At 39.3% G+C, this 55,258-nt stretch carries 70 protein-coding genes, 1 tRNA gene, 1 rRNA gene and 1 pseudogene (1 of these 73 running past the window's edge); 60 read left to right on the top strand and 13 right to left on the bottom strand.

Annotation, left to right across the window (positions count from 1 at the left end; translation table 11 throughout):
• The 3 genes from IGI72_RS12630 to IGI72_RS12620 all read right to left on the bottom strand — a co-directional run.
• A protein-coding gene (locus tag IGI72_RS12630; RefSeq protein WP_142972074.1) for an Ltp family lipoprotein crosses the window boundary here: on the bottom strand, positions 1-270 show its 5' end (the start). It extends 441 nt beyond the left edge of the window; the window shows 270 of its 711 coding nt (coding positions 1-270); its start codon is at positions 268-270; the stop codon falls past the left edge of the window.
• 93 nt (positions 271-363) lie between these two features.
• Entirely contained in the window at positions 364-840 is a 477-nt protein-coding gene (locus tag IGI72_RS12625; RefSeq protein ID WP_142972073.1) for an ImmA/IrrE family metallo-endopeptidase, read from the bottom strand.
• Between the two features lie 8 nt (positions 841-848).
• Positions 849-1,316 carry a helix-turn-helix domain-containing protein gene (locus tag IGI72_RS12620; protein WP_142972072.1) on the bottom strand — a complete coding sequence of 156 codons (468 nt, stop codon included), beginning with the start codon at positions 1,314-1,316 and terminating at the stop codon, positions 849-851.
• A gap of 153 nt (positions 1,317-1,469) precedes the next feature.
• On the opposite strand from IGI72_RS12620, the gene IGI72_RS12615 reads away from it, so the two are divergent.
• Genes IGI72_RS12615 through IGI72_RS12600 form a run of 4 tightly spaced genes read left to right on the top strand, consistent with a single transcriptional unit; the run spans position 1,470 to position 2,436 of the window.
• Positions 1,470-1,733 carry a DUF739 family protein gene (locus tag IGI72_RS12615; RefSeq protein ID WP_311824775.1) on the top strand — a complete coding sequence of 88 codons (264 nt, stop codon included), beginning with the start codon at positions 1,470-1,472 and terminating at the stop codon, positions 1,731-1,733.
• A complete protein-coding gene (locus IGI72_RS12610; RefSeq protein WP_041120560.1) occupies positions 1,733-2,059 on the top strand; it encodes a DUF771 domain-containing protein in 327 nt (108 codons plus the stop codon). The genes IGI72_RS12615 and IGI72_RS12610 overlap by 1 nt, the downstream gene beginning before the upstream one ends.
• Before the next feature lie 13 nt (positions 2,060-2,072).
• Positions 2,073-2,267 carry a hypothetical protein gene (locus IGI72_RS12605; RefSeq protein WP_142972071.1) on the top strand — a complete coding sequence of 65 codons (195 nt, stop codon included), beginning with the start codon at positions 2,073-2,075 and terminating at the stop codon, positions 2,265-2,267.
• Between the two features lie 7 nt (positions 2,268-2,274).
• Complete coding sequence (locus IGI72_RS12600; RefSeq protein WP_185933422.1) at positions 2,275-2,436, top strand: hypothetical protein; 162 nt, start codon at positions 2,275-2,277, stop codon at positions 2,434-2,436.
• On the opposite strand, the gene IGI72_RS12595 is transcribed toward IGI72_RS12600, so the two are convergent.
• Positions 2,433-2,663, bottom strand: a complete 231-nt coding sequence (locus tag IGI72_RS12595; protein ID WP_086295637.1) for a DUF2188 domain-containing protein — start codon at positions 2,661-2,663, stop codon at positions 2,433-2,435. The two genes, IGI72_RS12600 and IGI72_RS12595, sit on opposite strands and share 4 nt — an antisense overlap.
• Before the next feature lie 77 nt (positions 2,664-2,740).
• Here IGI72_RS12595 and IGI72_RS12590 point away from each other — a divergent pair, with 77 nt between their 5' ends.
• From IGI72_RS12590 to IGI72_RS12540, 11 genes and pseudogenes are all read left to right on the top strand, one after another.
• Complete coding sequence (locus IGI72_RS12590) at positions 2,741-2,878, top strand: hypothetical protein (RefSeq protein WP_185933423.1); 138 nt, start codon at positions 2,741-2,743, stop codon at positions 2,876-2,878.
• 4 nt (positions 2,879-2,882) lie between these two features.
• Positions 2,883-3,137, top strand: coding sequence for a hypothetical protein (locus tag IGI72_RS12585; RefSeq protein WP_087627986.1), 255 nt, complete (start codon positions 2,883-2,885; stop codon positions 3,135-3,137).
• The gene (locus IGI72_RS12580) at positions 3,130-3,423 is read left to right on the top strand and encodes a hypothetical protein (protein WP_041120554.1); all 294 of its coding nucleotides are present in this window, start codon (positions 3,130-3,132) and stop codon (positions 3,421-3,423) included. Before IGI72_RS12585 ends, IGI72_RS12580 begins: the two co-directional genes overlap by 8 nt.
• 408 nt (positions 3,424-3,831) lie before the next feature.
• A complete protein-coding gene (locus IGI72_RS12575) occupies positions 3,832-4,656 on the top strand; it encodes a rolling circle replication-associated protein (protein WP_228074165.1) in 825 nt (274 codons plus the stop codon).
• Positions 4,657-4,670: 14 nt separating this feature from the next.
• Positions 4,671-5,078 (top strand): hypothetical protein, encoded by a 408-nt coding sequence (locus IGI72_RS12570; RefSeq protein ID WP_194186163.1) that lies wholly within the window; start codon positions 4,671-4,673, stop codon positions 5,076-5,078.
• A complete protein-coding gene (locus IGI72_RS12565; protein ID WP_410053312.1) occupies positions 5,053-5,553 on the top strand; it encodes a Holliday junction resolvase RecU in 501 nt (166 codons plus the stop codon). Before IGI72_RS12570 ends, IGI72_RS12565 begins: the two co-directional genes overlap by 26 nt.
• Positions 5,554-5,557: 4 nt before the next feature.
• The gene (locus tag IGI72_RS12560) at positions 5,558-5,860 is read left to right on the top strand and encodes a hypothetical protein (RefSeq protein ID WP_289229811.1); all 303 of its coding nucleotides are present in this window, start codon (positions 5,558-5,560) and stop codon (positions 5,858-5,860) included.
• Complete coding sequence (locus tag IGI72_RS12555; protein WP_289229810.1) at positions 5,820-6,194, top strand: hypothetical protein; 375 nt, start codon at positions 5,820-5,822, stop codon at positions 6,192-6,194. The genes IGI72_RS12560 and IGI72_RS12555 overlap by 41 nt, the downstream gene beginning before the upstream one ends.
• Positions 6,169-7,167, top strand: a pseudogene (locus tag IGI72_RS12550) (tyrosine-type recombinase/integrase). The gene IGI72_RS12555 and the pseudogene IGI72_RS12550 overlap by 26 nt, the downstream one beginning before the upstream one ends.
• A gap of 36 nt (positions 7,168-7,203) precedes the next feature.
• Positions 7,204-7,554 carry a hypothetical protein gene (locus IGI72_RS12545; protein ID WP_438754408.1) on the top strand — a complete coding sequence of 117 codons (351 nt, stop codon included), beginning with the start codon at positions 7,204-7,206 and terminating at the stop codon, positions 7,552-7,554.
• Positions 7,555-7,599: 45 nt separating this feature from the next.
• Complete coding sequence (locus tag IGI72_RS12540) at positions 7,600-7,842, top strand: hypothetical protein (RefSeq protein WP_213356757.1); 243 nt, start codon at positions 7,600-7,602, stop codon at positions 7,840-7,842.
• 264 nt (positions 7,843-8,106) lie between these two features.
• Here IGI72_RS12540 and IGI72_RS12535 read toward each other — a convergent pair whose 3' ends face one another.
• The 3 genes from IGI72_RS12535 to IGI72_RS12525 all read right to left on the bottom strand — a co-directional run bounded on the left by IGI72_RS12535 (position 8,107) and on the right by IGI72_RS12525 (position 9,874).
• Positions 8,107-8,619 (bottom strand): hypothetical protein, encoded by a 513-nt coding sequence (locus IGI72_RS12535; protein ID WP_438754406.1) that lies wholly within the window; start codon positions 8,617-8,619, stop codon positions 8,107-8,109.
• 148 nt (positions 8,620-8,767) lie between these two features.
• Positions 8,768-9,319 (bottom strand): PBECR4 domain-containing protein, encoded by a 552-nt coding sequence (locus IGI72_RS12530; RefSeq protein ID WP_412273259.1) that lies wholly within the window; start codon positions 9,317-9,319, stop codon positions 8,768-8,770.
• A gap of 327 nt (positions 9,320-9,646) precedes the next feature.
• A complete protein-coding gene (locus IGI72_RS12525) occupies positions 9,647-9,874 on the bottom strand; it encodes a hypothetical protein (RefSeq protein WP_438754404.1) in 228 nt (75 codons plus the stop codon).
• Between the two features lie 49 nt (positions 9,875-9,923).
• Here IGI72_RS12525 and IGI72_RS12520 point away from each other — a divergent pair, with 49 nt between their 5' ends.
• The 31 genes from IGI72_RS12520 to IGI72_RS12370 all read left to right on the top strand — a co-directional run bounded on the left by IGI72_RS12520 (position 9,924) and on the right by IGI72_RS12370 (position 31,887).
• Complete coding sequence (locus IGI72_RS12520) at positions 9,924-10,436, top strand: DUF1642 domain-containing protein (RefSeq protein WP_428219175.1); 513 nt, start codon at positions 9,924-9,926, stop codon at positions 10,434-10,436.
• Positions 10,426-10,614, top strand: a complete 189-nt coding sequence (locus tag IGI72_RS12515) for a hypothetical protein (RefSeq protein WP_438754401.1) — start codon at positions 10,426-10,428, stop codon at positions 10,612-10,614. The genes IGI72_RS12520 and IGI72_RS12515 overlap by 11 nt, the downstream gene beginning before the upstream one ends.
• A 5-nt stretch (positions 10,615-10,619) precedes the next feature.
• Entirely contained in the window at positions 10,620-11,105 is a 486-nt protein-coding gene (locus IGI72_RS12510) for a hypothetical protein (RefSeq protein ID WP_438754400.1), read from the top strand.
• A 3-nt stretch (positions 11,106-11,108) separates the two neighbouring features.
• On the top strand, positions 11,109-11,231 hold the full coding sequence (locus IGI72_RS12505) for a hypothetical protein (protein WP_289229805.1): 123 nt from the start codon (positions 11,109-11,111) through the stop codon (positions 11,229-11,231).
• Between the two features lie 198 nt (positions 11,232-11,429).
• Positions 11,430-11,909 carry a hypothetical protein gene (locus IGI72_RS12500; protein WP_289230738.1) on the top strand — a complete coding sequence of 160 codons (480 nt, stop codon included), beginning with the start codon at positions 11,430-11,432 and terminating at the stop codon, positions 11,907-11,909.
• 284 nt (positions 11,910-12,193) lie between these two features.
• Positions 12,194-12,880 (top strand): hypothetical protein, encoded by a 687-nt coding sequence (locus IGI72_RS12495; RefSeq protein ID WP_438754397.1) that lies wholly within the window; start codon positions 12,194-12,196, stop codon positions 12,878-12,880.
• Between the two features lie 235 nt (positions 12,881-13,115).
• Positions 13,116-13,448, top strand: a complete 333-nt coding sequence (locus tag IGI72_RS12490; protein ID WP_289229803.1) for an HNH endonuclease — start codon at positions 13,116-13,118, stop codon at positions 13,446-13,448.
• 149 nt (positions 13,449-13,597) lie between these two features.
• Entirely contained in the window at positions 13,598-14,839 is a 1,242-nt protein-coding gene (locus tag IGI72_RS12485) for a hypothetical protein (protein WP_438754395.1), read from the top strand.
• Positions 14,832-15,593, top strand: coding sequence for a hypothetical protein (locus tag IGI72_RS12480; RefSeq protein WP_438754393.1), 762 nt, complete (start codon positions 14,832-14,834; stop codon positions 15,591-15,593). The genes IGI72_RS12485 and IGI72_RS12480 overlap by 8 nt, the downstream gene beginning before the upstream one ends.
• 59 nt (positions 15,594-15,652) lie before the next feature.
• Positions 15,653-17,062, top strand: a complete 1,410-nt coding sequence (locus IGI72_RS12475; RefSeq protein ID WP_438754391.1) for a DEAD/DEAH box helicase family protein — start codon at positions 15,653-15,655, stop codon at positions 17,060-17,062.
• An 80-nt stretch (positions 17,063-17,142) separates the two neighbouring features.
• Positions 17,143-17,604: a capsid assembly scaffolding protein Gp46 family protein gene (locus IGI72_RS12470; protein WP_438754389.1), complete on the top strand. Its 462-nt coding sequence runs from the start codon at positions 17,143-17,145 to the stop codon at positions 17,602-17,604.
• Between the two features lie 4 nt (positions 17,605-17,608).
• Complete coding sequence (locus tag IGI72_RS12465; protein WP_438754387.1) at positions 17,609-18,508, top strand: phage major capsid protein; 900 nt, start codon at positions 17,609-17,611, stop codon at positions 18,506-18,508.
• Positions 18,508-18,837, top strand: coding sequence for a hypothetical protein (locus tag IGI72_RS12460; RefSeq protein WP_438754385.1), 330 nt, complete (start codon positions 18,508-18,510; stop codon positions 18,835-18,837). Before IGI72_RS12465 ends, IGI72_RS12460 begins: the two co-directional genes overlap by 1 nt.
• A gap of 5 nt (positions 18,838-18,842) precedes the next feature.
• Positions 18,843-19,286, top strand: a complete 444-nt coding sequence (locus tag IGI72_RS12455; RefSeq protein WP_438754383.1) for a phage Gp19/Gp15/Gp42 family protein — start codon at positions 18,843-18,845, stop codon at positions 19,284-19,286.
• Positions 19,228-19,566, top strand: a complete 339-nt coding sequence (locus tag IGI72_RS12450) for a hypothetical protein (protein WP_438754381.1) — start codon at positions 19,228-19,230, stop codon at positions 19,564-19,566. Before IGI72_RS12455 ends, IGI72_RS12450 begins: the two co-directional genes overlap by 59 nt.
• Positions 19,559-19,795 (top strand): hypothetical protein, encoded by a 237-nt coding sequence (locus IGI72_RS12445; protein WP_438754379.1) that lies wholly within the window; start codon positions 19,559-19,561, stop codon positions 19,793-19,795. Before IGI72_RS12450 ends, IGI72_RS12445 begins: the two co-directional genes overlap by 8 nt.
• Positions 19,796-20,131 (top strand): hypothetical protein, encoded by a 336-nt coding sequence (locus tag IGI72_RS12440; RefSeq protein ID WP_438754377.1) that lies wholly within the window; start codon positions 19,796-19,798, stop codon positions 20,129-20,131.
• A 12-nt stretch (positions 20,132-20,143) separates the two neighbouring features.
• Positions 20,144-20,386, top strand: a complete 243-nt coding sequence (locus tag IGI72_RS12435; RefSeq protein ID WP_438754375.1) for a DUF6275 family protein — start codon at positions 20,144-20,146, stop codon at positions 20,384-20,386.
• A 27-nt stretch (positions 20,387-20,413) separates the two neighbouring features.
• Positions 20,414-20,989 (top strand): phage tail protein, encoded by a 576-nt coding sequence (locus IGI72_RS12430; RefSeq protein WP_438754373.1) that lies wholly within the window; start codon positions 20,414-20,416, stop codon positions 20,987-20,989.
• Positions 20,989-21,279, top strand: coding sequence for a hypothetical protein (locus tag IGI72_RS12425; protein WP_438754372.1), 291 nt, complete (start codon positions 20,989-20,991; stop codon positions 21,277-21,279). Before IGI72_RS12430 ends, IGI72_RS12425 begins: the two co-directional genes overlap by 1 nt.
• A gap of 11 nt (positions 21,280-21,290) precedes the next feature.
• Positions 21,291-21,659, top strand: coding sequence for a DUF5361 domain-containing protein (locus IGI72_RS12420; protein WP_438754370.1), 369 nt, complete (start codon positions 21,291-21,293; stop codon positions 21,657-21,659).
• On the top strand, positions 21,659-24,079 hold the full coding sequence (locus IGI72_RS12415) for a phage tail protein (protein ID WP_438754368.1): 2,421 nt from the start codon (positions 21,659-21,661) through the stop codon (positions 24,077-24,079). The genes IGI72_RS12420 and IGI72_RS12415 overlap by 1 nt, the downstream gene beginning before the upstream one ends.
• The gene (locus IGI72_RS12410) at positions 24,076-24,882 is read left to right on the top strand and encodes a phage tail domain-containing protein (RefSeq protein ID WP_438754366.1); all 807 of its coding nucleotides are present in this window, start codon (positions 24,076-24,078) and stop codon (positions 24,880-24,882) included. Before IGI72_RS12415 ends, IGI72_RS12410 begins: the two co-directional genes overlap by 4 nt.
• Positions 24,883-24,893: 11 nt before the next feature.
• Positions 24,894-25,145 carry a hypothetical protein gene (locus IGI72_RS12405; protein ID WP_438754364.1) on the top strand — a complete coding sequence of 84 codons (252 nt, stop codon included), beginning with the start codon at positions 24,894-24,896 and terminating at the stop codon, positions 25,143-25,145.
• A gap of 558 nt (positions 25,146-25,703) precedes the next feature.
• Positions 25,704-27,590 carry a phage tail spike protein gene (locus IGI72_RS12400; protein WP_438754362.1) on the top strand — a complete coding sequence of 629 codons (1,887 nt, stop codon included), beginning with the start codon at positions 25,704-25,706 and terminating at the stop codon, positions 27,588-27,590.
• A complete protein-coding gene (locus tag IGI72_RS12395; protein WP_317723137.1) occupies positions 27,590-27,832 on the top strand; it encodes a hypothetical protein in 243 nt (80 codons plus the stop codon). Before IGI72_RS12400 ends, IGI72_RS12395 begins: the two co-directional genes overlap by 1 nt.
• Entirely contained in the window at positions 27,810-29,732 is a 1,923-nt protein-coding gene (locus IGI72_RS12390; RefSeq protein WP_438754360.1) for a hypothetical protein, read from the top strand. The genes IGI72_RS12395 and IGI72_RS12390 overlap by 23 nt, the downstream gene beginning before the upstream one ends.
• An 80-nt stretch (positions 29,733-29,812) precedes the next feature.
• Positions 29,813-30,172 carry a hypothetical protein gene (locus IGI72_RS12385; RefSeq protein WP_438754358.1) on the top strand — a complete coding sequence of 120 codons (360 nt, stop codon included), beginning with the start codon at positions 29,813-29,815 and terminating at the stop codon, positions 30,170-30,172.
• 1 nt (position 30,173) lies between these two features.
• A complete protein-coding gene (locus tag IGI72_RS12380) occupies positions 30,174-30,506 on the top strand; it encodes a hypothetical protein (RefSeq protein ID WP_074536833.1) in 333 nt (110 codons plus the stop codon).
• A 1-nt stretch (position 30,507) separates the two neighbouring features.
• Positions 30,508-30,825, top strand: coding sequence for a phage holin family protein (locus IGI72_RS12375; protein ID WP_438754356.1), 318 nt, complete (start codon positions 30,508-30,510; stop codon positions 30,823-30,825).
• A 42-nt stretch (positions 30,826-30,867) separates the two neighbouring features.
• Positions 30,868-31,887: a CHAP domain-containing protein gene (locus IGI72_RS12370; RefSeq protein ID WP_438754354.1), complete on the top strand. Its 1,020-nt coding sequence runs from the start codon at positions 30,868-30,870 to the stop codon at positions 31,885-31,887.
• Between the two features lie 639 nt (positions 31,888-32,526).
• On the opposite strand, the gene IGI72_RS12365 is transcribed toward IGI72_RS12370, so the two are convergent.
• From IGI72_RS12365 to IGI72_RS12355, 3 genes are all read right to left on the bottom strand, one after another.
• Positions 32,527-32,784 carry a hypothetical protein gene (locus IGI72_RS12365; protein WP_438754352.1) on the bottom strand — a complete coding sequence of 86 codons (258 nt, stop codon included), beginning with the start codon at positions 32,782-32,784 and terminating at the stop codon, positions 32,527-32,529.
• Positions 32,785-32,972: 188 nt separating this feature from the next.
• On the bottom strand, positions 32,973-33,263 hold the full coding sequence (locus IGI72_RS12360; RefSeq protein WP_438754350.1) for a DUF5960 family protein: 291 nt from the start codon (positions 33,261-33,263) through the stop codon (positions 32,973-32,975).
• A gap of 375 nt (positions 33,264-33,638) precedes the next feature.
• Positions 33,639-34,298, bottom strand: coding sequence for an Ltp family lipoprotein (locus IGI72_RS12355; protein ID WP_438740866.1), 660 nt, complete (start codon positions 34,296-34,298; stop codon positions 33,639-33,641).
• A 228-nt stretch (positions 34,299-34,526) separates the two neighbouring features.
• On the opposite strand from IGI72_RS12355, the gene IGI72_RS12350 reads away from it, so the two are divergent.
• Entirely contained in the window at positions 34,527-34,715 is a 189-nt protein-coding gene (locus IGI72_RS12350; RefSeq protein ID WP_438740864.1) for a hypothetical protein, read from the top strand.
• A 59-nt stretch (positions 34,716-34,774) separates the two neighbouring features.
• Here the strand turns inward: IGI72_RS12350 and IGI72_RS12345 are convergent, their stop codons facing one another.
• Positions 34,775-34,924 (bottom strand): hypothetical protein, encoded by a 150-nt coding sequence (locus tag IGI72_RS12345; protein ID WP_005229155.1) that lies wholly within the window; start codon positions 34,922-34,924, stop codon positions 34,775-34,777.
• Positions 34,925-35,390: 466 nt separating this feature from the next.
• On the opposite strand from IGI72_RS12345, the gene asnB reads away from it, so the two are divergent.
• Positions 35,391-37,286 carry an asparagine synthase (glutamine-hydrolyzing) gene (asnB, locus tag IGI72_RS12340; RefSeq protein WP_010749664.1) on the top strand — a complete coding sequence of 632 codons (1,896 nt, stop codon included), beginning with the start codon at positions 35,391-35,393 and terminating at the stop codon, positions 37,284-37,286.
• 54 nt (positions 37,287-37,340) lie between these two features.
• Here asnB and IGI72_RS12335 read toward each other — a convergent pair whose 3' ends face one another.
• The gene (locus tag IGI72_RS12335) at positions 37,341-38,144 is read right to left on the bottom strand and encodes a Cof-type HAD-IIB family hydrolase (protein ID WP_005229159.1); all 804 of its coding nucleotides are present in this window, start codon (positions 38,142-38,144) and stop codon (positions 37,341-37,343) included.
• A 261-nt stretch (positions 38,145-38,405) separates the two neighbouring features.
• Here IGI72_RS12335 and IGI72_RS12330 point away from each other — a divergent pair, with 261 nt between their 5' ends.
• The gene (locus IGI72_RS12330; protein WP_005237180.1) at positions 38,406-39,845 is read left to right on the top strand and encodes an NCS2 family permease; all 1,440 of its coding nucleotides are present in this window, start codon (positions 38,406-38,408) and stop codon (positions 39,843-39,845) included.
• A gap of 101 nt (positions 39,846-39,946) precedes the next feature.
• On the top strand, positions 39,947-41,152 hold the full coding sequence (locus IGI72_RS12325; RefSeq protein ID WP_005231893.1) for a multidrug efflux MFS transporter: 1,206 nt from the start codon (positions 39,947-39,949) through the stop codon (positions 41,150-41,152).
• Between the two features lie 47 nt (positions 41,153-41,199).
• Here IGI72_RS12325 and IGI72_RS12320 read toward each other — a convergent pair whose 3' ends face one another.
• Positions 41,200-41,382 carry a YjzD family protein gene (locus IGI72_RS12320; protein WP_008377814.1) on the bottom strand — a complete coding sequence of 61 codons (183 nt, stop codon included), beginning with the start codon at positions 41,380-41,382 and terminating at the stop codon, positions 41,200-41,202.
• 147 nt (positions 41,383-41,529) lie between these two features.
• Between IGI72_RS12320 and dnaE the strand changes: the two genes are divergently transcribed.
• From dnaE to IGI72_RS12270, 10 genes are all read left to right on the top strand, one after another.
• Complete coding sequence (dnaE, locus tag IGI72_RS12315; RefSeq protein ID WP_438754348.1) at positions 41,530-44,841, top strand: DNA polymerase III subunit alpha; 3,312 nt, start codon at positions 41,530-41,532, stop codon at positions 44,839-44,841.
• 161 nt (positions 44,842-45,002) lie between these two features.
• Positions 45,003-45,965: a 6-phosphofructokinase gene (gene pfkA, locus IGI72_RS12310; RefSeq protein WP_005229169.1), complete on the top strand. Its 963-nt coding sequence runs from the start codon at positions 45,003-45,005 to the stop codon at positions 45,963-45,965.
• Positions 45,966-46,047: 82 nt separating this feature from the next.
• Entirely contained in the window at positions 46,048-47,832 is a 1,785-nt protein-coding gene (gene pyk, locus IGI72_RS12305) for a pyruvate kinase (RefSeq protein ID WP_005229179.1), read from the top strand.
• Between the two features lie 195 nt (positions 47,833-48,027).
• A complete protein-coding gene (locus IGI72_RS12300) occupies positions 48,028-48,588 on the top strand; it encodes a YceD family protein (protein WP_438754346.1) in 561 nt (186 codons plus the stop codon).
• 56 nt (positions 48,589-48,644) lie between these two features.
• Positions 48,645-48,824, top strand: a complete 180-nt coding sequence (rpmF, locus tag IGI72_RS12295) for a 50S ribosomal protein L32 (RefSeq protein WP_005229191.1) — start codon at positions 48,645-48,647, stop codon at positions 48,822-48,824.
• 185 nt (positions 48,825-49,009) lie between these two features.
• Positions 49,010-50,431 (top strand): NADP-dependent phosphogluconate dehydrogenase, encoded by a 1,422-nt coding sequence (gene gndA, locus IGI72_RS12290; protein ID WP_005229192.1) that lies wholly within the window; start codon positions 49,010-49,012, stop codon positions 50,429-50,431.
• A gap of 139 nt (positions 50,432-50,570) precedes the next feature.
• Positions 50,571-51,257 (top strand): response regulator transcription factor, encoded by a 687-nt coding sequence (locus IGI72_RS12285; protein WP_005229193.1) that lies wholly within the window; start codon positions 50,571-50,573, stop codon positions 51,255-51,257.
• Positions 51,258-51,271: 14 nt separating this feature from the next.
• A complete protein-coding gene (locus IGI72_RS12280; RefSeq protein ID WP_034696083.1) occupies positions 51,272-52,777 on the top strand; it encodes a HAMP domain-containing sensor histidine kinase in 1,506 nt (501 codons plus the stop codon).
• A gap of 614 nt (positions 52,778-53,391) precedes the next feature.
• Positions 53,392-54,951, top strand: a 16S ribosomal RNA gene (locus tag IGI72_RS12275).
• 76 nt (positions 54,952-55,027) lie between these two features.
• A tRNA-Ala gene (locus IGI72_RS12270) sits at positions 55,028-55,100 on the top strand.
• Positions 55,101-55,258: the final 158 nt, after the last annotated feature.

Raw genomic sequence — 55,258 nt, 5'->3', positions numbered from 1 at the left:
AAATTCGCTAGAAACATTATCTTCTGGCTTAGACTCTTTTTCAACAACAGTAGATGAACTTTCTTCTTTAATTGATGAATCCGTCGACTTATCTGCGACAGAAGAGCTGTTTGAAGATTTTTCGGCAGCAGAATCATTATTACCACCAGATAAACCGTTACCCACTATTGCTATAAAGATAATAGCTAATACCCAAAACCAAACCCTTTTGTAAAATGGTTTCTTAACCTTGTACATTTTACCATCTTCGCCTCTAACTCTTTTTGCCATTTTTCTTTCCTCATTTCTTTGATATAATATATTTGTACAGTCTCAGAAATGAGCAGATCTTTTGGGAGCGGGAACTTCCAAAAGATTTTTTGTTTATCCAAAAATTTTAATAGGTTCCACGAATATAAACTCATTGTCGAATGTAAATTTATAGTTGCGATGATAATGGTATTTACCATATTTATTGAAGTAGTGAATGAGGGTATCTTCAAAAAATTCGAGAGTTACGTTCAAGTGTTCGCTGCACTCATAAATGTTGTTACATCCATTCAAAGCACAGTCTAAGAGATCATCAAGTGTGATCAGAATTTCAATACCATATCTTCTAGCTTTCCATTCTTCTTTCCAAGCCTCGGGATCTTTATAATTAAGAATATTTCCAATAGTTCTTTTATGGTGACCGAATTCTTCAGCCAAAACAACCTTCTTTTTTCTACTTGATTTATTTTTATCTAAGTAGATCCGATTGTTTCTATAAAGACCTGTATATCCAGTGTCCTGTTCTAAAGGTAATTCTATAACTGGAATTTCGGTCGTAACCTTCTTTAAAAGGTTTTCATAATCATCCATTTGCAACCCTACTTACCATCAAATTTTTTATCAGCTTCATCAAGGTATCGATTAAGTTCAATAAATTCTTTTTGACTAATCCTTTTGTTAGGATCGTCGGAGTGGGCAGCAATAGTGAAGTTTTCTTTATTCTGTTCGTGCATTTTGTATTTAGCAAAGTCGAGTACATCATCTTTTTTACTAGTATCTAGATTTTGGAAAATATCTATTAATTCAATTTGTTTAGGATCTAAATCATTCAAAAAAGTAGATTCATGGCTTTCTCTGGTCATTGGTGAGTCCATTCCCATGAGCCATGCTTCATTTACTTCTAAAACATTTGCCATAAGGAAGATGTTATCTTGTTTCGCTTCGTATTTTCCATTTATATAGTCGCTGATAGAGTTGCGACCAATTCCAGTACGTCTAGCTAATTCAGCTTGAGATATATTTTTATTTTTTAAAGCTATTTTTAGCCGATCAGAAAAGTTGTTCATTATTCTGTACACCCCTTTACAATGATTATACTGTTAAGAATTCTGAATAGCAAGCAAAAGATACAGAAAACTGAACAAAATGTGTTGACATTCTTTTTTTTATAAACTATGATGGTTTTGTACAGAAAACCGAACAGCTTGGAGGGGAAAAGATTGAAAAAAATAGACATTGTCTACGATTATGAATTGCTGAAGGATAAAATATCGGAAAAAGGACTTACTCAAGAAACGTTAGCAACTAAACTTAATATGAGCAGAACATCGTTGAATCTAAAATTGAATAGTAAGTCAAATTTCACGCAAACTGAGATTAAAGTTATGGCTGAATTGCTAAATATTCCTTCAAAAGAACTGGGGAATTATTTTTTTAAAGGTTTTGTACGGAAAAATGTACAAAATGTTGAGGAGGTGATTTAATGTCTCAAACTATTGAAATCAATACCCCGATTCAAATCTTAATACCTTCACATTTAAAAGTTGTTGAAATTGAAGAGTATGAATCATTAAAGAAAAAAGATTTGATGGGTCAAACTTGGACGATGGATGATCTTAAGGAACGACTGCAAACTACTGATGAAGATTGGATAAAGGAAAAAATCCTTTATCCAAACAGAGAAATACTAGATGTCAGGAACGGCGGTTTTGTTCGTTACTCAAAAGGCAAAGGAAATCCTTGGAAATTCAATGCTTTAGAAATGGCGAAGTATTTGCAAGAAAACTGGGCAAACATCATGTCAGATTGAAAGGATAATTCAAATGAAATACACACTATCCCAAGAACTATTGATCCATGATCTTATCAAAGAAAAAATCAGAAGCTTACACGATCAACTTAATGATCGGAAAGTACAACTAACTGAAACACAACGAGATTTATCGATTCGGGAACTCCGAAGTTATCAAGAGTTGATTTATCAGAATCGATTGAATCGGCAAATAGATTTGAGGTGAGAGGACAATGAATGAGGAAAATAATTTAAATGTACCAACTCTGGAAGAATACACGAAAATTGTTGTTGAAACAGATGAAAATAACCCGAAAACAATCGCGGTTATCACGGCAAATGATATTAAACCAAGCGAGGGTTTTCGAGTTCGCATTACTCCTAAATATGATTAATGTTCTGTATCACGTGGAGGTATAGGATCATTTCCAAAACTATCTTTTGACTGAATTTGGCCATTCTTTTTTTGGACAATGAATTCAGATTGCTGATTCTTAGAAATATTTTTACCATACTCAACAGCATCAGATTTTTTATCAAAAATTTTAGTATCTTTGGAATTGCCTTCACCATGTACAGCCCATTTTCCGTCTCTAGGAGATACCCATTGATTTTTACCCACAAATCTCACCCCCTCATCAATTATTTCAGCCGACCACTGACTGATAAGGAAATTATACAACAGAAAGGAAAGATTATATGAATAAAAAATGGTTAGCTACGCTCCATGACAATCCATTGTATAAAGCACGTCAATTACAAGGGATTGCTTATGCCAGCTTATTGTTAAACGGTATTTTGTTAGCTATTTGTTTCCTATTAATGATTAGAGGGTAACTAGATGTTTAAAGAAAGAGAAATTATTTTCACTACAAATCGAATGTATGTTAAGCCATACACTCAAAAAATTAAGTCGATTATCTGGAATAAGTTTGAATCGACATGTGAAGTAGAGGATCGTTCATTTGATAGCGATGAGACACCTACGATTGCTTTATATTTTGTTGTTTCAGATGATCAGTTTCAAAAGTTACAAATGGCCATCCCTAAGTTGCTACCGGATTTAGTAAGTAAAGGAGGAATTCAATATGAATAATGACAAGTTAGCTCTGACATTAGCCGATAAGTTGATGGCAAAAGTTAACAGTTTGCTAGATGCAGAAGTTCGAACAATTACTGCCGATTTACAGGATACTCAAAAGGACATTGAAGCAAAACGCACGATTTCAATAAAGGTTGGGATCAAAGTCACTAGTGATCATCGAGGAATTACCATCGATGCAGAATCAAATCATGGATTACCGAAACGAGAATTGGAACCAGTTGTTTATCCAATTGATGTCAATAATTCTGGACAGATAAATTTGTTCGAAGATGAGTGAAAGCTGTAGGTGATGTAGATGTTATCAAAGGCGATCGATTACTTGGAAAAAATGCCTGCAATTGTAATGCAGGTTCGTATGAGGAAACGTGGAGAGAATTATGTATACAGTATTGAAGCGAAAACTGAGCGAGGTAGAGTAGAAACATTTCAGTTGCGTGGAAGGACGTTGTATCACCATGTTTTTCATCTTGGAAAACAAACCGAAGAAAAGGTTCTTTTCCAGTTTTCAGAACAATAAAAAAAGCCGCCAAAACTGGCGACTTCTGAGAATGGTATTTCTTATCTCCGACAAGATAAGTATACCATCCTCAGACTATTTTTGCAAAAAACGCTGCTATTTCGGCGTTTTATCGTCCTTGTATTAGATACTAACTTAACGGACGTAGAAAATTCTGGGGTGTTTGTCATGAAGAAATCATTTGTTAGAGAACGCAGAGTGGAAGCAGGACCTTATAAAGAAATCCGACTTTACAGTAGGACGATTGAGCAGGAACGAAAATGCAGAGAACCCAGAGGTAGGAGGAAAAAAGTAACTGGCTTATCTCAAGCAAGATGGAATCAAGCCCAAAGTAAACGAAAGGCCGCATTGTTCCTATATGCAAACTTTGGAGAGAAAGATTACTATGCCACGTTCACTTATTCCGATCAGTTTCTACCTGAAAAGCCTTCTGATGCCAAGCGTGATCAAGAAAACACTTTGAAAAAACTAAAAAGACTCTATGAGAAAGAAGGGGTCGAACTCAAGTACATGTGGTTTACCTCTTATCAATACGATGAGGAAGTAGGCTATATCACTCGAATCCATCACCATATCGTTTTAAACAATGGACCATCAAGGGATGCAATCGAGAGTGTTTGGTCTAAAGGACGAGGAAAGAAGAAACAGCCTCTTGGTCGAAGACAAGTGCAAAACATTCAATACGATTCAGATGGGATGCAAGGCTTGGTCAATTATTTAACAGGTCAAGAGAAATGGGAAAATCGCCAGTGGAAGAAAGGTCAAAAGCGATGGTCCAAGAGTCGAAACCTCAAAGAGCCACACGAAACAACCAACGATGATTATTGGTCATTTAGAAAACTAAATAAATTAGGTATGTCCAACGATGATGGAGCAGAGGAAATTCTTAAGAGGTTTCCTCAATACCGAATTTTAGGAGATATATTGAAAATTTATGATGAGGATCGTGGATGGTATTTCAAAATCGAACTGTTCAGAAATGATGATGGATAGAGAAAGAGGTAGAAATGGAAAGTAAACAAACGTATCTGGTCGCCTGCTTTGATAAATCAGATTGTATCGACATGATGCAGGAAGTCTTTTTGATGTTAAACATTGATGATCAAAACAAAGGGAAATTTTCTCCATGTATTAAAACATTGGAAATCAAATCAGAAGAAAAGGAAATCCGATTTCTTCAAAATCAGCAAATTTGCGATGCTGCATCAAACAAATTAAATGATCATTCAGCATATGCAGGAATAGTTAAGAGTGATCGCTATTCACAATTCGTATGCTTTGAAGATAAAGCACACTATGAGCGCATTTACCGAAGAACATTAGATACATTTGGGCAAAACGATAAAAAAGGATTTATTACTGAACTAATGAAGAAAGTAGGTAGAAACGATGTCTTCAAGAAATTACCAAAATAGAGTCAACAATGATTTGGGCGATATCTTTGAAAAAATGATTGATCAAGGATGTTGGTACTACAGAACAAAAGAAATTGCTTTAATTGAAAAAACGCCTGAACCGTTTCGTGTGAAGCAGATACTCGGCGATGGCAGAATGATCGTTTATCCAATCGGGAAAGCTCAACCAGATTACAAAGGAACTCTATGGGATGGGCGTGCCATTGTTTTTGAAGCAAAGATGACCACAACGGATCGATTAAAAAAATCAGTGATCACACAAAATCAAGAGGCGTTATTGGATCTTCATCAAAAATTAGGAGCGATGGCAGGTGTTTGTTGCATGATCAAAAAGACCGTTGGGTTTATCCCATGGAGTGATTGGCAGAACATGAAAGCAAAATATGGCCGTCAGTACATTCTTGAAGAAGAGTTGGAAGAATATCAGGTTGCTACGCCAGGCTACATCGATTTTCTGAAAAAAACGAATTGGTGATCCTATGGATGAAAGAATAACCAGTTTCAAAGTAGCGCGTGTCGAATTCACCATGTTTTGCAAGATACGAGGATGGACGGTTGAGTATTTTTCTAATAACCCCAAGAATTACCGTCAATACTATGCAAGATGTTATGTTCCAGAAAAGGCAGATACCTATCATTTTATTATTACGCTTTCAGGGAAATACTATCGCCTTCTTGGAAATAAGCAGTGGGAGCCTTATGAATATGTGTTTAAGCCAGCAGATGCAGGAGGTGATCAAGATGAACCAGAATCAGCGAGCGATGAAGCAGAAAGAACGTGAAAAAAAGAAGCGTCATCGAGAACGTGCTTTAAAACTACAACGATTGCTTTATCTTTCTAACCTTGATGATCGAGAGATTGATCCAGTAATCGAGGAAGAGCGAGAAGCATTGCGTGTTGAACTCTGGAGAGGGGAGCAATCCCATTTGCGAATTGTAGAAGTGCTGTACAAAGGCGAAGTGATTTTCACAGGTACTCGGAAAGACGTATGTCGGAAGTGTAAAAAAGCAAATCGAACGATGAGCGATTTATTACGTTATGGTCATGAAGATAAACAAGGACGAACATATCGCTATAAAGATTGGAGTGATGCCATTGCAAGAAAAGCTGATTAATAAGATTTTACTTGAAATTGAACAAGAATTCGATGGCTTACAGTTGAAGAGATTGAAAAATATTCTAACGGTTGAATGCTCTAAGTACTCAATTATCGAGCAACGAAATGAAATGATTATCTATGATGAAACATCTGATGTTGCCGCTTATAAGCAATTTTTCGTCTCGAAAAAAATTCAAGGTCTTTCAAATGGAACCTTAAACCTTTACATGCAGACAATCAATCTTTTTATGAGGACTGTGTGAAAACCATATAAAGAAGTGGACACAAATGACATAAGGTTGTTTATTGCAAATAGGGAGATGATCGACAAAGTCAGCAAAGGCACCCTTGCTAGAGAACGGGGTTGTATTGTCCGTTTCTTCAAATGGTTATATACAGAAGAGTATATTACTAGGGATCCAGGTGCGAGGGTAGAAAACATCAAGGTGCCTAAGCGTAGGAAACAGGAGTTTAGCGAATTTGAAGTCGAAAAAATCCGATCAGCGGCGATGAACCCAAGGGAAGTATTGATAATTGAGTTGCTATTAAGTACGGGCTGTCGAGTATCAGAATTGGTTTCACTAAGTTTCAAAGATTATAACAAGGAAAATGATTCCATCACTGTTATCGGGAAAGGTAATAAGCAAAGGGTTCTTTATCTCAATGCCAAAGCTAAAATGGCACTGGAAAACTATTTGCTAAAAGTACCACATGAGGTTGGCCCTATTTTCTATGGTAAATACAAAGGACGTCAGATGACTGTTGCAGGAGTACAAAAATTGGTTAAGCGAATAAGTGAGCGTGCAGGTGTAACAAACGTCCATCCACATAGATTTAGACGAACTGCAGCTACTATGGCCAGAAGGCATGGAATGCCGATCGAACTGGTTATGAACTTTTTAGGACATGAATCAATTGACACAACGTTGAAATATTCAATGATCGGCGATGAAGAACTCAAGTTGTCGCATCAGAAATTTGTGAGTTAGTAAGCGGGAGAAATTACCAACTAGGAGGAAACGAAAGTGAAAAAGGAGCTTTTAGATTTTATTGAAAAAGAAAAGGTTTTAGATGCCAATCCTAAAATGGAAATGGTACCTACAAAACTTCTTGAGAAAAAGGTAAAAGATTTATACCTCTTCGAGAAGTCTGCACAAGATGACTTGATTGAATGGATTCAAGAAAATGACAGTGAACTTGCAGAAACAATTCAAGGAGTCATAGACACGTGGAAGGTGATACACAATATATCTAAAGTTATTGATCCTAATACCTCGGTTACTATCGATGCTGTTGATGTAGACAGTCTGACAGATGACATACTAAAGGCAGTGAAAAAAGGTATCTCTAACGTAATTAATACAAGACAGATTTAGTTCGCTATCGACAGAGATAAAAAACTAGGAGGAATGAGGGCTGACATGGAACATCAGTTATATGAATGCGAAGTATGTAATCAAAAAGCTTTACTGCATGTTGATGACGAAGGATCGCTAGGTGGACTTGGTATGTCTTGGGATCACTATATTTGTAAGGTCTGCCTAAGTGAAAAAGATGTTACAAAAAAATGGAATACTAAAACCACAACGTGGGTAGAGCGTAAAGAATATGTTGTGCGTACAGATGAAGAAGCACGTGATTGTTATCGTTCTAATCGTATCTAATCCACCAAAATTGTGGAAATAAAAAAACTACCCTAAAAGAGTAGCAACAGAATCATAAATTATTTTTTTTGGAATCGGAAATTCCGTGTTTAACTGCCAATCTGATGATTCCATAAAGCATAAATCCTATAAAAATATACCAAATAAAAGCTAAAAAAGTTCCCAAAGCAATACCTCCTTTTAGGTATTGTAACATATTTTATATTTTACCAAGTCAGTTATCCGACGAAATAACGGAAAAAGAACCCACGTTTATGTAGGTTCTTAATATGGCGGGGAAAATTCGAGATAAGAATTGATGATTTCTTTTTCATAATTTTTTACTTCTCTGAGTTTAAATTTGTTGTCTAATGACCATTCAGTACCCATGGCGTCTGTAAAAAATATTATAACGACGTCATGTTTACCACCCATTGAATGACCGCGGTCTTGCATCAAAATCTTGGATTCCGTCGGGTAACATAATTCCAAAAACTTTATATTATTATAAGTTTTAAGCTGTTCTTTAAGAGAAGGACCTGATTGGTTTAAAACCGAAATGATGAAAACATTGTGTATAGGTAGGTTGGATTCATTGTGTAATGTCACAAGAAGACCATCTTTACCAGATCTACTTGAAGCATATATTTTAGATGCTTGATCTCTTAATAAAAGTAATTTTCTTTCTCTTAGCTCCTTTAGCGAGAAATAAAGTGCGAAAAGAACAGATCCTAGCGTACCTATAGCCGTAATTGAGTTAAGAATGATTTGATACGCGTCAGAGTAAAAAAAGTTCATCAGAATCACCTCAGTTAAATGATATTTTTATAATACCATATTAAAGGAAGACAAATAGTAATTTTATATAAGTGTGCAAATCCGCAATCGTCAGCGATAACGGAATTCAGGCATAAAAAAACCATCGCTTACGATGGTCTACTAAAACTTAAAAGAGTTGTATTTGTCTAGTTGGGTTGATAAATTCTATCGTATCAACCTTTGCCCTTTTTGAAGAAGGCATAACCGGATTCCGCCCTTTCTTAAAGACATAAAAAGTTACAGGTGAATAAATTGATTCTCCCGTTTCTCTCAGTCCTAAGTTCAGATATTTGTTTTTATGTGGATGGGCGAACACAATATCTAATTTCATTGAAGATCCATGACGATCTTGCTCAGAGACATATATCACTGAGGCGTTATAGTCTTCTAGAAAAATATTTAGTATATACGGAAACAATGTGATACGATCTTTAATTTTCACGAAATTTTGATGACGCTGCAGTTTTTCGTAAGTTATATCCTTGTTGCAGAGCATTTCGCATAATTTTTGGGGCGGATCGGTGTATATGTATTGAAGACCCAATAAGTGAGGTAATTGCTTTATATCGAACTTAATATAAAACCTATCTAAAGGTTCAAACTTTGTTGTTAGGATAGCCATCTTTCCATCAAAGTTAGAAAGATACTGATTATAAGTGAGAGAGAAATCTGTATTCATTCTAACCTCCAAAAATGCACAAAAAAAATAAGAGTGCAAAGCATGGATACCGTCCCATGCAGACAAACGCTAGGCTAACCCGCCCGCGGGGGAACGTGGGTGCACTCAATTCCCACTTCGATCACGAATGATCCAGTTTCTGGATTGGAGAGGAGTAAGATCTATATCCTCACCAATAATATAACAGCAATCCCCATTTTTGGCAAGAACTTGATTTAAAGATGACAAAGGATTAGAAGCCGTTAGAATATCATAGAGGATCATAGTGGTTCAAAAACAGGCGAAAGTAGCTTATAGAAGAGTGTCAGGAAATGTTTAAAAAATAAATTAAATAACGGGAGGTGCTTGAATGAGAGTAAAGATTTTTGGTGTTGGCGTAATTTTATTGGCGACTGTAGTTACTATCGTATCCTGTTCTTCTAAGAAGGATAAAAGGAAAAATAAGCCCATAAAAAACCAAAAAAATCTTGGCCCTATTCCCAATACAAAAAATATAATAGCCATACCAAGAAAAGGTTTATTTCCTTTACTATAGTTAAATTTGAAAAATTTCATACGATCGCCTCCTATGGCGATTATATCATGGACGGAGGGGATAATTTTGATGAAACAAGAATTGATTGAAAAAATAAAGCAAAATCAAATTAAAGATCGAATTGAGTCTGAGTACACTGGAGGCATCAATGAAGGGCTAAGAATTGCCATAAGTTGTGTGGAAAAAGATTTTGAACAGTCAAAAGAAATTGTTCCACAGTTTGTAGCTGATTGGTTTGAAACGAATAAAAATGATTTGACTTTTGCGATTTACGAAGCAGTTGCTCACTCGTACAAATTAGTAGAGCACGCTCAGTATCCAACAGGGTTTATGGAGTGGTTCGGGACATCTAGTAATAATGCATTTGATACTTTAATTCGTATGAAGGATGGATACGAAGTTAAGGAAACTGATATCTATCGAGTGAAAATAGGTAATGGATATTTCATCAAGTTTCAGTCTAATGGTTGTTTAGTTTCTCCGCATGAAATAGATGGCATTATGGATTTTGAATCTAAACAAGATGCAGAACGCGTTGCTAATACAATAGGCGGAATAGTGGTAAAAGCCAATGAATCGTAAACAAACAATCATCATAACGATCCTAACTGTCCTGGCACTGAGTTGTTTAACCTATACAATAGTGGACCAGCAACGGCAGATTGAGCAGTTACAAGAACAGCTGCAGCATGAGCAAATGAAGTACAAGATTATTATTAATGATCCGTTAGTTAGGGATGCGGTGGAAGCGGGAGGATGAAATAAATGTTAAAAGAAACAGCACGAATTGCTCTGCATGGTATGAATTCGAACGATGAAGAAGTCATGAAGGCTTGCTTGGAAAAAATATGGATCATGTGCATTGAGAATGTTTCAGAATCAGAAGCCAGTAAAAAAATGAATGACAATCAGAAAGATAAAATCAAAGCAGATGATGATCAGGGAGCATATTTAATTAAGAAATACGGCACATACAAAGGACATTCAAAATTCAAATTGGCATTAGATTTCTTTCAAATGAGTAATGACCGCTTTTTTGAAATATATAAGTTTAACTTTGTCCCTCGAGGTGAATTGTATGAGGTAGCCAGATCATATATAACCGGAAGACAATTGAGTAAGGGGTTAATAGCTGGAACAAGTATTTCTGCCAATATGCTGAGTCGTTCCGTAATGGAGATAGATGTTTCGAGCAGTATTGCAAATCAGATTCGTAATTCTATGAATAAATCATTCCGGCTAGGGAGATAAATGATGGACTTTGCAGTGTTAGTAGCCGTGGCACTTTTTGCGGCAGTATTCGCAAGTGTGATATTCGGTAAAGAATTAGATGAAAAGGAGAAGCCAGCCATTGCCAAAGAAAAAAATCGAAAGTAAAAAAGAAGAAGCGCAAGTTGCTAGAAAAAGCCAAAGCAAATGGAACATTAAATAAAAAGGTCCTTGGCAAGACCTTAAAGAGTCTGATCATTGATGAAGAATATCAACATGGCTCACATTTTGATAAATAAAAAAAGCCACTACCTTTTGGGTAAGTGACCTGTGACAAGACTATTTTACCATAAAGGGGTGGCGATTGTGAGATTTCAATGGCTAAAAGATTATCAGGAATTAGAAAATCAAATTTTATATCTAAAATGGAATCTTAGCAAAAGCAGACTGGAATTAAGCCGATGGATATTTGGAGATTTATCTGATGTAAGACTTGAAAAAAACTCTAGATCATCGTCACTCGAAGAAAACATTGCTAAGATTGAGAAAGAGATAGAAATACTAGAAGAGCAAAGGAAAGAAATGCTTGCTATTATTAATTCGTTCAATGGTATAGATAATGAAATAGTTCGTAAGAAATACATTGAAGGTTGCTCATTAGATATAATCGCTGAAGAAATTGGATATAGCTCATCTTATGTGCGCCAAAGACACGCCGAGATAAAAAGAACACTAAATTTCTTAGATCAGTACGAGTCTGAAAAGCAGGATAAGCGAAACAAGGTTAATGATATAGATGCCTATAATAGAGTTGCCAATGAAACAAAGCAAATATCGCTCTTTTAAATGTTCGATAAATGTTCGATAGTTTTAACTATTCAATTATTGATTAAAACGGTTTATATTAATAGCGTAGAAGAAACGAGAGATGGTTGTTGGACTACTCACAATAATTCATAAACCGGAAGGGGGAAAGCTCCTTATCGCTTATTCTTCTTTGACGGATATATAAAGACAGCACAATTTTTTGAAAGAGGTGGATCATCTCATTTCGAAATTCGCTAGTGTTGTCTTTTTGTGTATTACTTACTTGTTAATAAATGCTACAATTTATTAAAAGGAGTGATTGAATGGAATGGTGGAAGTTGTGGGTGCCATTTGGCGCAACAATTATGGGTATTATTGCTAATGTTTATGTAAACATTACTCAAAACAAAAAACAACAAGAGTTTCAAAAAGAGATGGCCAAGACACAGATTGATGCAGATATAAAAGCAAAAGCTAGAATTGAATGGATTAAAAGTGTAAGAGATTTAGCTTCTAAGTTAATATGTAATTCTAATGACTTAACTCGAATAGTTATTATTACCACGGACTACACTAAACGATACTTTGAAATAAAAAGCGAAGCGGTTTTTGAGTCGCAGATAAGGGAACCTATGCTGAAATTTGCAGAGGAAAAAGATGTTTTTTTGCCGGAGTATTCAGATAATGTTAGGGCATTTTTTAAAAGAGCAGATTCTAAAAAAAATGACCTTATCAGGTGCGCAAGTGAATTCTATTATACTGGTCAAGAAATATTGATGTATTTTAGTGAGTCGGAAGAGCATGAAAAAATCATTGAATTGATTAATGATTTAATATCTACGACCGACCAGCTTGAAGAATTGATAAGAAATAATTTAACTGAACATGAAAAAAACTTTATAATGATCGATGAGTGCGTAGTAAACTTGGAAAATAATATTAAATTGTTCTCCTGCGAAATGAAAGACTATTTAAAAAAGGAATGGGATAAAGCTAAGGAAGGAAAATAAGTTTCAAATTAAAGATTGTTTGTAGAGTCACTCATTGCGAGTGGCTTTTTGTTTTGCGAATTTTTAAGGAGGAATTACGAATGCAAAGCTTAATTATTTGGCTTCCAAATGGGGAAAAGATGAAGAGTTAGTAGATTGGATTGCAATTCAATTTCCTAAGTTGTTAGCTACATTTAAATCTATAAACATCGAAACGTTTTAGTACCCTACCCCTAAGAAAGGACACCCCTCTATTATGGCACTAAGAGCGGATAGACAAGGCCCCCACCGGGTAGCCTTTGAGAAGAACAAGAAGATACTGATGAAGACCCAGAACACATGTGGGATTTGTGGTAAGCCTATTGATAAATCATTTAAGGCACCACATCCTTTGAGTCCAGTAGTTGATCACATAGTACCAATCAATAAAGGTGGTCATCCATCAAGCGTTGACAACTTGCAGCTGGCTCACTGGACGTGCAACCGACAGAAGTCTGACAAGCTTTACACAACCAAGGATGAAGCACCGAAAGTTGTAGGTAACAGGAACCTTCCACAAAGCACTGATTGGGCTTCTTATGGTGGTTAAATAATTTGTATATAATCATTCGAAAATGTTTTTAAAACCTGATACGCGCAAAGAGAGAGGGGGGATAGGCACCCCTCCGCCTTGGCGGCCGAGCTTCACGCCGTCACTGTACATATTTTCTCGCGCGACATTTTGAAAGGAGCAAAATAATGGAATTTTATGGCATTGATTATTTAAGAAACAAGCTTTCCACGCATAAAATCCGTGTAGATATGCGGTATGAACAATACGATATGAAAAAGAAAGAATCAGTTTTTGGCATTACCATTCCAGCGGAAATAAGGAAAAGGTATCGATCCGTTTTAGGCTGGTGTGCTAAAGGTGTGGATTCATTAGCGGATCGTTTAGTATTTCGTGAATTCGAACATGATGATTTTGAAGTAAATGAAATTTTTGAAGCAAATAATCCAGATGTATTTTTTGATAGTTTGGTTTTATCATCATTGATCGCTTCTTGCTCATTCGTTTATATTTCAAAAGGAGAGGGCGATATTCCACGACTTCAAATTATCGAAGCGAGCAATGCAACTGGGGTTATTGATCCGATCACTGGATTATTAAACGAGGGCTATGCAGTGCTTGAAAGAGATAAAGATGGAAATCCTGCAATTGAAGCGTATTTTCTTCCGGGCATTACGTATTACTATTACGCGGATAAAGATATACCAGACGAACCAATTGAACATAGTTTCGATTATCCGTTATTGGTACCGGTGATTCACCGTCCAGATGCAGTACGTCCATTCGGCCGTTCTCGAATAACGAGATCAGGCATGTATTATCAGTCGTACGCTAAGCGTACTTTGGAACGTGCAGATATCACAGCAGAATTTTACTCTTTCCCACAAAAATACGTGTTAGGCACTGACCAAGATTCAGAACCGTTAGATACCTGGAAAGCAACAATATCAGCGATGCTTGAATTTACTGTTGGTGAAAATAATACTGCTCCTACAGTTGGTCAATTTACGACTTCTAGCATGACACCATTTACAGAGCAATTAAAAACTGCGGCTGCTGGTTTTGCTGGCGAAACTGGTTTGACTTTGGATGACTTGGGATTTGTTTCTGATAATCCGTCATCTGTTGAAGCGATTCGAGCTAGTCATGAAAATTTACGGCTAGCTGGGCGTAAAGCACAACGATCTTTGGGGTCCGGTATTTTGAATGTAGCATTTGTCGCAGCGTGTTTGCGTGATGAATATCCTTATTTTAGATATCAGTTTGCCAAAACAATCCCGAAGTGGGAACCATTATTCGAAGCTGATGCCAATACACTCACGTTGATCGGCGATGGTGCAATCAAATTGAATCAAGCTATTCCTGGTTATATCAACAGTGAAACAATAAGAGATTTAACAGGATTAAAAGGTGGCGATAACAATGGATAACGATATTGTTCCTGCGTTACTCGAAAAGATTAATAATGAATTTAGTGAGCGGACAATCAACAGTCAGAAGTTGAAGTCTGCTTTTTCTCTACTAAAAAACAAGAAAGCAACTTACAAGAATGTTAATGAGTTTGCTATTGAAGTTGGCGAAATACTAGCAAATGTTTTAGGCAACAATATTAGTATCGATATCCTTCCTGATGGGAAAATGTACTTCAATATCGCTGATAGGCTACTCAATGAAACTTTGAAAAATAATTATGATTTAATATCAAATTTTGCTGTCGATGTCCAAGAACTATTAAATAAAGAAGCGGCAATAAAAATACGAGGTCAGAAGCCTGAATTCAATCAAGATAGGGTAAACGGCATGGTAAATAAGATATCTGCAGCGGAAGACTTCGACTCTGTTAAATGGGTATTAGGAGAACCAATTGTTAATTTTAGCCAAAGTGTTGTTGACGATGTCATCAAAGCGAATGTCGATTTTCATGCAAAATCAGGTCTTAGACCAACAATTAACAGAACCCTTGTTGGGCATGCATGCGACTGGTGTAAAAAATTAGCTGGATCATTTGATTATTACGATTTACCAGATGATGTTTACAGAAGGCACGAAAGGTGTAAATGCATAGTCGAATACAAACCGGGCGATGGGCGGAAACAAAATGTTTGGTCAAAAGCCTGGACTGATCCGCAAAAGCAACAAAAAATCCAAAATAGGAAAAATCTTAATTTGAGAAAGGATGCGTGATCCGATATCTCCCAGCGACAGGGTTATCATGCATGATCGAGATTGAAAGGGGATAGTTTATGGCTACTAAAGTAAAATTTGGTAATCAACATCCTACTCAATCGGTAATATTGCCATACGATAGATCTGTATCTCAAAGAGCGGTTGAAAGATACCAAAGAACCGGGCGCAATTGTTACGATTGGCAAATCGATATGCTTGAACCTCTTTTGGCTATCGATGAAGATGATTTGTGGGTCCATCAAAAGTTTGGTTTCTCAATTCCACGGCGTAACGGTAAAACAGAGGTTATTTACATTGTTGAATTAGATGCGCTTGAAGAAGGACTAAGCATATTGCATACGGCTCACAGGATCAGTACGTCTCATGCTTCATATGAGCAGTTGAAAAAACTGCTTGAAGATTCGGGATATATTGAGGGCGAAGACTTCAATTCAATCAAAGCCAAAGGCCAAGAGCGATTGGAGTTATATGCAACAGGTGGCGTGATCCAATTCAGGACAAGGACATCTAGCGGTGGGCTTGGTGAAGGATTTGATTTGCTTGTAATTGATGAAGCCCAAGAATACACCACTGAACAAGAATCAGCGTTGAAGTATACCGTAACCGATAGTAAAAACCCAATGACGATCATGTGTGGTACACCACCTACCCCGGTTTCGAGCGGTACTGTTTTTACAAGTTATCGCGACAAAACGCTATTTGGTAAATCGAAGTATTCTGGTTGGGCCGAGTGGTCAGTAGAGGATATGAAAGATATCCATGATGTGGAAGCCTGGTATAATTCAAATCCTTCCTTAGGTTATCATTTGACTGAAAGAAAGATTGAAGCGGAGCTTGGCGAAGACAAACTTGATCATAACGTACAACGCTTAGGATTTTGGCCTAAGTACAATCAAAAATCTGCTATTTCGGCTAGTGATTGGTCACGATTAAAAGTTATGGCCTTACCGGTACTGCAAGGTCCATTGTATGTTGGAATCAAATATGGAAATGATGGTCAGAATGTTGCGATGAGTATAGCAGTTAAAACTTTATCTGGGAAAATATTCGTTGAAACGATTGATTGCGTATCTGTTAGGAACGGCAATCAATGGATCATAAATTTCTTGAAGAAAGCCAACGTAAATGCAGTGGTCATAGATGGTGCTGGTGGCCAAAATATTCTGACCAAAGAAATGTCAGATTTTAAACTAAAAGATCCAGTGCTTCCTAAAGTATCCGAAATCATTACCGCTAATTCGTTATGGGAACAGGGAATATTCCAACAAACTATTTGCCACAAAGATCAACCGTCACTAAGTTCGGTAGTTACGAACAGTGAGAAGCGTAATATTGGCAGCAATGGTGGATTTGGTTATAAATCGCAATTTGACGATAGAGATATCTGTTTAATGGATAGTGCGCTATTAGCACATTGGGCTTGCTGTATCAAGAAGCCCAAGAAAAAACAACAAAAAAGGTATTAGACGACTATTTAACAGTAGTCGTTTTTTAATACGCAAAATTACCGAACTGCCGGGCAAGCAGGAGAAAGGAAGTTTGTATTATGACATTCAAAGCAATCGAAACACAAGAGGAACTGGACCGTATTATCCAGGAGAGATTGAATCGTGAAAAAGGAAAGTTTGCTGATTACGATGAAATCAAAACACGTAATGCTGCATTGGAAACAGAAGTAGATGCATTGAAATCAACCATCGAAGAAACAAGCAATGCCGCTAAGACTCATGAGCAAACAATAGCTGATCTCAATAAACAAATCACTGAGAAAGAAACAGTGAATTTACGTACTAGAATTGCATTGCAAAACGGATTACCTATTGATTTAGCGGATCGTTTAATCGGTTCCGATGAAGAAAGTATCAAAGCAGATGCAGAACGGTTAGCAGGTTTCGTAAGCAAGAAACAAACGCCGCCACCTTTGAAGAAAACAGAACCAATAGTTGAAAAAGATGAAGATGCAGATTTAAAAGAAATGCTAAAAAAATTAAACGATAGAGGAGAATAACAACATGGCTAATGTAATGAAAAGAGACGAGTTATTTACACCGGAAAGAATTGCAGGAATGATCAACAAAGTAAAGGGACATAGCTCTTTGGCTTTATTAACACAACAAGAACCAGTCGCCTTTAACGGTAACGAGATGTTTAGTTTTACATTAGATAAAGATATTGATTTAGTAGATGAAGGTGGTGCGAAATCAGTTGGTGGAGCTACCATTCAAAAAGTTAAAATGATGCCCGTAAAAGTCGAATATAGTGCACGATTTTCTGATGAAATGTGGTTCTCTGGTGAAGAGGCCCAATTAAATATTTTGAAAGAATTTGCTGATGGATATTCGAAAAAACTAGCACGCGGTCTAGATTTGATGTCATTCCACGGCATTAATCCACGTACAAAATTGGTATCTGAACTGGTTAGTGGCAAAAGCTTTGACACAGTCGTTGATCAAACCGTTGAATATGATGCTGCTAAAGTTGATGACGTTCTGGAAGATGCGATTTTCTTGGTTCAAAATTCAGAAGGAATCACAACAGGTATTGCTATGGCACCTGTCGTTGGTCGTGACTTGTCAAAAGTTGAAGTGAATGGGGTGCGCCAATATCCAGAATTTCGTATGGGTGCTAAACCAGAAAACTTGGCAGGTATGAAAATCGACATCAATGAAACTGTATCAGCGGTTGGCGATACATCAATTTATGTTGGTGATTTCGCAAATTCTGTGAAATGGGGATATGCAAAAAATATTGGTTTGCAAGTCCATACTGCTGGTGACCCTGATAATAGCGGCCGTGACTTGGCTGGTCACAACGAAATCTTGCTACGTTCCGAAACATATTTAGGATGGGGGATCTTGGACAAAGCTAGTTTTGCCCGTGTGATCAAACCAGCTGCAGGAGGCGGACAATAATGGAATATCACAATATCAAAACAGGGGTTACTTTTAGTAGCCCCTTTGTTATTTCTGGTGGCGATTGGGTCCTGTTGAAAGATGAGTCAAAAATTGATGAAGAACCAAAAACACTGAATGAAGAAAAAATTGAAAATACTGCTGACGAAGCTAAAACACCAGCAGTTGATCAGGGAGAACAAGCCGATGAAAAAGAAGAACAAGTGGCTGGCTTAGAAGGCATTACCAAAAAGCAGATCATGCAAGAACTAGACGCATTCGGAATTGAATACAATGCATCTTCTAAAAAAGCAGAATTGTATGAATTGATGATGTCGCAAGGGAAGTGATCTGAATGACAGCTTTTGCAACTATCGAAGATCTAACAAGTCTCTGGCGTGCGCTTAAACCAGAGGAACTTTCTCGTGCTACGGAATTGTTAAATATTGTTTCTGATTCATTGCGAATGGAAGCAGATAAAGTCGGCAAAGATTTAGACACTATGATCAGTATGAAACCTGATTACTTTTTGAATGTTGTTAAGTCAGTAACAGTTGATGTCGTAGCCAGAACGCTTATGACATCAACTGATCAAGAGCCAATGACTCAATATGCAGAAGGTGCGCTAGGTTATTCTGTATCTGGATCATATCTGGTTCCTGGTGGCGGCTTATTCATAAAGAACAGCGAATTAAGTCGCCTTGGTTTGAAACGGCAACGGATGGGAGTGATTGAACCGTATGGCACTTTTAAAGGGCATAACAATCCAATTAGTGGGATTGGAGAAGACGGGTTCTGATCCTTTTGGAAATCCAATCTATGAAGAAACAGATATTGATGTAGAAAATGTTCTGGTCAGTCCGACATCGACAGATGATATCGTTAATCAGCTCACGTTAACTGGCAAAAAAGCAGTATACACATTAGGCATTCCAAAAGGCGATACCCATGATTGGGAAGACAAGGAAGTAAAATTCTTTGGCAAACGCTGGAGGACCTTTGGTTTTCCTATCGAGGGTATCGAGAATCTAATACCACTTGATTGGCATAAGAAAGTGATGGTGGAGCGCTATGGCTAACATGAAATTTAAGTTGAATCGTAGTGGTGTTGCTAGTTTGATGAAATCAGCTGAAATGCAAGGCGTTCTTGAAGAAAAGGCAACTGCTGTGCGTAATCGTGCAGGAGAAGGATATAAACAAGATACGTTTGTTGGAAAGACCAGGGCGAATGCGATGGTTTATGCTGATACATATCAAGCGAAAAAGGACAACATGAAAAATAATACGTTGCTGAAGGCGGTGAGATAAATGATCGAAATTGTGATCAAGAATTTTCTGGATAGTCATTTGTCGGTGCCGTCTTTCTTAGAAAAGCAAGGAGAGATGCCAGAAAGCTACGTTCTTTTTGAAAAGACTGGTAGTGGAGAAAATAATCAAATTTCTTCTTCAACGTATGCATTTCAAAGCTATGCACCAACATTATATAAAGCAGCTGTTTTGAATGCTGAACTGAAGGCAGTTTTAAAAGAATTGATCACACTTGACGAAATTAGCAGAATCAAGTTGAACAGTGATTATAACTATACGGATACAACTACGAAAGAGTACCGATATCAAGCAGTAATTGATATCACTCACTACTAGGAGGAGTAAAGAATGGATCGTAAGTTTAATGAAGTATCAAGAAAAGCTATAGCAGAAAAGTTAGGTTGCAACCCGGAACAAGTGTATTGTGTCTGGCAATGCAAAACATTGCAAAATATTAAAGGTTTGTTTTCTAGTGATGTTGAAGCAGCAAAAGGCAAGTACTATGAATCTACATACAACGGAGACAAGGAAGAGTTGTATTTAGATAGTTACACAAAAGCCAGCAACGAATTAATCAAAGTGACTTTATAAGAAAATAGTTATTAGGAGGAATAAAACATGTCAGATGCAAAAAATGTATCAACTGCAAAACCCAAGGTAGGTGGGGCCATTTATTCGGCACCATTGGGAACAGAGGTACCTGAAAATGCAAAAGATGAACTGAATGCGGCTTTCAAATCTTTAGGTTACATTTCTGAAGATGGAATGGTTAACTCAAATACACCGTCAAATGAAAATATCAAAGCGTGGGGCGGTGACACCGTCGCTTCAGTTCAAACGGAAAAGGAAGATACCTTTACTTACACTTTGATTGAAGCGACAAACGTCGATGTACTCAAAGAAGTTTACGGATCAACAAACGTATCCGGTAATTTGCAAACTGGAATTACGATCAAAGCCAACTCGAAAGAATTAGAAGAACATGTGCTTGTTGTTGATATGATTCTAAAGGGCGGCAATCTAAAGCGAATCGTTATTCCGAATGCAAAAGTATCTGAAATCGGTGAAATCACTTATACGGATGCGGATGCTGTTGGATATGAAACAACCATCACTGCTATTCCGTCGGATGAAGAAGGTAACACTCACTTTGAATATATTCAAAGTCCAACAGCTGCAGGAGGTACTGAATAATGGCCAAAGTAACCAAGTTAGAGAATGTAATAAAAGGTAGTACAGAATCAGGGTTTGAATATGTGCTTGATAAAAAGCGTTTGGACAATTATGAATTACTAGAAGTAATTACAGAAGTTGATAACAATCCGGCATTAATGCCCAAAGCACTGAAACTGTTATTAGGTGACGATCAAGCCAACGCTCTGAAAGAACACGTACGCGATGAGGAAGGATTTGTTCCTGGTCAGCGTATGGCAGAAGAGTTGGCGAACATTTTTCAAAATCAAGCAGAAACAAAAAACTCTTAATCCTTGCCGGAATGATCAGCGTTGACGAAGAAGCGTTGATTTGCGATCTTGCAGAAACATATCATATACACGACTACAAACAGCTACCAGCAACAAAGGTGGCTGTTTTTTCTTGCGGATTAAGGGAAAACTCACGCATAAGAATGAAGTTGAGCGGTCAAAAGATTCCGTTCGATACGGTACTCTTAGCGAGTATGACAGATGCTTTGAAACTGATCTGGTGGTCCAAGACCAAAGACGGCGAAAAAGGCAAAAATGCACCAACTTCTATTACTGAAAAATTATTCGAGAGTGGTCCGAAAGTGAAGAGCGAAGTCGTTTTTGATTCTGGCGAGGATTTTGAACGTATGAGAAATAGATTGCTGGGAGGTGGCAATTAATGGCAACGGAATTAGGACAAGCATATGTACAGATCATGCCTTCTGCTAAAGGAATTAGCGGATCCATTACAAAACAATTATCTGGCGAAGCTGATTCTGCTGGAACTAGCACAGGAAATCTGATTGGCGGTAAATTAGTAGCTGCAGTTGGTGGAGTTATTGCGGCCGCTAAAATTGGCGAAATGATAACTAAAGGCATATCTGCATCGTTGTCAGAAGGTGCCGCCCTTCAGCAATCTTTAGGCGGTATTGATACCTTATTCAAGGGGAGTGCCGATAAAGTTAAACAATATGCCAATGAAGCGTATAAAACTGCAGGTTTATCTGCTAACAGCTACATGGAAAACGTGACTAGCTTTAGCGCTAGTTTGTTGCAATCCATGGGTGGAAACACTGAAAAAGCTGCAGATGTAGCAAATATGGCCATGGTAGATATGTCAGATAATGCCAATAAAATGGGTACCAATATTGGTGATATCCAAAATGCATACCAGGGATTTGCAAAACAAAACTATACAATGCTAGACAACTTGAAACTTGGTTATGGTGGTACCAAAACAGAAATGGAACGCTTGCTAACAGATGCAACCAAGTTATCTGGCGTTAAGTACGATCTAAGTAGTTTGAGCGATGTATATAGTGCTATTCATGTCATTCAAGAAGAATTAGATATTACCGGGACAACTTCAAAAGAAGCAGCAGAAACGTTCAGCGGATCGTTTGATTCAATGAAATCTGCTTTATCTAACGTATTAGGTAATCTATCTTTGGGCAGTGACATTACACCTTCTTTACAAGCTTTGGCACAAACAACATCCACATTCTTATTTGGTAACTTCATTCCAATGGTGGGGAATATTTTCAAAGGGTTACCCGTTGTATTCTCAACATTATTTGAAGAAGCTGGACCAAAGTTTCTGCAAGGTGGTATCGATTTGCTAAGACAATTAGGTATTGGCATTGAAGGCGGAGCAGCGGCTACTCTTATGACCAGTATTCAGTCAGCTATCGAACCTATTATTGGTTTATTCAAAACAGTGTTTGGGCAATTGCCAAGTCTGTTTCAAACGGTGGTATCGACCATTGCACCAATCATCGGTAAAATTGCTAGTGCGTTTGCTAGTTTAGATTTTAGCGGTATACAAGCATTTATCTCAGCTGTTGTACCTGATATACAGAATGCTTTTACAACGATGATGGCCATCGTCAGTCCAGCAATTGATATGGTGATTGAATCATTTGTGAAAATGTGGAATGCGGCCCAACCGCTGATCAGTGTTTTAGCAAGTGCGTTGATGCCGGTGTTACAAGTATTAGGCGCATTTTTGGGTGGCGTGTTCAAAGGTATCTTAATGGGATTATCTGCAACCTTTGATGCAGTAACAGGAGCGATTGGTTTTCTAACGCCAGTGATTTCATTCTTAGTAAATGTATTCAATGCATGTGTGCCAGCGTTAACAACCGTTGCAGAATGGATAGGGACTGTAATTGGTTATTTTGCCAATTTAGGTAGTGCCGGTGGATCATTAAGTACGATTATTAGTAGTGCCTGGTCAAACATCAAAAATGCAGTATCGGTTGCTGGCGGATTGATCTCAGGTGCAATCAGCGGTATTCGGGTTGTATTTAGTGGCATGGGCAGTGCTGGTAGTGCTTTAGGTGGTGTGATGTCAAGTATTTGGGGTGCTATCCGATCGACGATTTCTGCAGCAGGTAATATCATTAAATCGGTTGTATCAACAGTGGGGAGTGCTTTCTCTTCAATGGGCGGCATATTTTCAAGTGTCGGATCTAAAATCTCTGGCATCATCGAAAGTGTCAAAGGTGTGATCAAAGGATTAGCCAATATTGATATCAGCGGAGCTGGTTCAGCGATCATGAACGGTTTTCTGGGTGGATTGAAATCTGCTTGGGAAGGCGTGAAAAGTTTTGTCGGAGGTATAGCAGACTGGATCAAAGAACATAAAGGGCCAATCTCATACGATAAGAAATTGCTGATCCCTGCAGGTAATGCCATTATGGATGGATTGAATATGGGCTTACAAGATAAGTTTAAAGTAGTCCAAAATACTGTGAATGGGATGTCAGATTCACTATACAATTCATTTGGGAACTCAGGAAGTCTAGTGATGGAAACACTATACTCTGCTAACAACGGATCACTTGATTCTAAGACGTTAAATGGATTGGCTTCTGATTTCAATAAGTTATCAACAAATGGAGAAAACTATTCTCAATCTAGGATTATTGCGTTACTTGAAGCAATGCTTGAAACATTGTACGAATTAATCGATAAAAACCCAGATATCATTTTAGATGGTGATTCAATCGTAAGTAAAACAGTTAATAAAATGTCTAGTGCATTAGAAAAATTAACTGATCAAGCGGCAGGTAGTAAAGGTAGGAGGCGAACAATTTGATTTTTGAACTAACATTTGATGATTCCTACACACTTAGCAGTTTTGGAATGAAAAATATGGAAGGCAATGAAAAACAATTGCTAGGAGATATTTTTTCAAAGACTCAAAACATACCAGGCGTTAGAGGATTGTACGATTTTGGCGATGAAGTCGGTGCATTCAAAGAGAAGTTTCCTATCCTTGTACTTGCCAGCGATCCACTAGAGCGATCATATAAATTAAGAGAATTTACCAATTTTATCCTGGACGATTACGGTTATCCAAGATTGATGAAGATCCAGAAATCATCGGAACCTGATGTTTTTTATTGGGGAAAAGTTACAACGCCTTCTGTTCCTGAATTATATTCAAATGCAGGGTCTTTTACCTTAGAAGTGATTTGTTTAGAAGGAATAAAACACGGTAACACTTCGGCAAACGATATTTTATGGGGATCTACAAAAGTACGATTTAACGCTGGTTATACTCTTGGCAATACCGGAACAGGCGCCAATGGAATTACAATCACCGCTAATCAAAGCATCGATTCTTATGTTGACGGCAAAGCGGTTAAGCCATCGATTAAATTAGTCGGCTCCGGAACAAATGTGAAAATTACATGTGCCGGCAAGTCAATTACAGTCGGTATGTTCTCGAATCAAACAGTTACGATCGACACTGAAATGTTTGTTGCCTATTTCGGTGGAGTTGAGCGCCTGATCGATATGGATGATTTCTATATCGTACCAAACAGCAAGATCAATGTGACCGGGACAGGAATGAATTTTGTGCTGACAATCGATTATCAAAATGTATACATGTAGGAGGAAAGACTATGGAAGAAATATTGAATCAGATTCTTGAAGAGCAGCGTAAACAAACAGAAATCCTCCAGTCTATTGATAGCAGACTGAAGGAGAAAGATAAATTATACGGAGAAGATTTTTTTAATGAAATAAATAAGTTGTCCAAAGAATTTGAGAAAGTCCACTCTATAAATCCAGAAAAGATTTATTTACTTGCGGTCTTAGATAGTTCGTTTGGAGCTCAGAGTATGACCTTAAAGAAACTTCTATTTTCTTTATGAAGGTTTTTCTGGATGTAATAATTTTTAGTTTTACATTGTCAGGCAGAGGACTATCGTACCTAAAAACTAAAGTTCCTAGATGTACAGAATAAGGTTCTATTACTATTGGAGGGATTAGCTTAGGTACTGAATTAAAATCATAAACTATTTCAATAGTCGATCCAACAAGACCTGGATTATTATTGGGTACAGTTACTTTATAATGATCACCCGTCGCATCTGAATATCTAACATTGGCAAAACTGTCTACTTGGAATTCGGTTATGGTAATTGGCAAGCTACTCTCGTTAGTGATAGAAATATCAACGAAAAATCTGTAATCATCAAAAATATAGGTGTCAGGATAAGTGCTGTCCCATCTATCTGGTTTCATTTCTCTAGGACGTCCGGTAAAATTTACGTCTAATTTTGCTCGTCTAGACCAAACCGTAAAATAAAAGGTCATTAAAGAAATGCCGATAGATAAAAGAGGCAACCCAAATGAAATAAGTTTTTCGAACATTTTTTCACCTCGCTTTCTAAATCAAGTATATCAAATAAAATAAATCGGAGGGCAATATGTTAAAAGCGTTAGATATAAATAGGCAGACAGTTGCCTATCTGCAAAATGCAACAAAAGTCAGCTACGAGAAGCAAACCAACAACATATGGTCTGCTTCTTTTTGTTTGCCGCTAGATGATCCAAAAGTTGATAAAGTGCAGCTACTAGGCTTTGTGGAAATCACAGATAATGACGGCGAAGAAATTGGCTTGTTTCGAGTCATGCCAAGTGAAACAACTTTTTCTGTTGAATCAAAAGAGGTCAAATTTGAATGCAAGCATGTGTTGAGTTTGCTAATGGATAGCGTGATGTTTCGTTATCACGAGATCAAAAAGAATACGACTACTACACAAGTGTTGCAATATCTTTTAGGGCTGCAGAAAGTCAAACATTGGAAATTGGGTACGTGTGAGTTTATCCGATACTTTCAATATTCTTGGGAAAACGAAAACGGATTGATTGATGCGATTTGGAGCATTCCGCAGCCGTTTGATGAAGAATACATGTGGACCTTTAACACAACCAGTTATCCATGGACCATTAATTTGATCAAGCCGCCAACTGAAGTAACAGCACGTGTTTGGGAAGGTCATAACTTAAAAGGATTTAAAGTGGAAACCAATCCGAACCAGACGATTAACCGTATTTATCCGCTTGGTCAAGGTGAAGGGGTCAACCAACTGAATATCAAGAAAGTTAATCCAACTGGTCAATATTATGTTGAAGATGCATCAAGTATTGCTAAATACGGCTTAATTGAATATGTATGGGCAGATACTCGTTTCACTGATGCACAATCATTGTATAGTTCGACTGTGGCATTACTCAAGAAATTTAAACAGCCGTTGGTTACTTGGAATATTGATGCAATTGATTTGATTAAGGCCGTGGCCAGAAAACCTGGTCAAAAGGTTCCAAAAATAGACGAGTTGAGACTTGATAAAGTGATACAAGTCAAAACAAATAAATTCGGTAAGTTGAATCTACGGATCCTGAAAGAATCGAAATCGGACATGTTTGGAAATCCTCAAGATATACGGCTTACTGTCGGTTATGTGCCTAGTGACCTCGGAACGACACAAGCCGATATTGAACGAAACATTGAAATCAATCAGTTGTATTCTCAAGGTGCGACGAACATTCTCAACTACGATAAAGCTGATAATGCCGATAGCGATTATCCTGTAAAGTTTAGGCTATATATTGATGATGATGTTTCCAAAATCAATACATGCGAATTAACTTTCGAAACATCTCCTTTCCGAGCGTATTCCAAAGGAACAGCTGGCGGCGGCGGATCAGTACAATCTACGAGTTCAGGTGGCGGAAGTGTGCAATCATCCACTAGTGAGGCATCAGGACAAAGTACGAACACAAGCAGCGCCAATGGTAGTCATAGGCATAAAATGTTTACTTTTGAAGGTGTTATCAATCATGAATGGGGGGCTGCTAATACAGCCAATGTTTTTATGGGATATAACAGGAATATGCCAATATATGTGGACGGATCTTCTCAGACGGGTGATCTTTATACTGCAGAAGCAGCTGACAATCATACCCATACCGTTACTACGCCAGCGCATCAGCACAATGTAACTATCAACATTCCAAATCATGTGCACACTATAAATGTTCCTGCACATACGCATGATATTGAGTATGGCATTTTCGAGGATAGTAGCACTGCGAACCAAATTGTTTTAACAGTAGATGGTAATGTTGTTCCTGGGACAAATACAAGCCGGGAACGGTTTGATATTGTCAGCTACCTATCTAAGCAAGAGGACGGCACAATTAATCGTGGTTGGCATGAGATTACAATGAAACCGAATAGACGTGCACGAATTGAAGCGCAGATCACAATGCGAGTATTTATCAAATCGCAATTAGGAGGAGATTTTTAATGGCCAATAAAGTAGTAAAAATTCAGATGCAAGGAAAAGAACCAGAAGTAATCGAAGTTGAAGATTTTAATTTAAAATCCGACTATTATGATTATGTCCTTGGAACTGTTAAGGATCCGCATGGCAACCTGATCCAAGGGGTCATGATTGGTGATAATCGTTATGTTCGTATTATTGATGTGGTGGATATTCGTGTAGAGGAATCGGAAGGTGATGTTGATGGTACAAATCAAGAAAATTGATGCCACGGATACGCTTAATTCAGGCAGGCAGAAAATTAATACTGCTATCGATGCTCTTGTGAATTCGGAAGGTAATACAGTCAATGTCGGTTTCAATGAGTCTTTTGATACATTAGCTGACTTACAAGCAAAATACCCCTCTGGCGCGTCCGGTATGTTCTTTGTGTTCAACAATGGAAATAGCGATGGCGGTCATAGTTATATGTGGGTTGATGGCGCATGGAAGGATTTGGGTATTTATCAAGGTAAGGAAATTGCAGACAAATCCATTGAAACTCGCAAATTAGATTTAGGTATAGTAAAAACAAAAACAAGTTATAATTTGTGCGTTCAAGAGAATATTTATTGGGACAAGTTTGTTAACTACCAAAATGGAAATATCATCAACAATACAGCCTATTGTTATGTGAAAGGCAAGATTAATCCATTAGAAAGCATTTTAATTTACGGAACAACAGAGCAAGGGTGTTTCTTAACAGAAACAGGAGGTTACATCAGTGGATATCAAAATGTAGCAAGTTTCCCTAGTACGATTCCTTCTAATGCATATTACATCGTACAGACTTTTAAGAAAACTCAGATTGCGGATGCTTTTATTGGACCTAATGAAGGGCAAAAAATTGCTGGCGATGTTTTGGATGTTAAAGCAATAGACGATGCATCTATACCTGCAATCAAAAACAAATTAACATATTTTGTTCCGCATGATTTTAACAGCTTTAAATCCGAAGATAGAGTTATAGGGGTTTTTATTAATTACAGCACAGGAGCAGAAACAAGTGCTTCGGGATATGCTGCAAGTCCTACGCTTGAAATCGATCCTAGGTTAAGATGGGAAATTTTAGGAACAACAGAACAGTTAGCTTTTTATGATTCGTTTGGAAGATATAGGGGGGGATTAACACATGCAACGAAACTTAGAGAAACCGTATTATCCGATAGAATCAGAAGTATACGCATATCTATGAAAGAAGATCAAGCAAGTTCAGTAGTTTTAAGGCCCGTTCAGGAATTGAACAGTGATTGGATCACAGAAGATAATGCTCAAAAAGTAGGTGCAATTTTGGGCATAGAGGGAGGTTTAGTTGTATCAGTTAAAAAAGATGGTACAGGAGATTATACGAGCCTGAGAAAAGCAATAGAGGATTCTGCAGAGGGAACGACTATTAAAATATACGATAGTTTTAATCTGGAAGATGAATACTCTGAATCAGAGATTAAAAATACTAGTTTTCAAGGTTATCCTTCTTATAAAAATCAAACCTTAGAAGGGATTGGCGATATTACCATATCAGGGAATTTGGACCCAGATGTTTTTTCGGATGATGATATCAAACGAGTATCTACAATTACCAGTTTGGGCAACGGTAAATTGAAAAATCTGATAATAATCGGTGAATCCGTTCGATATGCTTTCCATCCTGAAACACACGCGGATTATCTAAAATGTACGGACTGTTCGTTTATTAAAAAAAATGCAGGAACATATTGCCAAGCTATGGCAGGTGGTACAAGAAGTGGTCAGGAGCATATTTATGAAAATTGTATTTTTGAAACTGAATGGACAGGTGAATTTGATGTTCCAGCAAGTTATCACACTAATAACAATTTCGAATCTTCATCTACAAACAGCTTTGTAGATTGCAGTTTTACAGGGAAAGGAAATAGTGGGTTGAGATTCGGAGGAATGCCTAGCGGTCAAACTAATATTGTAAATCTGATTGGTAATAGATTAAGTTCTTTATACTTGAAAGAAGAAGTTACAAGTAGTGGGTCGGGCATTGATTATTTGATACGTGGCAGAGGCAACAGAAGTATAACTGCATATGTCCGTAATACTAATGATAATATAAAACCCAAATTCGATTTTGTGGAAGATATTGTAGTAACAACATATTAATATGGCGGACAATCATCATTGGTTGTCTGCTTTTTTGGCTAATCGTGTTGTGGATTATATTTTAGGAAAGCAGGTGGCGTATGAAAAATCTAATCATACTAAAATGGGATAGTTTAGTACTAAGTGTTGTTTCGAATTTATACGGAACAATGCTTCTTTTTTATCCCCAAATTCTTCAAGGTTATCAAGTATACGACTTAATTGACGAGATATTTGATAATCAATTTATTGGCGCAGTTTTCATAATCTTAGGATGCCTAAAGCTTATTGGAATTTGGGTGAACAACAAAAAAATCAAACATGGATCACTCATTTTGTTGGCAACTGTTTGGTCAGTCTTTTCAGTTTCTTTTTTACTAACACCGCCACCGAACACTGTGTGGACTTTTTCGCTTGGAATGGCTGCTCTTGCTTTTGGAATAGCCCTAAAGGAGGGCTAGCATGGATGCACAGCAAATTACGCTAATCTTGGTAGCATTGGTTACTTCAACTGGTACCTATCTTGCGACCAAATCGACGAACAAAGTCAGCTTGCAGAATGAGAATGTCAAGAATGCAAAAGCCCTATATGATCAATATGTTGCGATAAACAAAGAGCTGCAAGATAAAGTTGATAAGTTAGAAAAGAAAGTAGAGCAGTTGCAAGAAAAATATGAGAAGGAAATTGCATTTTATAAAGAGGAAATTGACCGTTTGGAAGATGTTATTGATGTTTTGGAAGGCGAAAATGAAACATTAAAAAATGAGAATAAAATTTTGAAAGGTGGAATTTGAAATGGATTTGAAATTTTTGCAGGAGTATTTAGTGCCAGTAATTGTCGTAGCTTGTTTAGTAGTGGGGTATTTGATCAAGTCAACGCCGGTATTTGCAGCAGTGGCCAATAACTACATTCCATTGATTGTTATCGTCTTAGGAGCAATCCTAGGAGCAATCATTAACGGGCTGACAGTTGAAGCGATTGTTTATGGTGCGGTTAGCGGGATTGCTTCAACAGGGATGCATCAACTATTTGTACAACTATTAAATCTAAGCGGTAATGATCAGAAACCAGACTATGGAGATGGCCAAGAATTCACAGACAAGAAGGAGTAGCCTAGCGGCTGCTCTTTTCTTTTATAGAAAGGATGATAGAGAATGTCTGTATCAGCAAATACGATTTTAACAGAAGCAAGAAAATATCTCGGTACAGTAATGGGAACTACTTCCCATAAAAGCATCGTCGATAAGTACAATGCAACAAAGCCGCTTCCAGTCGGCTATCAAGTGAAATACACCGATGACTGGTGTGATACGTTTGTCAGCTTTATCGGAATTAAAACTGGCGCAACTGATTTAATTGGTCGTGAGTGTGGGGTACAGCGTCATATTGATATCTTTAAATCTAAAGGGATTTGGATTGAAGATGGAAGAACCACACCTAAAGCAGGAGATATTGTATGCTTTAACTGGGATGATTCCACACAACCCAATGATGGCTGGGCGGATCACATTGGATTCGTTGAATCTGTTTCTAATGGCGTGATCACCACTATTGAAGGCAATTACGGGCGCCAAGTAAAACGGCGTACGATGCCAGTAGGATGGGGCTATATCCGAGGGTATGCTCGTCCAGCTTATGGCACTTCAACATCATCAGGGGGCACAGCAGGTCAAAAAACGATTGAAACAATCGCGAAAGAGGTGATCAATGGCGCTTGGGGGAATGGTGACGACCGCAAGAATAAACTAGCAGCTGCCGGTTACTCCTATGATGCAGTACAAGCGAAAGTCACTGAGTTGTTAAAAGGCTCTTCAAGCAGTCAAGCATCAACCAATCCATTTGCCAATATCACTGTAAATGATAAGTGGGATGGCGAGTTGAATGGTTATCTGCAACGATACTATGGCACAACCATTGATAAAGTGATCTCTGGCCAAATCAAAGGCGATTGGAATGCGGGAATGACCGGTATTCAGTTTGGAACTGGTGGCAGCGATTTAGTCGCGGCAATCCAAAAATATTTAGGCTTGAAAGTCGATCGCAATATGGGACCAGGTACCATTGGTTCTATGCAAGCTAAAGCTGGCACTTCTGTTGATCGAAAAATTACACGACCATCGGCACTTGCTAAGCAGATTAAGACGAACTTAAAAACTAAAGGAAAACCATGGTAAACAAATAGCCCGCTTCTGCGGGCTTGTACATAATTCATATTCGTTTTACTTGCAGTAACCAAGTTTATCCTATAGATTAGTAGGTGCGTGCAATACTCTACGAGGAGTATTAGGCGATAATGCTTGGGGAAGTGTGCCTAGTACTCTTCGATTTTTTTATTTTAGCATTATTTCAATGTAATAGATATTATTGATTAGAAAATCGTCATAAATTGGTTGAGTTTGATTAGTAAAAGGTGTAGTGTAGTTTCATACCCGATCAATATTTTTTGTTTCATACTTCTTTTTATGTTCCATCCTATGAAAGTAGGGTGGCTTTTTGTTGAATTAATAAACGATATTTTGTAAAATGGAATCATAGCCTTGACCGGGGCTATTTCATTTTATATCTTTTTTCAGGCCCACTCTCCTTGAGGGTGGGTTATTTTTGAGCAGAAGGTTTGAACAATTTGTAAATAGTTAATATAATCAAATTACCTTATAAAAAACTTTTTCATCTAATTGTGCCACTCCTCCCCGGGAGTGGTTTTTTTGCAAAAAAAAGCACAGCATATTCTCATATGCCGTGCAAGTGGAACTATGTTCCGTCATCATAATAATCATCATATAGTAATTTACTTAATAGGAAAAGTAATACGCTTATCGAACATTGATATTTTCAAATTCAATCATAATCTTCGTCTTGCCAATCACCGAATACTTCTTCACAACAAACTGCTTCCGATCGTTAAACTCACCAGCGACAACGATTTCCATTCCCTCATCCACATCTGCCAAGAAGTTCAAACTATGTGCAGCAATCAAACAGTTTACATCATCCAAAGAGAACCGCACCAAAGGGGTCTTGCTCATCTTCAACACACGTATCTTCGAAACATAGCCTTTCATCGATTTCATAACAATCGCCTCCATAAGCTTGTACATGATAGCGACAATCCGTTTTACCTAAAGTGACAGCAACATAAAACTCGACACATTTTGCGCCGTATAAAGCTTCCTGAGATTCAGAAATCGAATTCGGAAATTCATTTATAAACTCAGAAAGAGATAGGCAGCCCTGCTCATATTGACTGATTATGTTCATATTAGTTACCGCCGGGCTTATACTTAATGCTAGAATCATATTTTCGAAGAATCTTGACTTGAGTCCTAACATGATCAAATAGATAGTTCTCACCGTCTTTTTTAAATACAAAAGCCAAAACTTCCGAATACATAGAGTAACTTGTTGGAACCGTAAAATATGGTTTTCCGGTGTTTTCCATTGTTCGAACAAACTGATCGTACATAAAATGTGCCGGTCCCATTCGTTCTATAAACTCGTAGTAATATCTTTCCAATGCGTAGGTTCTTTGATGGGCCAATGGTATTTGCATATCAATCACTCCTTGCAAGAATTATACGAACGTTTGTTCTTTTTGTAAAGGGAGACAACCAATAAAGTGAAAAAAATTATTTTGCACCAATTTTGCATTAACCTTGAAAATAAGCTTATAAATCAATGGTATTAATGGGGGTTTTAGGCTTGTACTCTCCTTATATCAACGCTTTGGAGCGTTTAGCCTATCTTTCGAGATAGGCTTTTTTGTTTGTTGTGGGCAGAAAAATGGGCAGAGAAGCTAACTGACTGCCGAGTTTGCTCGATGACCATCTGAAAAACCCTCAGCTTACACTCAATCGGGAAATCAACAGAAATGTACGCCAATTCGCTGGACTCTTTTTTCTTGTGGTGCGGCAACAAACGAAAAGAATCAATCGGGCAAACGTGCTAAGGCGTATTCAATTTGTTCAGAAGTAAAGCCTTCAAAGGAAAGTTGGCTCGCCACACGCTCATCTGATAAGGATAAATTTTGCGAGTAGCGAATTGCTTTTTTCAAAGCTTGCTCGTTCCAATCGGCATCCACGGTGGCTACGGCAAAGTCTGCTGCGCTCTCAGAAAAATCTTCATAGAGTAGTTGGCGTTTCAAGCTCGACTGAGAAAACGCATTGCTGGATAAGTATCTTTCTGCACGATTCAGTGCATTTCTTTCTTCACGAGAAAGTTGAGGTGTATGTTGCTCGTTGTTTGCGGGTTCTTCTTGTTGCGCACTGCTTGCTTCGTTGTTGCCAGCTGTTTGTTCTCCTTGTGGTTGTTCCATGGAAGTAGCGGCATCGCCAAAGGATTCATTTTTCCCTGATTCGTTACGTAAAGAAAGGCTTAATTGCGCAGTGATGCTATCGAAAGACGCTACATCTTGGTAGAAGGACAAGCCACCATACGAAAACAAGACAATAAAAGCGGAAGCGACAATGAGAAAAACATTTCGATCTCGTTTGTTTTTTTGAGTTATCAACCCAATATAAAATAAGATAATGCCAAAAATGAAACCGATCAAACCGATAAAAAACAAACCAGCGAAAAATATAGCCATAAGCATCCCCCCTAAGAAAACAGTTTCCTAAAGTTAATAGTACTATGTCTGGAATCAGAAAACAGATTTGTCTTTTCATGAATAGAGGAAAAGAATGATTTGACAAATGTAACGTGTATGCTATTAATGGATCATTCATATGTATTAAAGAAGTGACGCTCAAGAATTACTGGTGAAATCGCTAGTAAACGAAATGAAAGTACAGTTGTATCAGTAGGAGGGAAGAAGATGGATTTTCAAGAAAAAGATTACTTCATGCGTTACACAAAAGTTGCGGCACAGGGATTGAGCAAATTTATTAAGCAAGGATCTGTTGATGAAATCTTACAGCTAGATGAACAGCAAAGTGGACAGAAGCAAGAAGCGGATACTGCAAAAGACAAAAGCGAGCCAAAAAACAAGAAAGCACCTAGCTAATTTTTTCCTTAGCGAGGTGCTTTCAGTACGAATCGGTATCCTTCATTTGGATAAACTCCTTATGCAGTTTTTTTCAATTCTTGTACAGCTTGCTCGATCGTAATTCCAGTCGCAAAATGATTCGCATCTTTTTTATCGAAAACGATAAATAAATTCAATTTGGTATCCAGAGTTACACGATATTGTAGATCTGTGTTATAGAATGTCATAGTCATTCTCCTTTCTTAAAACTTGTCATTGAAAGGCAACGGTTAGTTGATAACGAAATTCCATAGTTAGAATAACACTTTTTTTCACATTCGTCCAATAAAACTATCAAACGAACGAATCTGACTGATCCTTTTCAAGAAATCAATGCCTGAGAATGGCAGCAAAAGAAGTTTCCTGGAGTCAGTAAATTCGGGAAAAGTATCTTTGTATATTTTCAGAAAAATAGAATTCATAAAAAATTTCTTAAGAATTTTGAGGATAGCTATTTTCTTAGATAACAAATTTGTAAGATTGAGAGTATGAGTTGGTTGGAAACCTTGATATCATAAGGTTTATCTCCAAATTATATTTTGTGCAAAAATATATTGATTGTATTTTTTTGAAAAAGAGATCGTATCTCTTGAATTCTATGGTATGATTTACTTTAGAAAAATGAAAATGGATTATGAAAACGGATGTGAAAATATGTGCGGAATTGTCGGCTTTGTCAATTCAAAAGACCAAAAAGAAATCATTATTGAACGCATGATGGACCGGATCGTTCATCGCGGACCAAACAGTTCAGGAAAATTTACCGACGACCAAGTAGCGTTAGGGTTTCGTCGTTTATCGATCATCGACTTAGAAGGTGGCTCACAACCGATTTTTAACGAGGATCGAACAAAAGTCATTATTTTTAATGGGGAAATCTATAATTTTCAAGTGTTGCGGGAAGAATTGATCCAAGCGGGTCATGTTTTTTCTACCCATGCGGATACCGAAGTAGTCTTACATGGCTATGAGGAGTGGGGCATTGATGTTTTGCAGCGCCTGCGGGGAATGTTTGCTTTTGCCATCTGGGATACTCAAAAACAAGAGCTTTTCGGCGCACGGGATCACTTTGGGATCAAACCATATTACTATGCGCAAATGAATGGCAGTTTTATGTTTGGTTCTGAAATCAAGAGCTTTTTGCCTCATCCAGATTTCAAGAAAGAGTTGAACCAAGAGGCATTGAAACCTTATTTGACGTTTCAATACTCGCCTTTGAACGGAGAAACCTTCTTTAAAGGCGTTCATCGTTTGCAAGAAGGGCATTATTATTTGTTTAATGAACAGGGATTGACGATCAAGCAGTATTGGGATGCCGATTTTTCAGTGAAAGAAAATCATTCAAGAGAAGAATGGGTCGACAAAATCGATCAAGCAGTCCAGGAATCAATTGCCGCTCATCAAATCAGTGATGTTGAAGTCGGCTCATTTTTATCCAGTGGTGTCGATTCAAGTTACGTAGCTTCTGTCTTGCGACCAGATCGCTCGTTTTCAATCGGGTTCGATGACAAAACCTACAACGAAGCGATCGAAGCCCGCAAATTGACGGAAAAACTCGGTTTGAACAACACAGCAGCGGTCATCGATGGTGAAATGTCCTTTGAGGCATTTCCCTTGATTCAGTATCACTTGGACGAACCAGATTCTAACCCAAGCTGTGTCCCTTTGTACTTTTTAGCCAATCTGGCAGCACAGCAAGTGCGAGTCGTTCAATCTGGGGAAGGGGCAGATGAATTATTTGCCGGTTATGCTGCTTATGGCTTCCACACAAACTCTAAAGCGGTGCGCGTTTTTGCCCAAGGGTTGAAAAAATTGCCACAAAACATCCGCTTTCGTTTGGGACGTCAAATCGGCAAAATGAAAAACTTCCATGGTCGAATCCATCTTTATGAAGCAACGGCACCTGCCCAAGACTTCTTTATCGGGCAAGCACTCGTCTTTGAAGAAGAGGAAGCACTGCAGCTTTTAAAACCAACCTATCAAAAAGGACCCTCTGTTGCTGAAATCGTTGCGCCTCATTACGAGAAAGTCAATGGTCTCAAAGACGAGGTCAATAAGATGCAATATTTGGATCTTCATCAGTGGATGCCGAAGGATATCTTGTTAAAAGCAGACAAAATGTCCATGGCGAGTTCCTTGGAATTACGCGTTCCTTTATTGGATATTGAGATGCAAAAGCTGTCGCAAACAATCCCGACGAAATATTTGATCAATCAAAACAACACCAAAGATGTGTTTCGACAAGCGTCAAACCGTCATTTGCCAAAAGAGTGGGCAAACCGTGAAAAACTCGGCTTTCCTGTACCTATCAAGGCATGGCTGAAAGAAGGAACAGGGTATGAAGCAGTCAAGAGCCTTTTTGAGTCAGACTTTGCGGCAACCTTCTTCGATCAAACAGCCATTTTACAAATGCTTGAAGACCATCGCCAAGGAAAACCGAATCTTCAGCGAAAAATCTGGACGATCTTTACGTTCTTGACCTGGTATAAAGTATTCTTTATTGATGAATCGATTCCAGAAGCCAAAGAAATCGTTTATGAAACACTTTGATTTGAATATGGCAGCAAAAAAAAAGCCGATGCGGACATCCCGCATCGGCTTTTTTTATAGACCTAAATATTTTTCCAAGTAATCGACCATGCCATCTTCCGCATTGGTTTTGTCGGTAACATCATTGGCGATCGATTTTAATTGTTGCGTGCCATTCGCCATGGCAACGCCCCAGCCCGCATAATCTAGCATCTCCAAATCGTTGTGTTCATCACCAAAAGCGATGATATCTTGTCGATCCAAAGACAAAGAATCCGCGATCACCGAAAGACCAAGTGCTTTATGGACCCCTTTTGGTACGATCTCTAAGATGGCTTGAGGTCCGCCCCATGTTCGAACATCGACCGCATCGTCGAATTGATCCTTGATACGTAAAGAAACAGATTCTGCTAATTCATTTTCGGTTTTCACCAGTAATGAAGTGGGGTCCGTTTTTAAATTTGCTAATAGATTTTTTTCGGAAGCATTGCCCGAAAAGAAAAAGTGCTGATCAAATCCGCTTAGGTCATCGATGAAAAAGGTTTCGCGATTTTCTGCTGCCACAAACGTCAGCCCCAGCTGCTCTTTTTGCGCCATGAGCTCAAACGCAATTTCTCGAGAGATCGAGTGCTCCATTTCATTTGCCCAGACTTGTCGAGGTTTATGGACCAACCCGCCGTTAAAATTGACCATTGGTGTTGTGAGCGCCAATTCTTTATAGAACTGATCGCTCATACGAAAAGGTCTTCCTGTAGCGATGGTAACAAAGTGTCCCGCTTTGGTGGCGCGAACCAGTACCTCACGTGTGCGAGGGGAAAGTTGGGATTCAGTATTTAAGGTTGTGCCATCTAAATCAATGGCGATGATTTTTGGTTTCAAAAGACTCGCTCCATTCTCTTATGGTAGTGGCTTAAGTGTAACATATTTCTGTCATTTCACAATACAAGTAAGTTTTCGATAAGTTTTCATAATATTTACAAAGCAAAACACGAACATTAAACGTTTTTGGTTCGTTTTATTCGGAAAAAGGTTTGAAAAGCGAAAATTATTCCCTTATAATTTGTAATTGTTCGATGAAAAGCGCAATTATTCATTTTTTCTTTTCATAGAAACGATTAAAGTTCAGGAGTGAAACATAACATGGAAAAGTTTTTCAAATTAAAGGAGAATAAAACGACGGTTTCCACAGAAGTGATGGCTGGGGTCACCACCTTCTTCGCGATGAGTTATATTTTGTTTGTGAATCCGACGATTTTATCTGCTGCAGGCATGCCGTTTCAAGCTGTTTTCTTAGCAACGATCATCGCTTCAGTGATTGGTACCCTGATCATGGGCTTATTTGCAAATGTGCCTTACGCGCAAGCACCTGGAATGGGCCTTAATGCATTCTTCACCTTTACCGTCGTTTTTGGTTTGGGGTATACGTGGCAGCAAGCATTAGCGATGGTTTTCATCTGCGGCTTGATCAACATTTTTATCACGGTCACTCGTATCAGAAAAATGATCATCCATGCGATTCCAGAAAGCATGCAGCATGCAATCGGCGGCGGGATCGGGATCTTTGTGGCTTATGTAGGGATCAAAAATGCCAACTTGCTAAACTTCAGTGCAGACACTGCGGCAGTGACGGGTTCAGTTGTCGACGGTGAGACGATCGTGAGTGCCAATTTTAATGGGGGGATCGTCCCAGCTTTGGCGAATTTCAATAATGCACCTGTTTTGTTAGCAGTGATTGGTTTAGTAGTGACTACTTTATTAGTGGTGAAAAATGTTCGTGGGGCAATTATTTTTGGTATTTTAGGAACGACGATCATCGGTATTTTGATGGGTGTGGTGGATTTAAGTGCCATTGATTGGCACGGGAATTCATTAGGAAGTTCCATCAGCGAACTAGGCATCACATTTGGCGCTGCGTTTGGCTCTGAAGGAATGGGCTCACTATTCAGTGATTCTGCCAAAATCCCTCAAGTAATCATGACGATTTTAGCGTTTAGCTTATCAGATGTCTTTGATACGATCGGTACCTTTATCGGGACTGGACGTCGTACAGGGATCTTTTCGAAAAAAGATGAAGAAGCGGTTGAAAACAGTAACGGGTTGAACACGAAGATGGATAAAGCCCTTTTTGCAGATGCCGTAGCCACTTCTGTAGGTGCCATCGTAGGGACCTCAAATACAACGACTTATGTGGAATCAGCAGCTGGTATCGGTGCTGGTGGACGCACGGGCTTGACTTCTGTTGTAGTGGCAGCACTCTTTGCAATCAGCAGTATCTTTTCTCCACTGATCTCAATCGTTCCCGCACAAGCGACAGCACCAGCGTTGATCTTAGTTGGGGTAATGATGATGGCTTCGTTTGCAGACATCAAGTGGACCGATCTAGAAGAAGCAGTTCCCGCTTTCTTCGCGTCTATTTTTATGGGCTTGTCTTACAGTATTTCCAATGGGATCGCTGTTGGTTTCATTTTCTACGCATTAGTGAAAGTAGTGAAAGGAAAAGCCAACGAAGTGTCTCCGATCATCTGGGTCGTCAATGCGTTGTTTATCCTAAACTTTGTCATTTTGGCTTTGATCAGTTAAGTTTAATGAAGAAAATCTTTCTGTATGTTACCTGCAGAAAGATTTTTTTATTTGATTATTACTCACGATACGGTATAGTATTTGTGAAAGAAGGTTTGTAAATGAAGATTGATTGGAAACGAAATCTACTGATTTCATGGGTAGGTTGTTTTTTTACGGGTGCCAGTTTTAGTCTTGTCATGCCATTCATTCCCTTATATATAGAAGAGTTAGGCGCTCCAGAGAGTCAAATTGAGTTGTTTTCTGGATTAGCAATCTCAGTAACGGCGTTTGCGGCGGCTATCATTGCTCCAGTATGGGGAAATCTAGCAGATCAAAAAGGTCGTCGCTTAATGATGATTCGCGCGGCTGCGGGGATGACAGTGACGATGGGGTCTTTGGCTTTTGTACCGAATGTCTATTGGTTGTTGATCATGCGTTTCTTTACCGGAATTTTATCGGGGTATATTCCCAATGCGACTGCATTGATTGCTTCGCAGGCGCCTCGAGAAAAAAGCGGTTGGGCGCTTGGGACATTGGCTACAGGAGCCATCGCAGGGAATTTGATCGGTCCATCGATGGGTGGGGCGTTGGCGCAATGGTTCGGCATGAAAAATGTTTTTATCATTACTGGTGTTGTGCTGCTAATTACGCTCTTGCTTACGATTTTTCTCGTTCAAGAAGATTTTGAGCCGGTTGAAAAGGGCGATTTGCTGTCCATCAAAGAAATTTTTGGTCAAATCAAAAATATGCAGTTGCTTGTCGGTTTGTTTATTACGTCACTGATTTTACAGCTAGGTGTAACGAGTATCAGCCCAATCCTTACATTGTATATTCGTGATCTAAGCGGGAACAGTGGCAATATTTTGTTTGTCAGCGGATTGATCGTCTCTGTTGCTGGTGTTTCGGCAATCATCTCTTCGCCATTTTTAGGCAAAATCGGTGATCGTTACGGCAATCACAAGGTATTGTTAGGCGGTTTATTGCTGTCATTTTTCTGTTTCATTCCGATGGGCTTTGTCTCCACACCGTTTCAGTTGGGCGTGCTGCGCTTCTTGCTTGGTTTTTCGACAGGTGCGTTGATGCCGTCGATCAACACACTGATCAGCAAGATCACCCCGATGGAAGGGGTCAGCCGTATCTACAGCTACAACCAAATGTTCTCTAACTTTGGACAAGTGTTAGGTCCGATGGTCGGCTCAACGGTGGCAGCTGGCTTTGGTTATCCCGCCGTCTTTTGGGTAACTAGCGGGTTTGTACTGATCAATATTTTTATCTCAGGATTTAATTTCCGTAAAAGCTTGCGTAAAACGGACATCAGTGAATAGTTGAAAAGAAAAAAAAACCAGTTACAATAAAGGTAACTGGTTTTTTTTTAATGGCTTGTCTTTTCAGGCGCTGGTGCGATAATACCAACAAGAATGATCACCACACCTGTGACCAAAGAGATGATTGAAGTTAATTGAAAATCATAAGTTGCTCCAGCAAGTGAGCTGCCTAGATAGCCAACGACTTGACCTAATACAAAAGTCCAAAATAAAGTGACTAAGTAACGCATGACGACACCTCTTTTCTGCGTATCTTCCATTTCGACTTTAGTTTATCACAAAAATATTTATTGTAAAGATTTTCACTTTTTCATTTTGTTTTTCAAATCTAATTACTAGCAGAAAGAAAGAGAATTTTCATTTTTGGAGGGATTTCAATGTATTCACAGCTCACTACCTTAAGCGCCTATTCGTTGCTGCAAAGTACGATCAAAATTCCTCACTATATAGAGCAAGCCAAAAAGATGGGCTATCAGACGTTGGGTCTGACCGATCATAATGTTCTCTATGGCGCGGTCGAGTTTTATCAGCAATGCCTAGCACAGGGCATCAAGCCGATTTTTGGCGCTTTGTTCGACTGTACCTTCGGAGAGGGATCAATGTCCTTTCCGTTGTACGTATTTGCAAAAAACCTCAAGGGCTATCAAACCTTGATGCGTTTATCAAGTGAAAAAATGATCACCGAGCAGTTGAATTTAGCTGCTTGTGATTCTTTGCAGGACCTCTTTGGTTTGCTGCCTGAAGGCGAGGGGTTTCTGCCTTATCAGCACGATGATCTAGAAGCCAATCAAGAAGCACTGCGAGCAATCAGCCATAAATTTGATTCTGAGAGCTTGTTTTTAGGTATTACTAGCAAAGGGCTAGATTCAGAAACGATCGCTTGGTTTAACGAGCAAAACATTGCACCATGTGCCTATCAACCAATCGCGGCTTTAGCACAAGAAGAAGCCTTTGCAGTCAAAGTGATGACGCATATCAAAGAGGGCTCGCAAATTGAAGACTTTCGTCAGGCTAAAGAGCAAGGGGCTGCGCAGCTTTTTCTACAACCAGCAGACCAACTGACCGCGGCATTTGAAGAATGGTCGCAGGCATTGATGAATAATCAGCGGATTGCAGCTGAATGCGCCGTCGAGCTGCCGCTGCATCAGCGGCTGTTGCCTCATTACCCGCTACCAGCCGAAGAAAGCGCTGCGGACTATTTGCGGAAAATTTGTTTTGAGCGTCTGCCTCAGCGTGTTGCCCACGTTACATCGGCGTACGAACAGCGTTTGGATTATGAGTTGTCCGTCATCCATAAGATGGGCTTTGATGACTATTTCTTGATTATTTGGGACGTCATGGACTTTGCCCACCAACAAGAGATCGTTACCGGCGCTGGACGGGGATCGGCTGCTGGCGCACTGGTGGCATATGTTTTATCGATCACCGACGTGGATCCAATCAAATACGATCTTTTGTTTGAACGATTCTTGAATCCAGAACGTTACACGATGCCTGATATTGATTTAGACATTCCTGACAATCGCAGAGACGAGATTTTACAGTATGTGCGCCAAAAATACGGGCAAGAATATATGGCACAGATTGCGACGTTTGGCACCATGGCGGCCAAAATGGTTCTGCGAGATGTTTCTCGTGTCTTTGGTCTTTCGCAAAGTGAAGCCAATCGCTGGTCAAAAGCCATCCCCAAAGCCTTGAAAATGACCTTAGATTTTGCTTATGAACAATCCAATCAGCTGCGAGAATTGGTGTCGTTTAATGAGCGAAACCAAGTAATGTTTCAAGTCGCCAAAATTTTAGAAGGCTTGCCACGTCACGTATCGACTCATGCCGCTGGTGTGGTGATCAGTGACAAGAATTTGCTTGATCTGGTTCCCTTACAAGAAGGCAGCGATGGGATCTGGCTGACCCAATTCACCATGAATGACGTAGAAGCCATCGGCCTATTGAAGATGGACTTTTTAGGCTTGAGAAACTTATCGATCATTGATAATACCTTGAAAGGCATTAAACGAATCAGCCAACAAATCGTTACCCAAAAGGAGATTCCTCTTGATGATCCAGCAACATTGCGCTTGTTTCAAAAAGGCGAGACCGCAGGGATCTTCCAATTTGAATCAGCGGGGATACGCAATGTGCTGCGTAAGTTAGGACCAGAAAGCATCGAGGATATTGCCGCAGTCAATGCCTTGTATCGTCCAGGACCGATGCAAAATATCGATACCTTTATTAAGCGGAAAAAAGGACAAGAGCGTGTCTCTTATCCAGATGACAGCTTGATTCCGATTTTGCAAAACACTTACGGAATCATTGTCTACCAAGAGCAGATCATGCAGGTAGCTTCCAAAATGGCTGGTTTCAGCTTAGGACAAGCAGATATTTTGCGTCGAGCAATCAGTAAAAAGAAAAAAGACGTCTTGGATGAGGAACGTCGTCATTTTGTGCAAGGCGCCTTAGCCAATCAGTACGATGAAAAGACCGCCAATTTGGTCTATGATTATATCGAGCGGTTCGCCAATTACGGGTTTAATCGATCCCATGCGTTTGCCTATTCCTTTATCGGCTTTCAAATGGCCTATCTGAAGGTACACTATCCTGCACCATTTTTTGCTTCGATCTTACACTCGGTACGCAACACCGCCAGCAAAATGAAAGAATATTTAAATGAAGCCGCACGTTATGGCGTAGAAGTACTGCCGCCTTCGATCAATGCCAGTGGGTTTAGTTTTCAACTGCAAAATGAAAAACAAATTCGTTTTGGTTTCAGCAGTATCAAAGGAATCCGACGCGACATGATCCAAGACATTTTGGCAGAAAGAAAAGAGCATGGTAATTTCACGTCTATGGATCAATTTTTGCTTCGCTTGAATCAGCGGAACAGCAAATGGTTAAAATTGGATTATTTATTGCCGCTTTTGAGCATCGGCGTATTCGATGGGATCGCCCCCAATCGAAAACAAGCGCTGATCCAGCTAGAAGGAAAGATCCAAAACATTACTTATAGTGGCGGCAGTTTGGATCTCTTAGAAACTATGGCATTAAAAGAAGAAGCCGTTGCCGATTACAAACTAGAAGAAAAACTGGCTTTGGAAGAAGAATACTTAGGTGTTTATTTGTCTGGCCATCCCGTGGAACAGTTTCAAAAATTGCACCAATTAAAACAAATCACTGATATTGCCGATCTGGTTCCGAATGAACGGGTGCGTATCCTTTTATATGTGCGCAAGATTCGAGAGATTCGAACGAAAAAGGGCGAACAAATGGCGTTTGTCGAAGGAACAGATGCCAGCAAAGAAGTGTCAGTAACGATTTTTCCCATCGTTTATCGACAAGTACGTTCCTTGATTGAAGAAAATGCTGTTCTTTATATCGAAGGAAAGGTCGAGGTAAGTCGTTACAATGGTGAAATCCAACTCATTGCTGATAAAATAGACTTAGCAGAAAACGTTCAAAATAAAATTGCGTCACAAACTTGTTACTTAAAGATTTCTGCTGAAGCTGAAACGTCGCACCTGCAAGCATTGTCGAAGGAAATGAAGCAGCATCACGGAAATATTCCAGTGGTGATGTTCTATGAAAGCAGTGGCAAAAAAGTGTTATTAGCAGAAGAAAACTGGGTGACGGATGAGCCGAACTTTGTCAAACAACTGATCGCATTATTAGGAAATGGAAATGTAATTTTCAAGTAATTTTCCGAAAACGGTAATTCGACTTACACTTTTTTCAACTTTTTCCCACTATTTCAAGACATTTTCATGGAATAATGGTAGAATATGTCTCGTGGTTATTACTTGAAAACTAGCAAACAGGGGCTTCCCTAAACAAAATCTTTTGATGAGGTGAAAGAATAATGAAACGCATTGGAATTCTAACCAGTGGCGGCGATGCACCAGGAATGAACGCAGCGATTCGCGCAGTTGTCAGAAAGGGTATTTTTGACGGACTTGAAGTATACGGAATCAACTATGGCTATGCCGGACTAGTCGCAGGCGACATTCGTCGCTTAGATGTTGCTGATGTTGGTGACAAAATTCAACGTGGTGGAACATTCTTATATTCAGCACGTTATCCAGAATTTGCGACACAAGAAGGACAATTAAAAGGAATCGAACAATTAAAGAAATTTGGCATCGAAGGGCTAGTCGTGATTGGTGGAGATGGATCTTACCATGGTGCGATGGCACTTACTCGTCACGGTTTCCCAGCGATCGGGATTCCAGGAACGATCGATAATGACATTCCAGGAACAGATTTCACGATTGGTTTTGATACAGCGATCAATACTGTCTTGGAATCGATTGACCGGATCCGTGATACAGCGACATCACATGTCCGCACATTCGTGATCGAAGTAATGGGTCGTGGTGCTGGCGATATCGCTTTATGGTCAGGTGTGGCCGGTGGTGCGGATGAAATCATCATCCCAGAACATGATTTTGACATGCAAGTTGTTGCTGATCGTATCCGTGAAGGACGCGACCGCGGGAAAAAACATTGCTTGATCGTTTTAGCCGAAGGTGTGATGGGCGGAAATGATTTTGCTGACAAACTTTCTGAATACGGCGATTTCCATACCCGTGTATCAATTCTAGGACACGTTGTCCGTGGTGGTTCACCAAGCGCTCGTGACCGTGTGTTAGCAAGTAAATTTGGTTCATATGCCGTTGAATTATTGCAACAAGGCAAAGGCGGTCTATGTATCGGTATCGAAAACAATGAAATGATTGCTTCTGATATCATCGATACCCTTGAAAACAATCGTCACAAACCAGATCTTAGCTTGTATAACTTGAACAAAGAAATCTCATTCTAAAGAGATTTTTAAGCAACGCAACAGTAATTTTGTAAAAAAAGCTTATTAGCTATTTTAAATAAATGAATAGGAGCGTTTAGTAATGAAAAAAACAAAGATCGTAAGTACATTAGGACCAGCAAGTAACAGTGTGGAAATTATTTCTCAACTGATTGAAGCCGGTGCGAATGTCTTCCGCTTTAACTTCTCTCATGGAGATCATGAAGAACAATTAGCGCGTATGACAATGGTTCGTGAAGCCGTAAAGAAAACTGGTAAAGATGTCGGTATCCTTTTAGATACAAAAGGTGCTGAAATCCGTACAACTGTACAAAATACGACAGAAGCAGACTTTGGTCGTGCTGGATACATCCAATTCAACGTTGGCGATGAAACACGTATTTCAATGGATCCAGAACACAAAGGAACAAAAGAAAAAATTGCTGTAACTTATCCTGGTTTATTTGAAGATGTTCATGTGGGCGGACACATCTTGTTTGATGATGGCTTGATCGACATGGAAATCAAAGAAAAAGACGAAGCAACCCGTGAATTAGTGGTTGTCGTTAAAAATGCTGGAATGTTAGGATCACGTAAAGGGGTCAATGCTCCTGGCGTATCAATCAGCTTACCTGGTATTACTGAAAAAGATGCAGAAGATATCCGTTTTGGTCTTGATAACGATATCGACTTCATTGCCGCTTCATTTGTACGTAAAGCGCAAGACGTTTTAGAAATTCGTGAAATTTTAGAAGAAAAAGACATGACTCATGTGCAAATCTTCTCTAAAATCGAATCACAAGAAGGTATCGATAACATCGATGAAATCATCAAAGTTTCTGATGGTATCATGGTTGCCCGTGGTGACATGGGTGTTGAGATCCCTGCTGAAGAAGTACCAATGGTTCAAAAGAGCATCATTAAAAAATGTAACGCTGCTGGTAAATCAGTTATCACAGCAACACAAATGTTAGAATCAATGCAACAAAACCCACGTCCAACTCGTGCAGAAGCTTCTGACGTTGCCAATGCTGTCTTTGACGGTACTGATGCAACAATGCTTTCTGGTGAGTCAGCAAACGGTGACTACCCTGTTGAAGCAGTAGCAACAATGGCACGTATCGACGTGGAAGCAGAAAAAGCTTTATCAGAAAACAGCACTTTCCAAATCAACCAATTTGATAAAACAGATGTAACGGAAACAATCGGTTTATCTGTCGCTCGTGCAGCGAAAAACTTAGGGGTTAAAACAATCGTTGCTGCCACTGAATCTGGCTACACTGCAAAAATGATCTCTAAATATCGTCCAGATGCTGACATTTTAGCTGTTACATTTGACGAACGCACAAAACGCGGCTTGATGCTTAACTGGGGTGTGTACCCAACCGTTGCTGAAAAACCATCAACAACTGATGAAATGTTTGAATTAGCAGCAAAACAAGCAGTGGATTTAGGCTTTGCTAAAGAAGGCGATCTAATCTTGATCACAGCCGGTGTTCCTGTTGGTGAACGCGGAACAACCAACGTAATGAAGATCCAATTGATCGGATCAAAATTGCTTGAAGCGCAAGGAATTGGTGAAAAATCAGTTGTTGCCAATGCCGTGATCGCTCACAGTGCCGAAGAAGCCATTGCGAAAGCAAAAGATGGCATGATTTTAGTTGTACCAACAACAGATAAAGAATATATGCCAGCAATCGAAAAAGCAGCAGCTTTAGTTGTTGAAGATGGCGGCTTGACTTCTCATGCAGCAGTTGTCGGAATCGCGAAAGATCTACCAGTGATCGTTGGTGCCAAAGACGCAACAACAACCATCAAAGATGGCGAATTGGTTACTCTTGATTCTCGTCGCGGTATCGTTTATCGTGGAGAAACAACAGCGATCTAATGATTTTTAACGATTGATCAAGCAACAGGCAAGTGCACGTTGTGCGCTTCCTGTTGTTTTTTTGAGAGTGTCGAAATCCCTTGAGAAAAGGCATTAAAATGACACGATCAAAAATGAAAAAGGTGTCAAGAAAATTTCATTGACAAAGCCTCAGAAGCCCTGTATAATTGCTTTTGTTGCTTAGGGGTGATAAAAATGAAATGGTCTTTATTGGAATTAAAAAAATACCAAGAGACACCGCTGATGTTTGAAGAAACACTTGACCTAAAAAGTCAACTGATAAAACGCGATGAACAGATCATTGATTTGTCTCCTGTAAAAGTAAAAGGGCTGATGAGTGTTGATAAGCAAGGATACTTGCTGCACTATCAAGTGGAAACGACGATGACATTGCCATCTACTCGTTCTTTGACACCTGTAGCGATTCCTTTTGATTTTTCAGTGGATGAACAATTCATGACACCAGAGCAATTTCAGCGTCGCGATGAAACGATCGTCGAAGAAGAAGTTTTGATCATTGAAGGTCAAACCATCAGCTTAGATGAATCGGTCGCTGATAACCTATTACTTGCGATTCCTTTGCAAGTCCTGACAGAAGAAGAAAAACAAGGTTCAGCAATGCCATCTGGCAACGATTGGGCTGTTTTGTCAGAAGAAGACTTTGCAAATCAAAAAGAAGCGCAAGCTCAACAAGTTGATCCTCGTCTTGCAAAATTATCCGAATTATTCAATGAATCAGATGACGATAACGCGTAGGATTGGAATAAATTGCAGCCTCAAGGTTGCGTTCATTAACAAGGAGGTGTAGCAAAATGGCAGTACCAGCTAGAAAAACTTCGAAAGCGAAGAAAGCAAAACGTCGTACACATTACAAATTGACAATCAACGGTTTGAACGAATGTGCAAACTGTGGTGAAATGAAAAAAAGCCACCATGTCTGCTCTAACTGTGGTCATTACGATGGCAAAGACGTAGCAACAAAAGAAGCATAATTCCTTTTTTTCAGAAAGAGGATTCTAAAACCTTAGGCTAACCATGGAGCCTGAGGTTTTTTTGTTTTTTTTGGAAAAGATGGAACTTTTCAGAAATATTTTTTGTCCATCGAAAGAGAATAGTTCAAAAGCAGGTACATTTGCGCTATAATAAAAAAGATAATTGAATCTTAGGAGGATGAAAGATGACAAAACAACAAATCGGCGTTGTCGGTATGGCTGTTATGGGCAAAAACTTAGCGTTGAACATCGAAAGCCGCGGTTATTCAGTTGCCTTATTTAACCGTACTGGTTCAAAGACAGAAGAAGTAGTAAAAGAACATCCAGATAAAAATTTTAAAGCAACTTATACGATAGAAGAATTTGTTCAATCAATTGAAAAGCCACGTCGTATTTTATTAATGGTAAAAGCAGGATTTGCGACGGATGCTACGATCCAAGAACTATTGCCTCATCTAGACAAAGGCGATATTTTGATCGATGGCGGAAATACCTTCTTTAAAGATACCGTTCGTCGTAACGAAGAGTTGGCAAACTCAGGAATCAACTTTATCGGTACGGGTGTTTCTGGTGGGGAAGAAGGCGCCTTGAAAGGTCCTTCGATCATGCCTGGTGGACAAAAAGAAGCATATGAATTGGTTGCACCGATCTTAGAACAAATTTCAGCAAAAGCTGAAGATGGTACACCTTGTGTAACTTATATTGGACCAAATGGTGCAGGCCATTACGTAAAAATGGTTCATAATGGGATCGAGTATGGCGACATGCAGTTGATTGCGGAGTCTTATGACTTGATGCAAAACATTTTAGGTCTATCTGTTGATGAAATGGCTGATATCTTTGCCGAATGGAACAAAGGTGAATTGGATAGCTACCTAATTGAGATCACAGCGGATATCTTGACACGTAAAGATGATCAAGGAACAGGCAAACCGATCGTTGATGTCATCTTAGATGCTGCAGGCAATAAAGGAACTGGGAAATGGACGAGCCAAAGTGCCTTAGACCTAGGTGTTCCATTGCCATTGATCACTGAATCTGTTTTTGCTCGCTATATCTCAGCTTACAAAGAAGAACGGGTCAATGCCAGCAAAGTATTACCGAAACCAGAAGCGGTTGCTTTTGAAGGAAACAAAGAAGAATTTATCAATAAGATCCGTGAAGCCTTATACTTCAGTAAAATCATGAGCTATGCACAAGGTTTCGCGCAATTACGTACAGCATCAAAAGAGTACGATTGGGATCTTCCTTTTGGTGAGATTGCCAAAATTTGGCGTGCAGGCTGTATCATCCGTGCGCAATTTTTACAAAAAATCACGGATGCTTATGACAAGAATGCTGACATCGAAAACTTATTATTAGATGATTACTTCAAAGACATCACGAAACGCTATCAATCTTCTGTACGTGAAGTAGTTGCGCTAGCTGTCCAAGCGGGTGTCCCTGTGCCGACGTTCTCCTCTGCGATCGCGTACTTTGATTCGTATCGTTCTGATCGTTTGCCAGCGAACTTGATCCAAGCACAACGGGATTACTTCGGCGCGCATACGTATGAACGGACAGATAAAGAGGGAATTTTCCATTATTCATGGTATGACGAAGCGTAAGCTTTAAGAGAATCCAAAAGAGAAAGGCCGAAAGTGAGAACTTTCGGTCAATCTCTTTTTTATTTTTTAGATACATGATAAAATAAGACAGATAATGTCTATTTTAAAGGCAGAATAATCAATAAAGGGGCTATCAATAATGAGTAATATTCTAATCATTGAAGATGAAAAGAACTTAGCTCGATTTGTGGAATTAGAATTGAAGCATGAAGGGTATAATACCGAAGTTCATTACAACGGACGGACGGGACTGGATGCTGCGCTGAATAATGAATGGGATGCAATCTTATTGGATCTAATGCTTCCAGAGCTAAATGGGTTAGAAGTTTGCCGACGTGTGCGTCAATCGAAGAACACCCCGATCATCATGATGACCGCGAGAGATTCTGTGATTGATCGAGTATCAGGTTTGGATCATGGTGCTGATGATTATATTGTGAAGCCTTTTGCAATTGAAGAATTGCTGGCACGCTTACGTGCGTTGCTTCGCCGTATCGATATCGAAGGGGACAAAAACGTCGCAAAACAAACCACGATCACTTACCGCGATCTAACGATTGAAAAAGAAAACCGTGTCGTTCGACGTGGAACAGATGTCATTGAACTAACAAAACGCGAATATGAGCTATTGTTGACTTTAATGGAAAACGTCAATGTCGTTTTAGCCAGAGATGTTTTATTAAACAAAGTCTGGGGCTATGAGACAGAAGTTGAAACCAACGTTGTCGATGTTTACATCCGCTACTTACGAAATAAAATTGATGTGCCAGGGGAGGAAAGCTATATCCAAACCGTTCGTGGTACAGGTTATGTGATGCGGTCGTGAACCTTAAAAAAAGAATGAAAAAATTAAAAGAACTGAAGGGGCCTTCTTTAACTGTAAAGTGGGCCTTCGCAAGTTCTTTCTTTATATTCGTCGTATTTACGATCTTTGCTGTGATCACCTATAAAACATCGGTGAATTTGATCGTCGCTAAAGAAGAAAACAATGTGGAGCGGACGATGTCAGAGGTTGCTTCTCGTTTAGCCAATTCGGATCAAGAACTAACATTGGTTCGGACGTATCGTAATTTAACCAAAAATGATGCGGGGACGACGAGCATTTATGATCGCACTTCAACGATCGATGGCAACTTAATGAAAATCGATTCCTTTATTTCGGAATTAGGCCAAGCGCCGTTGAGCTTGTTTGTTTATAATTTGAATGAGGATCTTGTGTTTAAAACCCATGAGAATGATTTAGCACTGATCGACACGCAGCGCAAAGCGCCAACCATCGTAACGCTGGATGGTATCACAGGCTTTCTCTCGATCCAACCCATCTATTCAAAAGGCACCAGAGAGCGGATTGGCTATGCACAAACATTTTATGAATTGACTTCTTTTTACGAAATACGCAGCAAACTGCTGCTGACTTTGATTATCTTAGAAGTCGTTTCTCTGATTCTTAGTAGTGTGCTTGGGTTCTTTTTATCAGCGTATTTCCTTCAGCCGTTAAAGGTCTTGCGAGATACGATGGAAACCGTTCGGAAAAACCCACAGTCAACGGTGCATATGCCAGAATTAAATACGAACGATGAACTGTCTGATTTAGCAGATATCTTTAACGAAATGCTGGATCGCATGCGCCTATACATTGAACAGCAAGAGCGATTCGTCGAAGACGTTTCTCATGAGTTGCGAACGCCTGTGGCGATCATTGAAGGACATATGAATCTGTTGCAGCGTTGGGGAAAAGACGATCCAGAGATTTTGGATGAGTCTCTGGCAGCCAGTATGCAAGAGATCAGTCGGATGAAGACGCTAGTACAGGAAATGTTGGATCTCTCAAGAGCGGAACAAGTGGATGTTCATTATGCAAATGAAACAACCAATGCAAAAGAAGTTGTCTATCAAGTCTTCAATAACTTTAAAATACTGTATCCGGATTTTGTTTTTACATTGGATGATGACTTATACCATGAGTTGAAGCTGAAAATCTATCGCAATCATTTTGAACAGATCATTATTATTGTCTTGGATAACGCAGTGAAATATTCCACTGATCGAAAAGAAGTTCATCTATCCATTTCGTTGGATCGGCAATCCTTTGAAATTGCCATTCAAGACTTTGGTGAGGGGATCTCCAAAGAAGACCTCGACAAGATCTTTAATCGTTTCTATCGGGTAGATAAAGCCCGTGCTAGAACCAAAGGCGGAAACGGGCTAGGGCTCTCTATTGCGAAACAGTTATTGGAAAGCTATAAAGGAAAAATTTCAGCAGAGAGTGTCATCGGTCAAGGAACGATCTTTCGAATCTATATACCGATCGTTCAATCAGAAGATCGGACGAAAAGAGAACGTTAGGCGAAAAGCTTAAGTTCTCTTTTTTTATCCATTAATGATAGATTTAGCCGCAAAATACTTCTTATAAACGAACGTTCGAATCGTTTGACAATGAATAATTCGCTTATAAAAATAGTTGCTAAAAAGCCTATTTTTTTAGTTGATTTTTCCTTTAAGAATTGCTATATTATTACTTGTCCTTGTTAAGGCATTTGTAACAAACACTGATTGATCTTTTTTGAAATTAGTTGTTGACGAAACATTTTACAAGTGTTATTATAACAAAGTCGAAAAAATATCATCTCTGAAAAACCTAATAAATCAAAAAAATTTTTCAAAAAAGTGTTTGACATATAACGGTTGAGATGGTAAGATAAAAAAGTCGCTGAGGTTAAGGAAGAAGTTAAATAACAACTTCTTGAAAAAAACTTTTAAAAAAGAGTTGACAAACAAACGTCGCTCTGATATGATATAAAAGTTGCTAACACAGCACGGTAGACCTTTGAAAACTGAACAAAGCAAGCAAACGAACCAATGTGTAGGACGTTTCAATTTATTGAAACAAATACATGCAAGCAATAGCTAGCAAAGTTAATTTTTATGAGCTTAATGACCGTATGGTCATTCAAACAAATCATTATGAGAGTTTGATCCTGGCTCAGGACGAACGCTGGCGGCGTGCCTAATACATGCAAGTCGAACGCTTTTTCTTTCACCGGAGCTTGCTCCACCGAAAGAAAAAGAGTGGCGAACGGGTGAGTAACACGTGGGTAACCTGCCCATCAGAAGGGGATAACACTTGGAAACAGGTGCTAATACCGTATAACACTATTTTCCGCATGGAAGAAAGTTGAAAGGCGCTTTTGCGTCACTGATGGATGGACCCGCGGTGCATTAGCTAGTTGGTGAGGTAACGGCTCACCAAGGCAACGATGCATAGCCGACCTGAGAGGGTGATCGGCCACACTGGGACTGAGACACGGCCCAGACTCCTACGGGAGGCAGCAGTAGGGAATCTTCGGCAATGGACGAAAGTCTGACCGAGCAACGCCGCGTGAGTGAAGAAGGTTTTCGGATCGTAAAACTCTGTTGTTAGAGAAGAACAAGGATGAGAGTAAAATGTTCATCCCTTGACGGTATCTAACCAGAAAGCCACGGCTAACTACGTGCCAGCAGCCGCGGTAATACGTAGGTGGCAAGCGTTGTCCGGATTTATTGGGCGTAAAGCGAGCGCAGGCGGTTTCTTAAGTCTGATGTGAAAGCCCCCGGCTCAACCGGGGAGGGTCATTGGAAACTGGGAGACTTGAGTGCAGAAGAGGAGAGTGGAATTCCATGTGTAGCGGTGAAATGCGTAGATATATGGAGGAACACCAGTGGCGAAGGCGGCTCTCTGGTCTGTAACTGACGCTGAGGCTCGAAAGCGTGGGGAGCGAACAGGATTAGATACCCTGGTAGTCCACGCCGTAAACGATGAGTGCTAAGTGTTGGAGGGTTTCCGCCCTTCAGTGCTGCAGCAAACGCATTAAGCACTCCGCCTGGGGAGTACGACCGCAAGGTTGAAACTCAAAGGAATTGACGGGGGCCCGCACAAGCGGTGGAGCATGTGGTTTAATTCGAAGCAACGCGAAGAACCTTACCAGGTCTTGACATCCTTTGACCACTCTAGAGATAGAGCTTCCCCTTCGGGGGCAAAGTGACAGGTGGTGCATGGTTGTCGTCAGCTCGTGTCGTGAGATGTTGGGTTAAGTCCCGCAACGAGCGCAACCCTTATTGTTAGTTGCCATCATTTAGTTGGGCACTCTAGCGAGACTGCCGGTGACAAACCGGAGGAAGGTGGGGATGACGTCAAATCATCATGCCCCTTATGACCTGGGCTACACACGTGCTACAATGGGAAGTACAACGAGTTGCGAAGTCGCGAGGCTAAGCTAATCTCTTAAAGCTTCTCTCAGTTCGGATTGTAGGCTGCAACTCGCCTACATGAAGCCGGAATCGCTAGTAATCGCGGATCAGCACGCCGCGGTGAATACGTTCCCGGGCCTTGTACACACCGCCCGTCACACCACGAGAGTTTGTAACACCCGAAGTCGGTGAGGTAACCTTTTTGGAGCCAGCCGCCTAAGGTGGGATAGATGATTGGGGTGAAGTCGTAACAAGGTAGCCGTATCGGAAGGTGCGGCTGGATCACCTCCTTTCTAAGGAATATTTCGGAAGACTACACATCGTTTGCCTTTGTTCAGTTTTGAGAGGTCTACTCTCAAGTAAATACCCGGGGCCTTAGCTCAGCTGGGAGAGCGCCTGCTTTGCACGCAGGAGGTCAGCGGTTCGATCCCGCTAGGCTCCATTAACGACAATGGTCGTTAAGCTTTGTTCATTGAAAACTGGATATCGAAGAAATAATCAAAACAAGTAACACACACCGAGTTGAAATGTTAAAAGAGTTTTTTAATAAGTTCAACGCTTATTTTCTTGAGCAACCTTCTATCGCTAGAAGAAGTACTC

The organism is Enterococcus sp. DIV1059_2 (assembly GCF_051713685.1).
Lineage (GTDB): Bacteria > Bacillota > Bacilli > Lactobacillales > Enterococcaceae > Enterococcus_D > Enterococcus_D casseliflavus.
The sequence above is the reverse complement of the archived record's forward strand: the minus strand, read 5'-3'. Positions and strand labels throughout refer to the sequence as shown.

Coding starts and splice junctions, on each gene's coding strand:
- IGI72_RS12625 (WP_142972073.1), bottom strand. CDS start 840: ATGGATGATTATGAAAACCTTTTAAAGAAGGTTACGACCGAAATTCCA.
- IGI72_RS12620 (WP_142972072.1), bottom strand. CDS start 1,316: ATGAACAACTTTTCTGATCGGCTAAAAATAGCTTTAAAAAATAAAAAT.
- IGI72_RS12610 (WP_041120560.1), top strand. CDS start 1,733: ATGTCTCAAACTATTGAAATCAATACCCCGATTCAAATCTTAATACCT.
- IGI72_RS12605 (WP_142972071.1), top strand. CDS start 2,073: ATGAAATACACACTATCCCAAGAACTATTGATCCATGATCTTATCAAA.
- IGI72_RS12600 (WP_185933422.1), top strand. CDS start 2,275: ATGAATGAGGAAAATAATTTAAATGTACCAACTCTGGAAGAATACACG.
- IGI72_RS12590 (WP_185933423.1), top strand. CDS start 2,741: ATGAATAAAAAATGGTTAGCTACGCTCCATGACAATCCATTGTATAAA.
- IGI72_RS12585 (WP_087627986.1), top strand. CDS start 2,883: ATGTTTAAAGAAAGAGAAATTATTTTCACTACAAATCGAATGTATGTT.
- IGI72_RS12580 (WP_041120554.1), top strand. CDS start 3,130: ATGAATAATGACAAGTTAGCTCTGACATTAGCCGATAAGTTGATGGCA.
- IGI72_RS12575 (WP_228074165.1), top strand. CDS start 3,832: ATGAAGAAATCATTTGTTAGAGAACGCAGAGTGGAAGCAGGACCTTAT.
- IGI72_RS12570 (WP_194186163.1), top strand. CDS start 4,671: ATGGAAAGTAAACAAACGTATCTGGTCGCCTGCTTTGATAAATCAGAT.
- IGI72_RS12565 (WP_410053312.1), top strand. CDS start 5,053: ATGTCTTCAAGAAATTACCAAAATAGAGTCAACAATGATTTGGGCGAT.
- IGI72_RS12560 (WP_289229811.1), top strand. CDS start 5,558: ATGGATGAAAGAATAACCAGTTTCAAAGTAGCGCGTGTCGAATTCACC.
- IGI72_RS12555 (WP_289229810.1), top strand. CDS start 5,820: ATGAACCAGAATCAGCGAGCGATGAAGCAGAAAGAACGTGAAAAAAAG.
- IGI72_RS12540 (WP_213356757.1), top strand. CDS start 7,600: ATGGAACATCAGTTATATGAATGCGAAGTATGTAATCAAAAAGCTTTA.
- IGI72_RS12535 (WP_438754406.1), bottom strand. CDS start 8,619: ATGAACTTTTTTTACTCTGACGCGTATCAAATCATTCTTAACTCAATT.
- IGI72_RS12530 (WP_412273259.1), bottom strand. CDS start 9,319: ATGAATACAGATTTCTCTCTCACTTATAATCAGTATCTTTCTAACTTT.
- IGI72_RS12525 (WP_438754404.1), bottom strand. CDS start 9,874: ATGAAATTTTTCAAATTTAACTATAGTAAAGGAAATAAACCTTTTCTT.
- IGI72_RS12520 (WP_428219175.1), top strand. CDS start 9,924: ATGAAACAAGAATTGATTGAAAAAATAAAGCAAAATCAAATTAAAGAT.
- IGI72_RS12515 (WP_438754401.1), top strand. CDS start 10,426: ATGAATCGTAAACAAACAATCATCATAACGATCCTAACTGTCCTGGCA.
- IGI72_RS12510 (WP_438754400.1), top strand. CDS start 10,620: ATGTTAAAAGAAACAGCACGAATTGCTCTGCATGGTATGAATTCGAAC.
- IGI72_RS12505 (WP_289229805.1), top strand. CDS start 11,109: ATGGACTTTGCAGTGTTAGTAGCCGTGGCACTTTTTGCGGCAGTATTC.
- IGI72_RS12495 (WP_438754397.1), top strand. CDS start 12,194: ATGGAATGGTGGAAGTTGTGGGTGCCATTTGGCGCAACAATTATGGGT.
- IGI72_RS12490 (WP_289229803.1), top strand. CDS start 13,116: ATGGCACTAAGAGCGGATAGACAAGGCCCCCACCGGGTAGCCTTTGAG.
- IGI72_RS12485 (WP_438754395.1), top strand. CDS start 13,598: ATGGAATTTTATGGCATTGATTATTTAAGAAACAAGCTTTCCACGCAT.
- IGI72_RS12480 (WP_438754393.1), top strand. CDS start 14,832: ATGGATAACGATATTGTTCCTGCGTTACTCGAAAAGATTAATAATGAA.
- IGI72_RS12475 (WP_438754391.1), top strand. CDS start 15,653: ATGGCTACTAAAGTAAAATTTGGTAATCAACATCCTACTCAATCGGTA.
- IGI72_RS12470 (WP_438754389.1), top strand. CDS start 17,143: ATGACATTCAAAGCAATCGAAACACAAGAGGAACTGGACCGTATTATC.
- IGI72_RS12465 (WP_438754387.1), top strand. CDS start 17,609: ATGGCTAATGTAATGAAAAGAGACGAGTTATTTACACCGGAAAGAATT.
- IGI72_RS12460 (WP_438754385.1), top strand. CDS start 18,508: ATGGAATATCACAATATCAAAACAGGGGTTACTTTTAGTAGCCCCTTT.
- IGI72_RS12455 (WP_438754383.1), top strand. CDS start 18,843: ATGACAGCTTTTGCAACTATCGAAGATCTAACAAGTCTCTGGCGTGCG.
- IGI72_RS12450 (WP_438754381.1), top strand. CDS start 19,228: ATGGCACTTTTAAAGGGCATAACAATCCAATTAGTGGGATTGGAGAAG.
- IGI72_RS12445 (WP_438754379.1), top strand. CDS start 19,559: ATGGCTAACATGAAATTTAAGTTGAATCGTAGTGGTGTTGCTAGTTTG.
- IGI72_RS12440 (WP_438754377.1), top strand. CDS start 19,796: ATGATCGAAATTGTGATCAAGAATTTTCTGGATAGTCATTTGTCGGTG.
- IGI72_RS12435 (WP_438754375.1), top strand. CDS start 20,144: ATGGATCGTAAGTTTAATGAAGTATCAAGAAAAGCTATAGCAGAAAAG.
- IGI72_RS12430 (WP_438754373.1), top strand. CDS start 20,414: ATGTCAGATGCAAAAAATGTATCAACTGCAAAACCCAAGGTAGGTGGG.
- IGI72_RS12425 (WP_438754372.1), top strand. CDS start 20,989: ATGGCCAAAGTAACCAAGTTAGAGAATGTAATAAAAGGTAGTACAGAA.
- IGI72_RS12420 (WP_438754370.1), top strand. CDS start 21,291: ATGATCAGCGTTGACGAAGAAGCGTTGATTTGCGATCTTGCAGAAACA.
- IGI72_RS12415 (WP_438754368.1), top strand. CDS start 21,659: ATGGCAACGGAATTAGGACAAGCATATGTACAGATCATGCCTTCTGCT.
- IGI72_RS12405 (WP_438754364.1), top strand. CDS start 24,894: ATGGAAGAAATATTGAATCAGATTCTTGAAGAGCAGCGTAAACAAACA.
- IGI72_RS12400 (WP_438754362.1), top strand. CDS start 25,704: ATGTTAAAAGCGTTAGATATAAATAGGCAGACAGTTGCCTATCTGCAA.
- IGI72_RS12395 (WP_317723137.1), top strand. CDS start 27,590: ATGGCCAATAAAGTAGTAAAAATTCAGATGCAAGGAAAAGAACCAGAA.
- IGI72_RS12390 (WP_438754360.1), top strand. CDS start 27,810: ATGGTACAAATCAAGAAAATTGATGCCACGGATACGCTTAATTCAGGC.
- IGI72_RS12385 (WP_438754358.1), top strand. CDS start 29,813: ATGAAAAATCTAATCATACTAAAATGGGATAGTTTAGTACTAAGTGTT.
- IGI72_RS12380 (WP_074536833.1), top strand. CDS start 30,174: ATGGATGCACAGCAAATTACGCTAATCTTGGTAGCATTGGTTACTTCA.
- IGI72_RS12375 (WP_438754356.1), top strand. CDS start 30,508: ATGGATTTGAAATTTTTGCAGGAGTATTTAGTGCCAGTAATTGTCGTA.
- IGI72_RS12370 (WP_438754354.1), top strand. CDS start 30,868: ATGTCTGTATCAGCAAATACGATTTTAACAGAAGCAAGAAAATATCTC.
- IGI72_RS12365 (WP_438754352.1), bottom strand. CDS start 32,784: ATGAAATCGATGAAAGGCTATGTTTCGAAGATACGTGTGTTGAAGATG.
- IGI72_RS12360 (WP_438754350.1), bottom strand. CDS start 33,263: ATGCAAATACCATTGGCCCATCAAAGAACCTACGCATTGGAAAGATAT.
- IGI72_RS12355 (WP_438740866.1), bottom strand. CDS start 34,298: ATGGCTATATTTTTCGCTGGTTTGTTTTTTATCGGTTTGATCGGTTTC.
- IGI72_RS12350 (WP_438740864.1), top strand. CDS start 34,527: ATGGATTTTCAAGAAAAAGATTACTTCATGCGTTACACAAAAGTTGCG.
- IGI72_RS12345 (WP_005229155.1), bottom strand. CDS start 34,924: ATGACATTCTATAACACAGATCTACAATATCGTGTAACTCTGGATACC.
- asnB (WP_010749664.1), top strand. CDS start 35,391: ATGTGCGGAATTGTCGGCTTTGTCAATTCAAAAGACCAAAAAGAAATC.
- IGI72_RS12330 (WP_005237180.1), top strand. CDS start 38,406: ATGGAAAAGTTTTTCAAATTAAAGGAGAATAAAACGACGGTTTCCACA.
- IGI72_RS12325 (WP_005231893.1), top strand. CDS start 39,947: ATGAAGATTGATTGGAAACGAAATCTACTGATTTCATGGGTAGGTTGT.
- IGI72_RS12320 (WP_008377814.1), bottom strand. CDS start 41,382: ATGCGTTACTTAGTCACTTTATTTTGGACTTTTGTATTAGGTCAAGTC.
- dnaE (WP_438754348.1), top strand. CDS start 41,530: ATGTATTCACAGCTCACTACCTTAAGCGCCTATTCGTTGCTGCAAAGT.
- pfkA (WP_005229169.1), top strand. CDS start 45,003: ATGAAACGCATTGGAATTCTAACCAGTGGCGGCGATGCACCAGGAATG.
- pyk (WP_005229179.1), top strand. CDS start 46,048: ATGAAAAAAACAAAGATCGTAAGTACATTAGGACCAGCAAGTAACAGT.
- IGI72_RS12300 (WP_438754346.1), top strand. CDS start 48,028: ATGAAATGGTCTTTATTGGAATTAAAAAAATACCAAGAGACACCGCTG.
- rpmF (WP_005229191.1), top strand. CDS start 48,645: ATGGCAGTACCAGCTAGAAAAACTTCGAAAGCGAAGAAAGCAAAACGT.
- gndA (WP_005229192.1), top strand. CDS start 49,010: ATGACAAAACAACAAATCGGCGTTGTCGGTATGGCTGTTATGGGCAAA.
- IGI72_RS12285 (WP_005229193.1), top strand. CDS start 50,571: ATGAGTAATATTCTAATCATTGAAGATGAAAAGAACTTAGCTCGATTT.
- IGI72_RS12280 (WP_034696083.1), top strand. CDS start 51,272: ATGAAAAAATTAAAAGAACTGAAGGGGCCTTCTTTAACTGTAAAGTGG.